The organism is Streptomyces sp. NPDC002276, from assembly GCF_053891435.1.
Window position 1 is genome coordinate 57672 of sequence record NZ_JBSFCQ010000018.1, and the last position, 56130, is coordinate 113801.

Genomic DNA, 56130 nt, shown 5'->3' on the forward strand with positions numbered 1-56130 from the left:
CATACCGGCGATCGCGGCCTTGGCGGCCGCGTAGGCGACCTGGCCGATCTGGCCCTCGAAGGCCGCGATCGACGACGTGTTGACGATGACACCGCGCTCGCCGTCCGGGTCCTCGGGCTCGTTGCGGCTCATGTGCGCGGCGGCGAGCCGGCTGATGTTGAACGTCGCGACGGTGTTGAGGTCGAGGATGCCGCGGAAGGTGTCGAGGTCGTGTGGACCGTTCCTGCCGAGCGTCCGTTTCGCCTTGCCGCCACCGGCGGTTGTGATCGAGACGTGCAGTCCGCCCAGCGATTCCACGGCGGCGGCGAGCGCACTCTCCGTCGCCTCGAAGTCGGTGACGTCGACCGGCTCGAAGCGTCCGCCCAGCGCCGCGGCGACCTCGGCACCGGCCGACGCCGGACGGTCGAGTACGACGACGTCGGCGCCGCGTGCCGCGAGCAACTCGGCGCTGGCGCGGCCCATTCCGGAGGCCCCGCCGAACACCACGGCCTTCTTGCCCTTGATCTCCATCGATCTCGATTCCCTTTCGCTTGCGCTCAGGCCGACGCGGCGGACCGCTGAAGGAGGGTGCAGAGCCGGTCGCGGTGCACGGCGGCGTCCCCGTACAGCAGCCGGTCGGCCCTGGCCCGGCGCAGATGGAGGTGGAGGTCGTGCTCCCAGGTGAAACCGATCCCGCCGTGCAACTGGAGTGCCCGCGCGGCGACTTCACCGCTGCCGGCCGTGGCGTAGGAGGCGGCGGCACAGGCCGCCCGGGCGGAGTCGTCCGCACCGGCGTCGGCGGCCATCGCCGCGTAGTACGTCGCGGCCCGGGTGCCGTGCACCAGCAGCGCCATGTCGGCGCAGGCGTGCTTGACGGCCTGGAAACTCCCGATCGGCCGCCCGAACTGCACCCGGCTCCTGGTGTGTTCGACGGTCAGCTCCAGCATCCGCTCCAGCACGCCCAGCGCGTCGGCACACCGCAGGACGGACGCCTCGTCGAGCAGTGCCTGGATGTCGGCGGGCCCACCGTCGAGACGTGCGTCGAGCGGCACGCGTACGGTGTCCAGGCGGACCTCGTGGAACGCGCGGGTGGGATCCAGGACGCGCTGCCGCCGGACGGTGACCCCAGGAGCCGCGCGGTCGACGAGGAAGGACGCCGGTTCGCCGTCGTGGAGTGCGGTGACCAGCAGCCAGCGCGCACCGCCGGCATCCTGCACGACGGTCTTGACCCCGTCGAGGACGACTCCGTCGCCGTCGCCGCGTGCCGTGGCGTGGATCCCGTCCAGCGTCCAGGGCGCGTGCGGTTCGGCGAAGGCCCAGGTGGCCCAGCTCTCCCCGGCGGCGAGCGCGGGCAGCACCTCGGAGCGCAGCCGCTCGGAACCGCCGTAGGCGATCGCCCGGCCGACAAGTGCGGTCGCCAGGAAGGGGCCCCGGCCCAGCGCGCGTCCGATCTCCTCGGCGACCAGGGCGAGTTCGACCAGTCCCTGGCCGGAACCGCCGTACTCCTCGGGCAGGGCCAGCCCTGGCCAGCCGAGGTCGGACGTCAGCCGCCACAGCTCGGGGTCGACGTCGTCGGACCGGTCCATCCAGGCCCGTACGACGGCGATCGGGGCCCGGTCGGCCAGCAGGTCGCGCGAGGCCTCGCGGAGCATGGCCTGCTCCTCGCTGAGCTCGAAGTTCACCAGCCACCACCCGGTCCACAGCGGATCAATACCTCGAAGAAGGTATCCTCTTTTGCGTCGTTGGTCGAGATCCAGAGCCGTTTCAGGGCGTTCTTACCTGCGCCTCGCCAAGTTGAGTATCATCAATTGCATGACTGATGCCGTTCTGCTCGCCGCCTGCCGCACCGCGATCGGTACCGCTCGGAGGGGAACACTCCGGGACACCAGCGCCTTCGACCTCGCCACCGTCGTCGTACGGGAGGCCGTGCGGCGCTCGGGGCTGCCGCTCGATCTGATCGACGACGTCGTCCTCGGCGAGACCATGGCCGGTGGCGGGGACATCGCCCGCTACGCGGCGCTCGAAGCGGGGCTCACGCATGTGCCGGGGCTCGCCCACAACCGGCACTGCGCCTCGGGGCTGGCCAGTGTGGCGACCGCGGCGGCGGGGGTGATGGCAGGCATGGACCGTGCGGTCGTCGCCGGCGGCACCCAGTCCTCGTCCACCGCTCCGCAGGCCCGGCGCCGGATTCCGGGCACCGACGAATGGCAGGACCCCTGGTCGTCGCCCTCGCACGCGACGACCCGCGAGGCCCCCAACAATGACATGGCCACGCTGGTCGGCTGGAACACGGCCCGGCTGACCGGTATCTCCCGCCAGGACATGGACAGTTGGGCTCTGCGCTCGCACCAGCGGGCCGTCCGGGCGATCGACGAGGGGCAGTTCGCCGACGAGATCGTCCCCGTGGAGGTCACCGACCGCAGCGGCTCGGTCTCCGTGTTCGACACCGACGAACACCCGCGCCGCGACACCAGCATCGAGAAGCTCGCCGCACTGAAGGCGCTGCGCCCCGAGATAGAGGGCTACTCCATCACCGCGGGCAACTCCAGTGGGGTGAACGACGGTTCGGCCGCGGTCGTCGTCGCCTCCTCCGAGATCGCCGCCCGTCATGGGCTCACCCCACTCGCCACCGTACGGTCCTGGGCCAGCGTCGGCGTCGACCCCGTCGAGACGGGACTGGCCCCGATCGCAGCCATCCGCAAGGCACTTGACCTGGCCGGACTGCGGATCGAGGACGTCGATCTGTTCGAGATCAACGAGGCCTTCGCCGCGGTCGCCGTCGCCGCCACCCGTGAACTGGGCCTGGACGCCGAGCGGGTGAACCCCTTCGGCAGCGGGTGCAGCCTCGGCCACCCGATCGCCACCACCGGCACCCGCATGATCGTCACGCTCGCGCACGAGCTGCGCCGCCGTGGCGGAGGCACGGCGGTCGCGGCGATGTGCGCGGGCGGCGGCATGGGATCGGCGCTGGTGCTCACCGTGTGACCCGTCGGGCACGCGTCAGCGGGCCGCCCAGCTCACCGCCTTCGTCTGCAGATACTCGTCGAGCCCGAACTCGCCCCACTCCCTGCCGAGTCCACTCTGCTTGTAGCCGCCGAACGCGGATCGCGGGCTCACTCCGGCGCTGCCGCCGTTGATCGTGACCCCGCCGGTCCGCAGTCGCGTCGCCATCTCGTAGGCGGCCACGGTGTCGGCGCTCCACACGGCACCGCCGAGACCGTACGGACTGTCGTTGGCGATGTGTACCGCCTCCTCGTCGGAGCGGAACGGGATGACGACGCCGACCGGTCCGAAGAACTCCGTCCGGGCGACGGCCATCGCGTTGTCCACGGCGGCGAAGAGCGTCGGCTCCACGAAATAACCCCGGTCGAGCCCGGACGGCCGCTTGCCACCGCACACGATCCGGGCGCCCTCCTCCTCGCCGACCCGGATCAGCTTCTCCACCTTGTCCCGCTGGGCCGCGCTGATGAGTGGCCCCATTGTGGTGGCCGCGTCGGCGGGGTCGCCGACCCTGACCCCGGCGAGGGCCGCGCTCAGCCGGTCGACGAACTCGTCGTGGACGGACTCGTGCACCAGCGTGCGCGTCAGCAGCGAACAGCCCTGTCCCGCATGGGTGGTCATGCCGGAGAACGCGGAGCGGACGGCGCCGTCGAGGTCGCCGTCGGCGCGCACGATGTTGGCCGACTTGCCGCCGAGTTCCAGGACGACCTTCTTCATGGAGGCCGCGGCCTGGGAGTACACCGTGCGGCCCACCGTGTCCGACCCGGTGAAGCTGACGAGGTCCACCATCGGGTGCGTGGTCAGCTCCCGGCCGGCCTCCACATCGCCGGTCACGATGTTCAGCACCCCCGGCGGCAGCCCGGCCGCGTCCGCGAAGTCGCCGAGCAGCAGCGAGTCGAGCGGGGTCTGCGGCGCAGGCTTCAGGACGACGGTGCAGCCCGCGGCGAGGGCGGGGATGACCTTCATCATGCTGAGGAAGAAGGGGAAGTTGTACGCCGAGATCAGCGCGCACACCCCGAACGCCTCGCGGCGCAGCACCCCTTGGAAGATGCCGGCGCCCGGCGCGATCGTGGGATCCATCGGACGCTCCCACGCGAAGCGGGGTATCACCCGCTCGGCCATGTCCCGCAGATGCGCCACCGGCACCCGCGTCTGTAGCGTCTCCGCAAGCCCGCGCACCGAACCCGCCTCGGCCATGTTGATGGCGACCAGCTCGGGCAGCCGCCGCTCCAACTCCTCGGCCATGCGCAGCAGTACCGCGCCCCGCTCGGCGGGCCTCATCCGCGGCCACGGCCCCTCGTCGAAGGCCCGCCGCGCCGCCTCGACCGCCCGCCGCACATCCCCGAGCGAGGAGTCCGGAACCTCGGCGACCGTCTCCTCCGTCGCCGGATTGCGTACGACGATCCGCGCGTCCGACGTGCCGTCGGTGTGCCGTCCGTCGATGTAGAGCCGCGAAGAGAACGAGTGCGTCGTCGTCATGTGCCGTCTCCTCATCAAGTGTGTCCCGTGTTGAGTGTACTGAATTAAGGGGGGCGGGTCAGGAGTGTGCCAGTTTTATTGACTCGACCGGTCGGTACAGCTAACTTCGCAGATATCTGGGGGTCGGCCTTCTGGCTACGAACGACGGAGTTCGAAAAGAGGTACCGCCTGTGTTCAAGGAATTTGTCGTGTCCGGCGATTCGCATATCATCGAGCCGGTCGATCTGTTCAAGACCCGCCTGCCCAAGGATCTCCGCGAGCGTGCTCTGTGGGAAGAGGAGTTCACCCTCGACGAGCCGATCGTGCCGGGTGGGCACACGGAGTTCAAGAAGCTCCATACCATCGGGTTCGACGGCTGGACGATCTCCAAGTACCGCCAGACGGGCGGGGAGACGCCGGACGGGGATCCCGAGCACATCATCCGGGACATGAACTTCGACGGTGTGGATGCTTCGGTGATGTTCCCGAATCTCTCGCTGTTCGTCCTGTTCACCGATGACCACGAGCTGTCGATGGCTCACGCGCGGGTGTGGAACGACTACCTCGTCGAGAGGTACCTCCCCTACAAGGACCGGCTGCGCCCCACCGCCGCGATCCCGATCACGGACGTCCCCGCTGCCGTGGCCGAGATCGAGCGGATCGCGGGCCTCGGCCTCGGCGCCATCCTGCTGCCGGAGATCCCGCCGCTGCCGTACTACGCGCGGGAGTACGACCCGATCTGGGCCGCCGCGCAGGCCCACGGCCTGCCGGTCTTCATCCACGTCGCCACCGGCGGGGTGAAGGTCAAGGAGGGCATCTCCGGGACGGCGCGGACCGTGCGCGGTCTGATGACGTCCATGAACATGGGCAAGGGCAACCTGACCGACGACATGGTGGCGGGGCGGACCATGGGCTTCGCGGCCGGTGCCGGTGTGGCGGGTCCGCAGGGCATCATCGCCAGCCTGGTCGGCGGCGGGGTGTGCGAGCGCTTCCCCGACCTGCACTTCAACCTGATCGAGTACACGGCCGGCTGGCTGGTCTCCTTCATGGGCTACATGGACAAGGCGTGGAAGACGGGCACCGGTCAGGACCCCGACTGGTGGCTCGGCTTCTGGGACGACAGCCGTCCGGCGAACGAACAGCCCTCCATGGGAAGGCTGTTCGCGATCAACGACAAGTGGCCCTACCCGCTCAAGCCCACCGAGTACGTCCAGCGCCAGATCCATGTGCAGTTCGCGGACGACCCCACGGCGGTCAAGGCACGTCACATCACCGGTCTGTCGACGGTCATGTGGGGCAACGACTACCCGCACGCGGAGGGCACCTTCCGCAGCAGCGCGGAGTGCATCGCGGAGAACTTCGAGGGCGTGAACGACGAGGACCGCGCGGCCATCCTGGGCGGCACGCTCGCCGATGTCGTGCACTTCGACAAGAGCAGGAAACTCGCCCCGGTCACCGAAAGTGCCTGACCATCGGAACGGCGTTTCAGGGCACTGAAACGCGATGACAGCGGCGGGCGGTCCGAGGGTGCCGTCCGCCGCTTCTCCTGTCACGGCGTGGGCAGTTCGCCGATCAGGGCGAGGGAGGCGCGGGCATACGCGGCCCGGCGCCGCCGGCCCACCAGGAAGCTGGGCGGTGCGAAATAGCCGACGTCACGAGGGAGCGAACCGGCGCGAGCGGCCAGCATGCCCTTCGCGTCGGCCGTCGTCCCGCACACGGCGATCGCGGTCAGCATCTCGTCGGTGACCGCGGCGGCCATCGCGTCCGTGTCCCCGGCCCGGAACGCCTTGCGCAACTGGTCCACCGGGCCCTCCCAGCCGTGGTGCGCGACGAACGGGTCGTACGTCTTCACCGTGAGGTAGAAGGCGATCATCCGGCGGGCGTCGGCCACCGCGCGTTCGGGCGCGGAGTCGTCCACCGCCGTGATGACCCAGCCGTGTTCCAGGGGCGGTTCGGTGCGTCCGGCGGCTACGGTGCCGCGCTCGACGGACGGTCGTACGACGTCGTTCCACCAGGAGCGGGTGAACAGCCCGTGCCCGATGACGCCGTCGGCGACCCGGCCCGCGGTGGCGGCCATCCGCGTGTTGAACGCGGCGAGCAGCACGGGGATGTCGAGCCGACCGAGCACCGGGGCGCGGACATCGGCGTCCAGCGAGTAGAACTCGCCGGAATAGTGCACCTTTTCGCCGTTCTCCGCGTGCAGCCAGGCGCGCACGGCACCGACCGTCTCCGCGATCCGGTCCACCGGGCGGTCGGCGGGTACGTCGAGCCAGTCGCGGTTGATGCGGAACGCGGCACTGCCCAGGCCGAGGAAGAGCCGCCCCGGCGCCTGGGCGTGGAGCTGGCGCAGCGCGGTGGCGTGCGCGTACGGGGTGCGGGCGAAGGCGTAGGCGATGGCGGGCCCCGCCAGGGCGCGTTCGGAGTTCGCGACGATCTCTGCGAGGGTGAGGTAGGCGTCGTGGTCGACGAACTCACCGGCGCAGAAGGCGCCCGCACCGGCCTCCTCGGCCTCGTGCGCCACCTCTCGGCCCGGCCAGGGCATGCCGAATCGCATCAGAGCCAGCCCTTCATGGAACCTCGTAAAAAAGGATACTGTTTTATGGAGCGTAGGGGAGTGTCAGCGCAGTGTCCACCGCCCCCGCGGCACCGCGGCACGGTCCACCTCGGCCTTTCCGACGGGGTTCCCGATCTGCGTGTACGACAGCCCGGTGCGCAGGGCCTGGGTGCGGGTCGAGTCAAGGGACTCCCAGATCGCACGGACCGTGCCCTGGATCGCGGCCGGCGGTTTGGCGGCGATGATGCGCGCGATCTCGTCCGCCCGGTCCCAGAGCCGTTCGCCCGGCAACACCTCGCTGACCAGGCCGATTTGGAGGGCGCGCGCGGCCGACACCCGCTCGTCCAGGCCGAGCAGGGCGATACGCAGGGTCTCGCCGAGCGGGATGCGGCGAGCCAGCCCGATCGGTTCGAGGGCGGCGGTGAGTCCGTAGCTGACATGCGGGTCGAAGAAGGTCGCGTCGTCCGAACAGATCAGGATGTCGGCCTCGTTGAGCCAGTAGAAGGCGCCACCGGCGGCCATCCCGTGCACCGCGCAGACCAGCGGTTTCCACACCTGGTTCAGCTTCGGCGACAGGAACTCCCCGGGGTCGGTCTGCGACCAGACGTTGGGATGCCGGTCGATGCCCTCCTTGACGTCCATGCCGGTGCTGAACGCGCGCTCGCCCGAGCCGCGCAGCACGACAACACGCACGTCGTCGTCGGTCTTCACGGTCCGCCAGATGAGCGCGAACTCCTCCAGCATCTCCTGGTTGAAGCTGTTCATGGCCTGCGGCCGGTTCAGGGTGACGGTGGCGACATGGTCGGTCACCTCGAACAGGACGGTCTTGAGGTCCATCCGGCGACTCCGTTCGTCGTCTCGGTTCATCATCTCGACGCGATCGAGGTAAGTAGTATACTTTTTTCTGGTCTTCGGGCGCCCGGAACGGAACAAGATCCGCGGAGGAACCTGCGATGAGGCCACGAGTGGGACAGATGCTCGCCAGCACGGTGGACACGACGGCGGTGATCGTCGTGCGCTGCCCTGACAACGACCTGGACATCACCTGCGGCGGTGCCGCGATGGCCGAGGGGCCCGCGAGCGGGGCCCCCACCGGCACCGCGGACCCGGACCTGATGGGCGGTTCACTGCTCGGCAAGCGGTACGCCGACGAGGAACTCGGCCTCGAACTCCTCTGCACGAAACAGGGACCGGGCACCCTCGCGGTGAACGGCCTCCCGCTGCCCGTGAAGACCGCGAAGCCGCTCCCGGCCTCGGACTGAGAAGAGGGAAGCGCGCCGATGAACGTGTCGATGATCCTGGACATGGCCGCCGAGGGCTTCGGCGACCGGATCGTGATCGGACGCGCACAGGACGGGCTCACCCCCGTACGGCTGCGCGAACTGGCCCTCGGCGGTGCCGGGTTGGTCCGCGCGGCCGGCGCCGACGCGCTCGTGTACCTGGCCACCAACGGCCCCGCCTTCGCCGTCGCCCAGTTCGCGGCGGCCCACGCCGGAGTCCCGCTCGTCCCGGTCAACTACCGCCTGGGCGAAGAGCAGTTGGACGCGCTGCTCGCGAACCACCCGCACGCCCTGGTGATCGCGGCCGCCGACCAGGACGCCGCCCCGCGTCGCGCCGGACTGCCGGTCCGTAGCCCGGCCGAATGGCTCACCGAGGCTGCCGCGCACACCGACGGCGACACCGAACCGGCCCCGCCGACCGACGCCCCCGCCGTGCTGATCTACACCAGCGGCACCACCTCGGCCCCGAAGGGTGTGGTCCTGCGTCACCACAACCTGGTGTCGTATGTGCTCGGCACGGTGGAGTTCGCCGCGGCGGACCCCGCCGAGTCAGCGCTGATGAGTGTGCCGCCGTACCACATAGCCGCCGTCTCCAATGTGCTGACGAACCTCTACGCCGGCCGACGCACGCTCACCCTCGACCAGTTCACCCCGGTGGGCTGGCTCGGCCTCGTCCGGGAAGAGCGGATCACCCACGCGATGGTGGTGCCGACCATGCTCGCCCGGATCATGGACACGGAGGGCCTGGACCGATCAGTGCCCTCAATGCGCTCGCTCGCCTACGGCGGCGCCAGGATGCCGGTGCGCGTGATCGAGACGGCGCTGCGCTCCTGGCCAGGGGTCGACTTCGTCAACGCCTATGGCCTGACGGAGACTTCGTCCACGATCTCCGTGCTCGGCCCGGCCGAACACCGCGCGGCCGTCAACAGCGACGACCCCGCCGTACGGGCCCGGCTCGGCTCGGCCGGACTGCCGGTGCCGGGCATCGAGATCGAGGTGCGTGACGTGACCGGGGAGCCCCTGGGTGCGGGGGAGACCGGGCAGATCTGGGTGCGCGGCGAACAGGTCTCGGGGGAGTACGCAGGTCAGGGCTCCGCCGTCGACGAGCGCGGGTTCTTCCACACCCGCGACCGGGGCCGCCTCGACGCCGACGGCTACCTCCACATCGAGGGCAGGACCGACGACACGATCATCCGCGGCGCGGAGAACATCGCCCCCGCCGAGATAGAGGACGTACTGCTGCGCCACCCGGACGTGCTCGACGCCGTCGTGGTCGGTGTCCCCGACGAGGAGTGGGGCCAGCGCATCGAGGCCGTGGTCGTACCCCGCGACGGCGCCCAGGTCGACGCCGGAGCACTGCGCGCGGCCGTGCGCGGCACCCTGCGCGGCTCGAAGACCCCGGAACGCATCACGTACTGGACCGAACTACCGCGCACGGTGACCGGCAAGCTCGTGCGCCGCGACATCGTGGCGGCACTCACCGCACCGGAGAACGGGACGAAAGGGCAGCAGCCATGAGCGTCGTCGCCACCAACAGCCCTGCCCTTGTACGAGAGTTGACGGACCGCACGGCCGCAGTGGTCGGCGGCTGGATTCCCGGCGCCACCGTCGACGGCGTCGAACCGCTCACCGGCGGCACGTCGAGCCTGACGTTCGTCGCCGCCCTGTCGGGTGTCCCGGCGGGCTACGAACGTGTCGTTCTCAAGGTGGCCCCGCCCGGCCTGCCCCCGGTCCGCAACCGGGACGTGCTGCGCCAGGCGCGGCTCATGGCGGCCCTGGCCGGACAGCCGGGCGTGCGGGTGCCGAAGGTGCTGTTCTGCGACGCGGGCACGCCCCCGGACGTCCAGCCTTTCGTGGCAATGGAGTTGGTGCCGGGGGAGTGCGTCGAACCGGTGCTGCTGCCTCGCGGCACTCTGGCGCCGGGGGAGGTGCGGGCCCGTGCCCTGGACGCGGCCAGGATGCTGGCCGACCTGCACCGGGTGGATCCGGCGCGGACGGCGCTCGCGGCGGAACCGGCCGTGTCGCTCCACGCCGAGATCGACCGCTGGACGCGGGCGTTCGGCACCGTCCCCGACGACCTGCGCGCCGGGCACGAGGCGGTCGCCGACCGGCTGCACGCCACCGCGCCCGCCGCGATGACACCGGTGTTCACCCACGGCGACTACCGGCTCGGCAACACGTTGTGCGCGGACGGCTCGGTCACGGCGATCATCGACTGGGAGATCTGGTCGCTCGGAGACCCCCGCGTCGACATGACCTGGCTGACCTTCTTCACCGACGAGGCCCGTCACCCCGCCTCCGCGTCGGACGAGCCGACCGGCATGCCGAGCAAGGCCGAACTCGTCGGCACCTACGAGGAGTTGCGAGGCGAACCGCTCCGGGACCTGTTCTGGTTCGAGGCGCTCACCAAGTACAAGGAGTCCGCGGCGACCGCCCTGCTGATCAAACGGGGCCGTAAATCAGGACAGTTGAACGCCATGCACCAGCGGATGCTGCCCGCGCTGCCGGTGTTGCTGGACGAGGCGGCCGAACTGCTGGGCACAGCGCGAAGTTGACGTATGCCCAGACCGAGGGCTGCGACGATGAAGGAGCACTTGGCCCCGTTCATCGCGCGCAGGCCCTCCGGCCGAGGCGGCCTCCGCCGTCGTGTTCCTCGCGAGCGACGAGGCGTCCCAGATCCACGGCGGTGCAGGAGCGTCAGCGTCAGTACAGCCCGCCGTCGACCCTGATGAGCGCCCCCGTCGTATAGCTCGACGCGTCGCTCGCGAGGTACAGCGCGGTGCTGACGATCTCCTCCGGCTGTCCGGGACGCCCGATCGCGCTCCGTGTCGTCTCCCGTTTCTCCGGCGCCCAGGCCTTGGAGATGTCGGTGAGGAACGGCCCCGCCGAGATCGTGTTGACGCGCACGGTCGGGCCGTACTCCAGGGCGAAGACCGTCGTGAGCGCGTTGAGCGCGGCCTTGGCACCGGCGTACGGGCCGAAGCGTGGCTGTGGCATCAGCGCCCCGGACGACGAGACGTTGATGATCGAGCCCCCGTTCTCCGAGTCGGCCATCCGCTGTCCGATCAGCGAGGCGAGCCGGAACGGGCCCTTGAAGTTGACGCCGATCACCTTGTCGAAGAGCTCCTCGCTGGTGTCGGCCGAGGAGGGGGCGAGGGGTGACATGCCGGCGTTGTTGACCAGCACGTCGACCCGGCCGAACTCCTCGTAGGCCGCGTCGGCGAGGCGCGCCAGGTCGTCCCAGTGGCCGACATGGGCGGCGACGGGCAGGGCGCGGCGCCCCAGGGCCCGCACCTCGTCCGCCACGGCCTCGCACGCGTCGAGTTTGCGGCTGGCGATGACGACATCGGCGCCCGCGGTGGCGAAGGCGCGCACCATGGCCAGCCCCAGGCCCCGGCTGCCGCCCGTGACCAGCGCGACCTTGCCGGACAGGTCGAACAGGTCGGCCGGGGCCAGGGACTTGGTGTCGCGTGCCTCGCTCATGCCTGCACCCGGCCGGTGAGGCTGTCGTCCTCGACGATGTGGGCGTACCGCTTGCGGGCGGCCTCCAGCTTCGGCGGGATGTGTTCGCTGGGGAACAGACCGTCGGCCGGACGGCGGTTCTTGAGCAGCTGCTTGGCGATCGTGGTGCGGTGCACTTCCGTGGGGCCGTCGGCGAGTGCGAGGTTCGGTGCGGCCATCCACCATTTGGCGAGCGGGAGTTCGTTGGTGGTGCCGAGTGAGCCGTGCACGTGCAGGGCTCGCTGGATGACGTCGTGCAGCACCTTCGCGGTCTGCACCTTGCACATCGCGATCTGGGTGCGGGCGGCACCGTGCGGCTGGGTGTCGATGATCCAGGCGGTGTGCAGCACCAGCAGCCGGAACTGCTGCAACTCCACCCAGGAGTCCGCGATGAACTGCTGCACGGCCTGCTTCTCGGCGAGAAGAGTGCCCTGAGTACGCCGGGACACCGCGCGCTCGCACATCATGTCGAAGGCGCGCGTGCACTTGCCGACGGTCCGCATCGCGTGATGGACGCGGCCCCCGCCGAGCCGGGCCTGGGCGACCTTGAAGCCCTCGCCGGGACCGCCGAGCATGGCGTCGAGGGGGACCCGCACCTGGTCGTAGCGGATATAGGCGTGGATGCCCTCGTCGAGGGAGTCGCGCTCGTCCATCGTGCCGACGTTGCGCTTGATCTCGATGCCGGGTGTCTCGGCCGGGACGATGAACATCGACATCCGGGCGTGCGGCGGCGCCTCCGGGTCGGTGACGGCCATGACGATGAGGAAGGCCGCGTACCGGGCGTTGGAGGAGAACCACTTCTCCCCGTCGATCACCCACTCGTCCCCCTCGCGCCGCGCCCGGCACACGAACTCCTTCGGATCGGCCCCCGCCTGCGGTTCCGTCATCGAGAAGGTGGAGACGATGTCCCCGTCGAGCAGGGGCTGGAGATAGCGCGCCTTCTGCTCCTCGGTGCCGAACATGGCCAGGATCTCCGCGTTGCCGGTGTCCGGAGCGGCGGTGCCGAACACCGTCGGCGCCCAGTAGGAGCGGCCGAGGATCTCGTTGAGGTAGGCGAGCTTCACCTGGCCGTAGCCCGCGCCGCCGAGTTCCGCGCCGAGGTGGCAGGCCCACAGGCCCTGGGCGCGGACCTGGTCCTGGAGCGGTTTGAGGATCGCGCGGGCCTTTTCGTTGCGCGTGTCGTACGGGTCTCCGCCGTGCGGAAAGAGGAGGTCGAGCGGCTCGACCTCCTCCCGTACGAAGGCCGTCGCCCAGTCCAGTTTGGCCTGGAACTCGGGTTCGATCGAGAAGTCCAGCATCGGCCCTCCGGAAGGTGCGGGTTGGTCGGCGACAGCAAAACAGTATACTTTTTAGCGAGGTTCGGTCCATACTCGGAGTGCGTGACGGCAGATGAGTATGAGGAGTTGGTCGATGCGCAGGCCGATGGAGGGCGTACGCGTTCTCGAAGTAGCCCAGTTCACCTTCGTCCCGGCGGCGGGTGCAGTGCTCGCCGACTGGGGCGCTGATGTGATCAAGATCGAACACGCCGAACGCGGCGACGGACAGAGGGGGTTGGTCCGTGTCCTCGGTTACGACGCCACGAGCGCGGGGTCGTCGTTCTTCCCGATCGTGGAGGGACCCAACCGGGGCAAACGCAGCGTCGGCCTCGCCCTGGAGAAGCCGTCGGCCCGCAAGGCCTTCGAGGAACTGGTCCGCCGCAGCGATGTGTTCCTGACCAACTTCCTGCCCGAGGCGCGCGCGAAACTGCGCATCGAACTAGAGGACATCCGGGCCATCAACCCGGACATCATCTACGTACGCGGCAGCGGTTTCGGCCAGCGCGGCGACGAGGCCACCAAGGGCGGCTACGACAGCACGGCCTTCTGGGCGCGTGGCGGCAGCGCGGCCGGTGTCACACCGCCGGGCGCGGACCGGATGATCCGCATGCCCGCGGGCGCCTACGGCGACTCGATGGGCGGCATGACGATCGCCGGCGGTATCGCCGCCGCCCTCTACTCCCGCGCGACGACCGGCGAACCCTCCGTGGTCGATGTGTCGTTGCTCGGTGTCGGTGCGTGGGCGACCCAGTTCACGGTCAACATGGCGCTGATGAACGGCGGACCGCTGCCGGTGAACGTCCAGCCCCGCCACGGCTCGCGCACCAACCCCCTCATCGGGGCGTACCTGACCTCGGACGGACGCTGGATCGAACTGGCGATGCTCCAACCCGGCCGCTACTGGGCCGAGTTCTGCAAGCTCGCCGGACGCGGCGAACTCGCCACCGACGAACGCTTCGACAGCACCGAGAAGTTGATGGCCAACGCGGCTCAGGCGGCCGGCCTCGTCGCCGAACTCATCGCGTCCCGCACCTTCGAGGAGTGGGTGGAGATCCTCTCCCGGGGTGAGGGCCAGTGGTCGGTGGTGCAGAATGCCTGGGAGGTCGGCCAGGACCCCTCGCTGCGCGCCAACGGACTCATCGCCTCCGTCGTGGACGCGGACGGCGTCGACCGCGAACTCGTCGCCAACCCCGTCCAGTTCGACGAGACCCCGGTCGACATCACCCGGGCGCCGCAGTTCGCGGAGCACACCGACGAGGTCCTGCGCTCACTCGGTCTCTCCGACGAGGAACTGATCGGGCTGAAGATCGACGGCGCCGCGACATGACCGCCGTCCACGACGCGCAGACCGTACGAAAGGAGCCGTGATGAGCGCGACCCTCGAACCCGACGGGACCCACCAGGGCGTCCCCGCCTACCACTTCGACAACCGGCTCGGCGGCCCGGTCCTCAGCCATCAGGAACGCTGGGACGAGATCGCCGGCACCCACTCCGGATTCCGCAGCACCATCGCGCGCGGATACTGGGTCGTCACCGAGGGCGAGGCCGTCCAGCAGGCGTTGCAGGACTGGCGGACCTTCTCCAACCAGTCCGTCACGGCGCTCGATCCGGACCCCAGGTTCCTGTGGATCCCGGAGATGCTCGACCCGCCCCAACACACCGCGTGGCGACGCCTGTTGGGCAGCGCCTTCTCGCCCAAGACCGTCGCCGCCCGCGAACCGGAGATCCGCGAGGTCGCGTCCGGCCTGATCGACGAGGTGAAGGACAGCGGCTCCGCCGACGTCCTGGACTCGTTCGCCCGCCGCTTCCCGACCCTGATCTTCATGCGCCTGATGGGCCTGCCCGAGCAGGACCTCCCGCAGTTCCTCGACTGGATCCACGACCTGCTGCATCTCTCCCACGGCGAAGACCCGCACGGCGAACGGCAGTTGAGCGCCATGAACGCCGTGTCGGAGTACTTCGAGCAGCAGATCGCGCTCCGCCGCGAGGCACCCCGCGACGACCTCCTGTCCCGCGCCATGACCTGGACGATCGACGACGAGCCGATCAGCGACCGGGACATGCACGCGTTCTGCATCCTGCTGTTCCAGGCCGGGTTCGACACCGTCCCCATCTCCATCGGCTGGGCCCTCTACCACTTCGCCACGCACCCGGAACAGCGCAGGGCGATCGTCGACGACCCCTCGCTGATCCCCACGGCGGTCGAGGAGATCCTCCGCGTCTACTCGTTCGTCGTGCCCGCCCGCAAGGCGACACGAGACGTCGAGATCGGCGGCTGCCCGGTCAGGGCGGGGGAGATGGTGATGCTCCCGCTCGCGGTCAGCAACCGCGACCCCGAGCGCTTCGACCGGCCCCTCGAAGTGGACCTCCGGCGCAAGGCCACCAACCACATCGCGTTCGGCTCCGGCCCGCACCGCTGCCTCGGCTCGCACCTCGCCCGCCTCGAACTCAACGTGGCCGTCGAGGAATGGCACCGGCGCATCCCCGACTACGGGATCACCCCCGGCCAGGACCTCGAACAGCACGGCAACATGTATGGCATCAAGCAGCTCCGGCTGGAGTGGTGAACGACGCCATGACGACGCACCCACTCAGCCCAACGGACCTGTACCACACGGGAATCGTGGTTCCCGACATCGAGGCGTGGAAGATCCGGCTGACCGAACTCGCCGGCCACCGCTGGACCGAGACCTTGGCCGCGGACCTGCCGGTCCGGATGGCGGACGGCGAGCGCGTACTCCCGCTGCGCTACGCGTACTCGCTGGACGCCCCGCACATCGAACTCGTCCAGGAGATCCCGGGCACCCCCTGGACACCGGCCCCGAACCTGTCCGTCCACCACCTCGGCTACTTCTGCGACGACTTGCAGACGACCTCCAAACGGCTGGAGGAGGCGGGCTTCCCGCTGGAGGCCTGCGCGCTGGTCGACGGCAGCCCGGCGCTCTTCGCCTACCACCGCGACCCGTACGGCCTGCGCATCGAGATCGTGGACCGCACCCTCATCCCGGACCTCGACGCCTACTTCCGCGCCAAGGCACCGACGTGGCACTGACGTTCACCGAGGAGCAGGAGGAACTCCGTACGACACTCCGGCGCTTCCTCACCGACAAGGCGCCGAGCGCGGCCGTACGCCGTGCGATGGACTCCGCCGAGGGCCACGATCCCGGGCTCTGGCGGCAGATGGCCGACCAACTCGGCCTGCACGGGCTCGCGTTGCCCGAGGAGTACGGCGGATCCGGCGGCGGGCCCGTCGAGTTGGGGATCGTGCTGGAGGAGACCGGACGGGTCCTGCTGCCGTCCCCGTACTTCGCGACCGTGGCGCTCGCCGGTCAGGCCCTCACGGCCTCCGGCGACGAGGCGGCGAAGGCGCGCTGGCTGCCCGCCATCGCGGACGGAACGCTGACGGCCACCCTGGCGCTCGCGGAGGAACGCGGCTCGTGGCGGCTGGAGGACGTCGAGACCTCGGCCGAGAACGGGACCGTGACGGGCACCAAGATGTTCGTCGTCGACGGCCACACCGCCGACCTGATCCTCGTAACGGCCCGTACCGGCACGGGACTTGGGCTCTTCGCGGTCGAAGGTGACGCGCCCGGAGTGACCCGTACCCGGCTGGAGACCCTCGACCCGACCCGGCGGCTGGCCCGCGTCGACCTCGACGGCGCGCCCGCGCTGCGGGTCGGCCCGAGCGGGGACGCCACGCCGTATCTGCGCACCGTGCTCGACCTCGTGGCGGTGGCACTCGCCGCCGAACAGGTCGGCGGAGCACAGGCGTGCCTCGACGCGGCGGTGGCCTACGCGAAGGTCCGGGTGCAGTTCGGGCGTCCCATCGGCTCGTTCCAGGCGATCAAGCACAAGTGCGCCGACCTGCTGGTCGCCGTGGAGGGCGCCCGGTCGGCGGCCTACCACGCGACGGCCGTCGCCGCCGCTGAACTGCCGGTGTCCGCCGCACAGTTGGTGCCCGCCGAACTGCCGGTGTCCGCCGCCCTGGCCGCCGCCTGCTGCGCGCAGGCCTTCACCCACGCGGCCAAGGAGAACATCCAGATCCACGGCGGCATCGGCTACACGTGGGAGCACGACGCACACCTCTATCTGAAGCGCGCCAAGTCGTCGGAGCACTTGTTCGGCGGCCCGGCGACGCACCGGAGCCGGTTGGCCGACCTGGTCGGAATCTGAGACCGACGTCCTGTCGAAAGGTTCATCACGTGGGAATTCGCGACCGCCTGTCCCGCCTGCTGGCGGAAGCGCCCGCGGCTGCCGAGGCGATCGAGTACGACCGGAACTGGTGGACCTGGGGACAGGTCCAGCGCACCGCGCGCGGGCTAGGCGAAGCGCTCGACGCGCTCGGCCTGCCGGCCGGCGCCCGCGTCGGAGTCGTCCTGGAGAACCGGCCCGAGCACGTCGCCGTGGTCGCCGCGGTGATCGCCTCCGGCCGCTGCCTGGTCATGCTCAGCCCGCTCCAGCCCGCCGCCCGCCTCGCCGCCGACATCGCCCGCTGCACCCCACCCGTCGTCGTGTCCGGCGCCGAAGTCCTCGCCCGCGAGGGCGTGTTGGACGCCGTGACCGCACAGGGCGCGGCCCTTGAACTCGACACCGACGGGTCCCTACGACCCGCGGGCGGCACGGCACCCGCCGAGGCACCGACGAGTCCGGGCATCGCCGTGGAGATGCTCACCTCCGGCACCACCGGCCCCCCGAAACGCGTCCACCTGCGCATCGGCCAGCTCGACCAGGCCCTCGTCTCCGGCGGCCAGACCCGCAAGGACGACCGGCTCCTGTCGGGGTCGGCGTCCCTGGTGGCCACCCCGCTCGTGCACATCGGCGGACTGTGGCGGGCCCTGGCCTGCCTCGCCACCGGCCGCCGCATGCTCCTGATGCCCAGGTTCGCCGTCGAACCCTGGGTGAGCGCGGTCGAACGCCACCGACTGCGCGCGGCGAGCCTGGTCCCGGCCGCGATCCGCGCCGTACTCGACGCACGGGTCCCGAAGGAACGCCTCGCCACCCTCCAGGTGGTCACCTCCGGCACGGCCCCCTGCCCGCCGGAACTCGCCGACGCCTTCTTCCGCACGTACGGCATCCCCGTCCTGATGACCTACGGCGCGACGGAGTTCGCCGGAGCCGTCGCGGGCTGGACCCTCCCGCTGCACGAACACTGGTGGCAGCGCAAGGCGGGCAGTGCCGGACGCGCCTTCACCGGCGTCGAGTTGAGGGTGACCGGCGAGGACGGCACCGAACTCCCGCCCGGTCGGACCGGCCGCCTGGAGGTCCGCACCGAGCAGAGCACCCACGGCGGCCGGACCTGGATGAAGACCAGCGACCTGGCCCGGATCGACGCCGACCGGTTCGTGTGGATCGAGGGCCGGGCCGACGACGCCATCATCCGCGGCGGCTTCAAAGTGCAGCCGGAGACCGTCAAACGCGTCCTGGAGACCCACCCCGCCGTACGCGAGGCCGCCGTCGCCGGACTGCCCGACCAGCGGCTCGGTGAAGTGCCGGTCGCGGCGGTCGAGTTGGAGCCAGGGGAGCCCGCACCGGACGCCACCGAACTCACCGCCCTGTGCCGCACCCACCTCACCCCGTACGAGGTGCCGGCCCACATCGTCGTCCTCGACCACCTGCCCCGCACCCCGTCGAGCAAGGTGAGCCGCGTCGAACTCCTCGACCTCGTAAGGGCCCGGCTCGCCGAACACACCAAAGCACCCGAGGGAGTAACCGCGGTGTCCAGCAAGGAGGTTGACCGGTGAGCGATACCGAGCAGAAACCTGCCGAACAGTTCGGCGTGCTCACGGACGAGGCGATCGAACGCTCCCGCCTCCGCCTGGGCGTTCCCCAGCCGCAGCGCAACCCGCCGCACAACTACGAGGTGACGTGGGACGGTTCACGCCACTTCGCCTACGGCTACGGCGACGCCAACCCCCTGTACTGCGACCCGGACTACGCGGCGAAGACCCGCTGGGGCGCGCTGGTCGCACCGCCCACCTTCCTCTACACGATGGGCGAGGACGCGGCGCCGGTACCGGACCCGGAGACCAAGGCGCTGCTCAAGGGCGACCCCTTCGCGGGCCTCGGTTCCTACCAGGCGGTGATGGAGTTCGAGTGGTGGCGGCCCCTCCAACTGGGCGACCGCTGCCGGGTGTTGCAGACCCAGGTCGGCGTCGAGCTCAAGCGCAGCAACTTCGGCGGACGCACCGCACATGTCGTCCGCGACTACCTCTACGCCAACGGACGCGGCGAGATGCACGCCCTGCGCCGCGGCACCTGGATCAACGCCGAGCGGCACACGTCGAAGAAGCGAGCCAAGGAAGCGGTCGAACAACAGCCGTACGAGCCCGAGCAGTTGGCCGAGATCGACGCGGCGTACGCCGCCGAGACCAGACGCGGCGCCGAACCCCGCTACTGGGAGGACGTCGAGGTCGGCGAGGCCCTGCAACCCCGCGTGAAGGGCCCGTTGACCACGACGGACGTGGTCGTCTGGCACCTGGGCTGGGGCATGCAGCTCACCCCGCCCGGCGCCTTCGGCATCGCCGCCGCCGTACGGCGCAAGGCCCCCGGCCTCTACCCGCCCAACCGCCTCGGCGTCCCCGACACCGTGCAGCGCCTGCACTGGGAACCCGAGCGGGCCCGCGAACTCGGCCTCCCCAACCCCTACGACTACGGCGGCATGCGCGAGACCTGGCTCTGCCATCTCCTCACCGACTGGATCGGCGACGACGGCTGGCTGTGGCAACTGCGCTGCGAACACCGCAAGTTCAACTACCTCGGCGACACCACCTGGGTGCGCGGCACGGTCGTCGACAAGCGGCAGGTGGACGGCCGGAACGAGGTGCACATCGACGTGCGCTGCGAGAACCAGCGCGGCGAAGTCACCACACCCGGCAGGGCGGTTGTGCTGCTGCCGACCAGGGAGCGGGCCGTCGAACTTCCCGAGCCGCCCGCCCAGGACCTGGACGGAATGGTCGCCCACGAACTGGAGCGGTTCGCGGTCAAGTGAACCGCAATCGAGAACGAGAACTCAGGAGGCAAGGTGTCGGACGAGGTGCTGGTGGAGCGCCGGGGCGCGGTCCAGGTCATCACGATCAACCGTCCCAAGGTCAAGAACGCGCTGGACGCCGGGGTGGGCGCCGGAATCGCCGCCGCGGTCGACGAGTTGGACGAGACGGACGAGCTGCGGGTCGGCGTACTCACGGGAGCGGGGGGCACGTTCTCGGCGGGCATGGACCTCAAGGCCTGGCTGCGCGGTGAGAGCCCCGCGATCGAGGGCCGGGGGCTGTGCGGGATCACCATCACCCCACCGCGCAAACCGCTGATCGCGGCGGTCGAGGGCTGGGCGCTGGCCGGCGGCTTCGAGCTGCTGCTCGCCTGCGACCTCGTCGTGGCCTCCCGCGCGGCCAAGGTCGGCGTCCCGGAGGTGACCCGGTCCCTGGTCGCCAGGGCCGGTGCGGCCCTGCGCCTGCCCCAACGGGTGCCGTACGCCATCGCGTTGGAGCTGCTGCTGACCGGCGAGCCCATCACCGCCGAACGCGCGGCCGAGGTCGGGCTGGTCAACCGGCTCACCGACGAGGGCGGCGCGCTGGCCGGCGCGCTGGAACTCGCCGCGACCATCGCGGCGAACGGCCCCCTCGCCGTCGCCGCCACCAAACAGATCGCGCAGTCCGCCGCCGACTGGACGGCGGAGGAGGGCTGGATCCGGCAGGCCGAGATCGCCGCGCCGGTGTTCTCGTCCGAGGACGCGCGGGAGGGCGCCGCCGCGTTCGCCGAGAAGCGCCCGCCGGTCTGGAAGGGACGCTGACAGCGCCGTAAGAGAAGTATCGCGATCCCCAATTCAGGCTGCCAGGGAGGGTGTTGTGACCGCAGGACCACTGTCCGGCTGTCGCGTGGTTGAACTCGGTGGCATCGGGCCGGGCCCGTTCGCCGGGATGCTCCTCGCCGATCTCGGTGCGGAGGTCGTCCGGGTGGACCGGCCCGAGCGGGCGTCCGAGCCCGACGCGGGCGGACCCGCGGACGTCCTCAACCGGGGCAAGCGGTCGGTCGTACTCGACCTGAAACACCCGGCAGGACCCGCCGCACTCCTCCAACTCGCCGAGCGCGCCGATGTGTTGATCGAGGGATTCCGCCCCGGCGTCACCGAACGCCTGGGCATCGGACCCCACGAGTGCCTGGCCCGCAACCCCCGGCTCGTCTACGGCAGGATGACCGGCTGGGGCCAGACAGGACCGCTCGCCGCGGCCGCCGGACACGACCTCACCTACATCGCCCTCACCGGCGCGCTCGGCGCGATCGGCGACGCGGCGGGCCCGCCACAGATACCGCTCAACCTGGTCGGCGACTTCGGGGGCGGCGGCTGCTACCTCGTGATCGGCGTGCTGGCCGCGCTGCATGCCGTAGGGAGCACGGGAGTTGGCCAGGTCGTCGACGCGGCCATCGTCGACGGGACGGCCCATCTCCTCGCGAGCACCTTCGGCAAACTCGGGCGCGGGGCCTGGACCGACGAGCGGGGGATCAACCAACTCGACGGCGGCTGGCCGTTCTACGCTGTCTACGAGACCAAGGGCGGCGGACATGTGGCGGTCGGCGCCCTCGAAGCCAAGTTCTACCGCAGCCTGATCGAGCTGCTGAAGCTGGACATCGACCCCGGACTTCAGCACGACCGGTCGACGTGGCCGGAGCTGCGCCGCCGACTGGCCGAACGCTTCGCCGAACGCACCCGCGACGAATGGGCGGCCCTGTTCGAGGGCACCGACGCCTGCGTCGCACCCGTCCTCGGTCTCACCGAGGCGGCGGCACACCCCCAACTGGCCGCGCGCGGCAGCCTGTTCACACGCGAGGGCGTCGTCCAGCCCGCGGCGGCCCCTCGCTTCTCCGCCACACCGTCGAGCCCCGGACCGGCTGCCCCACCCGTGGGCGCCGACACCCGTGCCGTCTTCCGGGACTGGGAGATCGCCGACGCCGACGAACTCGTCGACAGCGGCGCCGCCGTCCAGTTCCCCCACTGACCGAAAGGACCCTGCCATGCCCGAGGCCGTCATCGTCGACGCCGTACGCACGCCCATCGGCAAGCGCAACGGCTCCCTGGCCGCCGTGCACGCGGCCGACCTGTCGGCACACGTACTGACCGCACTGGTGGAACGAACCGGCATCGACCCCGGCACCGTCGACGACGTGATGTGGGGCTGTGTCACCCAGATCGGCGACCAGTCGAGCAACATCGCCCGCTTCGCGGCACTGGCCGCGGGCTGGCCCGAACACGTCCCCGGGGTCACCATCAACCGGGCCTGCGGCTCCAGCCAACAGGCCGTCGACTCCGCCGCCCACGCCGTCATGGCCGGACAGTACGACCTCGTGGTGGCCGGGGGAGTGGAGACCATGACCCGGGTCCCGCTGGGCTCGCACCGGACCACCGGCCAGCCGTACGGGCCCGCCGTCCTGGCCCGCTACGACGGCTTCCAGTTCAGCCAGGGAGTCGGCGCCGAGCTGATCTCCGAGCGGTGGGGCCTCACCCGCACCCGCCTGGACGAGTTCGCGTCCGAGTCGCACGCGAAGGCCGCCGCGGCGATCGACTCGGGGATCTTCGACGACCACATCGTGCCCATCGAGGTCGACGGCACCAAGTTCACCGTCGACGAGGGCCTGCGGCGCGGCACTTCGGTCGCGACCCTCGCCAAACTCAAGCCGTCGTTCAAGGACGACGGCGTGATCCACGCCGGGAACGCCTCCCAGATCTCCGACGGCGCCGCCGCGCTCCTCATCACAACTCCCGAACGCGCAAGGGAGTTGGGCCTCAAGCCGATCGCCCGCTACCACTCCGGCGCGGTCAGCGGCGCGGACCCGATCATGATGCTGACGGGGCCGATCCCCGCTACGGAGAAGGTCCTGCGCAGGTCCGGCCTGTCCATCGAGGACATCGGGGCGTTCGAGGTCAACGAGGCTTTCGCACCGGTCCCGTTGGCGTGGCTGGCCGAGACGGGGGCCGACCCCGAGCGGCTCAACCCGCTGGGCGGAGCGATCGCGGTCGGCCATCCGCTCGGCGGCTCAGGCGCCATCCTGATGACCCGCCTGCTCGCCCGCATGCGCCAACGCAACCTGCGCTACGGACTCCAGACGATGTGCGAGGGCGGCGGCACCGCGAACGCCACGATCGTCGAACTGCTTCGCTGACCCGAGCAGCCCTCACCGAAGCAAGCGCTGATGGATCTCCTTGCGTAGCAACTCGTCCTCCGGCAGGCTCAGTTCGTCCGTGATCGCCAAGGCCTGGGCCCAGGTCTCCCGCGCGGGGGCGGGCTGGTGGGTGCTGTCGTAGCAGTCGCCCAGGCAGGTCAGGCATCTGGCCTCGTGGACGCGTTCCCCTGTGGCGTGGAACAGCTCGCTCGCCCGCCGGTAGCACGCCACCGCCCGCTGATCCTGGCCCAGTCGACGGTGGATGTAGCCCAGGCTGTCCCAGGTGTGGGCCAGTCCGTTGACGTCCCCGGCCGCCTCGGCCAGGGCCAGGCCCTGTTCGCAGTGAGCCAGCGCCTGGTGGTGGTCGCCCAGGTGCGCCAGCTGCCAGCCGATGTGGTTCAACGCGGCCGACTGGCCCGCGCGGTCACCCGCCGCGCGATAGTGCCGCAGACTGCGACGGGCCAGTTCAAGGGCCTGCCGGCGGTCGCCCTGCGTTCCCGACAGACGGGCGAGGTGCTGGTACGTCCTGGCCTGCCCGGCGTCGCTGCCCAGCTCGGCGAACAGCTCCAGGGCCCGCGCGTAGTGTTCACGGGCCGGATCAGGATGCCGCAATCGGTCCAGGGCCAGTCCCAGACCGCGGTGGGCGCAGGCCTCCCCGGCGCGGTCGTCGTGCAGGCGCGCCGCCGCCAGCGCGCGGCGGCCGACGTCCTCCAGCGCCTGCCAGTAGCCGTTGCGGTCCAGGTAGGTGGTGAGGACCGCGGTAAGCCGCCAGACATGGCCCTCGAAGCCCTCCGGCGCCTGGCGCACGACCTCCAGGAGCACCGCGCATTCGGCCGTGAACCAGGCCAGCGCCCGGTCGTAGTCGACCGGCTTCTCCACGTTGGCGCCACGCCGGGCCGACGGCAGGGAGACCGGATTGGGCTGCGGGGTCACCAGCGCGTCGGCCGCTCGCGCGGTGTGCAGGTAGTGGTCCAGCATGCGGTGCAGCGCCGCCCGCCGTTTCCGCGCGTCGTCCTGCTCGGCGAGGAGTTCTCCCGCGTACACGCGCAGCAGGTCGTGGAACGTGTACCGGCCCGGGGCGTGTTCGGACAGCAGATGCCCTCTGGTCAGCTCGGACAGCAACTCCCGTGCCTCCTGCGGCGGTCTCCCCGCCAGTGCGGCGACCGCGGCCAGTCCCGCGTCCGGTCCCGGGTGCAGGACGAGCAGCCGGAACAACCGTGCGGCACCGGTGCTGAGGGCGCGGTAGGACCAGGAGAAGGCAGCCCGCACCTGGCTCGCCGACTCGCCCGCGTCCAGTGCGTCCAGCCGGTTCCGCTCCTCCCGCAACTCCCGCACCAGCGTGCTCAGCGGCCGGTGCGGCTGGGCGTCCGCCCGCGCCGCCACCACCGCGAGCGCCAGCGGCAGCCCCGCACACCGGGCAACGATGTCATCGACGGCGTCGGGTTCGGCCGTCAGCCGGTCTCCGCCGATCCGCTCCGCCAGTACGTCCCTGGCCGCGCCGGGACCGAGCACGTCCACGGACAGCAGGTGGGCCCCCTCCGAGACGGCCAGTCCGGTCAGCCGGTTCCGGCTGGTCACCAGCGCCATGCAGCCCGCCGCCCCCGGCAGCAGCGGCCGTACCTGCTGCTCGTCGAAGGCGTTGTCCAGGACGACGAGGACCCGCCGCCCCGCCAACAGGCTGCGGTACAGGCCCACTTGGGCCTCCAGGCCGAGCGGGATACGTTCGGGGTGCACTCCGAACGCGTCCAGGAACCCCCGTACCGCCTCCGTCGGAGTCACCACCGAACCCCGGGGATCGAACCCGCGCAGATTCACGTAGAGCTGCCCGTCGGGGAACGCGCTCTCCACCTGGCGCGCCCAGTGGACCGCGAGCGCCGTCTTCCCGACTCCCGCCATGCCGGAGACAGCCGATATCACCACCGCGGGGGATTCTCCCCGGGCCGCGTCGAGGATCGACAGGAGCCGGGTCATCTCCTCGTCGCGGCCCGTGAACCCGCGTACCGCGACGGGGAGTTGGGACGGAGTCTCGGCCGCCCGCCGTTTCGCCGACGGACCGGGCTCCGAAGGCCGTAGTTGTGGGGACGCGCCCGGCGCCGTCACCGGACGGGACGACGCCCCCGTCGGTCGAGGGGCGGCGGACAGCGGCCGGTGACCGCGGAGGATCGCCTGGTGAACCGTGCGCAGGGCCGGTCCGGGTTCCGCGCCGAGTTCCTCCGCGAGCCACCGCCGTACGGTCGCGTAGCGGTCGAGTGCCTCCGCACCGCGTCCGGCGTCGTGCAGGGTCCGCATCAGCATTTCGGCCAGGGGCTCCACCAGCGGGTACTCGGCGAGCAGGTCGGCCAGCGGGCCGATGACGGCGTCTGGGTCGCCGCGGCGCAACTCCACGCGGGCCCAGCCGACCACGGCGTCCACCCGCCGGCGCTGCCATGTCTCGCGCATCCGCGCGGCCCACTGCCCGTGCAGGCCGCTGAGCGGCTCCCCGCGCCACAGACCGAACGCCTCGCGCAGGAGCGAGGCCTTCGCGTCGTCCGTCTGCTCCGCCTGCTGGGCGCGGTCGACCAACTGCCGGAACCGGTGGACGTCCACCTGCCACGGATCGGCGTCCAGCACGTAGCCGCCCGAACGGCGGACCAGGCGCAACGGCCGCGCACCGCGGTCGGTGGCCTGCTCGCACAGTCGCCGGATCATGGCGATGTGGGCGTGCACCGCCCGTCGCGCCGCGTCCGGCGGGTCGGCGTCCCAGACCCGGTCGATGAGCGTGGCCACCGTGACGGGCCGCCCGACCTCCACGGCCAGCGCGGCCATCACCGTACGGCGCTGCGGCGGCCCCACTTCCGAGATGTGCCCCCCGATCGACAGTTCCACGGGCCCCAGTAAGTGAACATGCACCATGGCGTTCTCTTCTCCCTGCCCGCTCACCGACTGGACCCATCTTTCACCGTCGCCCGTGATTTCCGACAAGCATTCGACAACGTTTCCTCCGATGTCCTGATGCGAACCTTCTGCTGTGTTGCCGAGCGGTCGTTCGATGCCGGAGTGCAGGGGATGCGACGGGGGTGAGGGGCATGAACGGACGCGGAGGGATCGGGGCCACGGCGGCGGTGACCATGACGTCGTCGCCGGGCGCCGCGGGCCGCAGTGTGCTGGAAGGCGCCTTCGGGCTTCTCGAAGCGGTGGAGCGGGCCGGAGAGGCGGGGTTGTCGAGGCTGGCGGCGGAGTGCGCACTGCCCAAGTCGACCGCCCACCGGCTCCTTGAGCAGCTGGCCGAACTGGGCGCGGTGGAACGGCATCGCGGCAACTACCGGATGGGGCCGCGGATGTTCCACCTCGGGCGTCGGTGGCAGCCCCACCCCGGGCTGCGGGCCGCCGCGCGGCAGCCGATACGCGGCCTGGCGGAACTCACCGGCGCCGCGGTGGGGATCTGTGTGCTGTGGAAGGGGCAGGCACTGGTCCTGGAATGGGTGTCCGGCGAAGGGGACGAGCCGCCTGCCGTGACCCACCGCGGGATGACCTGGCCGTGGCGCACGGCGGCGGGCAAGGTACTCATGGCCGCGGCCGGTCCCGCCGCCCTGCCCGGCCCGGCGCCCGGGTCCTGGCCGCGGGAGGCCGCGGACATCCGGGCCCGTGGCGCCGCCTTCGACCGGGAGGAACTGGTGCCGGGGGTGTGCTGCGCCGCCGTTCCGCTGTACGGGCCGCCGGGGCAGGTGCCCCTGGCGTCGCTGTGTGTCGTGACCGATCCCGCACATCACCTGGAACGACTGGCCCAGGCCGCCGCACGTACCGCCCAGGTCATCGGAACGAGGTTGCGGGGGCGGTGAACGGGCGACCGCGGAGGGCTTCGGAGCCGGACCTCCCGTCGCTGTGGCGGAACCGGGACTACAACCTGTGGTGGTCCGGTACCGCCGTGTCCACGCTCGGCACCGGCGTCTCCAGGCTGGCGTTCCCGCTGCTGATGCTGGCGGCCACCGGTTCCGCGGCGGCGGCCGGCGTGGTCGGCACGTGCGGGAGTGTCGGCCTGGTGGCGGGCCTGCTCCCGTCGGGCGTGGCCGGTGACCGCTACTCGCGCCGGGCGCTGTTGATCGGAGCCTCCCTGATCCAGCTCACCGCGACGGGAGCGGTCTGCTGGGCGGTCGCCGCCGGACGCCCGTGGCTGCCGCTGATCGCCGCCCTGGCGTTGGTGCAGGGCCTGGCGTCCGCGGTGTTCGCCGGCGCGGCGGCACCGCTGGTGCGCCGGATCGTCCCGGGCGCACACCTCAAGGCCGCCTTCGTCCGGGCCGAAGTACGTGACCAGGGTGCCCAGTTGGCCGGCGCACCGCTCGGCGGAACCCTGTTCGCGCTGGCCCGCTGGGCGCCGTTCCTCGCGGACGCCCTGTCGTACGCCGCCGTCACCCTGGCCTGCCTCCTGATCCGTACGCCGATGGGACCGGAGCCCGCCGAACAGGCCGTCCGCCGCGCGCCGTTGCGCCGGGACCTGGGGGCAGGTCTCGCGTTCGTCCGGGGCGTGGCGTTCCTGCGGTACGCGCTGGTGTGGTCGGCGCTGATGAATCTGTTCTTCACCGGGATCGCCTTCCTCTTCATCGTGACACTGCGGCACCACGGCGCCTCGCCCTCCCGGATCGGCGTGGCCGAGGGGATCGCCACGGCGTGCGCGCTGGGTGGCGCGTTCGCCTGCGGGTGGGTCGTGCGGCGGGTCGACGGCCGGCACCTCGTCCTGCTCGTCTCCTGGATGCTCGTGTTCGGTGTCGCCGGGCTCGTCCCGCTGGCGTCCTGGCCCTGGGCGGCGGGCCTGTGCCTCGGCGCGAGCATCGTGTTCGTCATTCCGCTGAACGCCGTGTTCTCGGCAGCCATGGTGGCCATGGTGCCGGACGCGATGGCCGCACGGGTTCTGACGTCGGTCAACATGGCGGCGCAGTCCTGTGGCTGGCTCGCCCCCGTGCTCTGCGGGGCGCTGGCCGACACCTTCGGCGTCGAGGTGCCGCTGATCGCCATCGCTGTCGGGCTGGCCGTGCTGGCGGTCGCCAACCATCTGGTGCCAGCGGTAAGCCAGTTGGACGGCATGGGCGAAAAGAACGAGGACACCGCCGCCGCGGAGCCTCGTGTCGACCCGGACGAACGTATCGCCCGCTGAGACGGACGTGCTACGGCGTCACTCGGCCCTGGCCGCCCCCACGACCACGCACGTGTAGTCCGTACGGATCCCCCCGCCCTCCTCGGCGTCGAGATACGCGGTCACCGCCCGCAGCAGTCGGCGCCGGGTCGCCCACGGCAGGGCCAGGTGTCGGCTCTCGGTGCCGAGGAGTGCGCAGAACTCCCGTGCGGTGAGGCGGTTCTGCCAGCACAGCGCGGTCTTCGTCATGGCGAAACCGTGCGAGCTCAGTTCCTCGGCGTACGCGTCGGTGTCCCCCTCGGTGAGGTCCTTCCTGCCGCCCTGGCCGGTGGGCAGCCCGTCCGGCAGGACAGTGGCGTACACCCGGCTCAGACCGGCCGCGGCGGACGGCGCGTAGGAGCCGAAGTTCCAGGCGAGCAGGATCCGCCCGTCCGGGCGCAGAGACCGAGCGGCCTTGGCCGTACGTTCCCCGGAGCGCAGCCAGTGCCATGCCTGACCGCAGGCCACCAGGTCGAACCGCCGGTCGCACGGGTCCCAGTCCTCGAAGGTGCCGACCTCGACGGTGAGCCCGTTCGCCGCGGCGACGGCCGCCATCCGCGGGTCCGGCTCGACACCGGTGACCTCGTGGCCGAGGGCGGCCAGCGCGCCGGTGAGCTTGCCGGTTCCGCAGCCGACGTCCAGCGCGGTGCCCGGGGGACCGCCGCCCAGGGCAGCCCAGGCCTCGGCGAGGGCGCGGCGGGGATAGCCGGGTCGTAGCCGGTCGTAGTCGCGGGCGCGGGCGCCGAAGCTCGTGGGGGCCTTGGCCCGCGGCGCACGGTGGATCATGTCCATCCTCCGATCAGGGTCACGAACGTGGTCGGCGGAAGAAACAGCACATAGGTACCGACCGAGGCGAGACTGAAGGGCACCAGCCGTTTGGGCAGCATCGCGGTGAAGGCGGCATGAGTGAGCAGTCCGAGCAGTGCCCCCACGCGCCAGGTGGCGGGGACGATCAGCAGGACGGGCAGAGCGGCCTCCGCGGCGATCGTCGCGAGGGACGGAACACGCCAGCGGCGGGCGACGAGGGCCGGATCGTCGGTGGCGAACCGGCGGGTGAACCAGTCGGGAAAGTAGTAGTCGCGGCGCCCCGCGGGCAACTCGTCGCGTACGGCGGCGAGTTGCTCGAAGACCTTCTGGAGGGTGTCTCCACTGGTGAACTGGCGGGAGGCGGCCTTGAACCACGCGCTGCTCCAGTACACCTGGAACATCAGCACCACCGCCGCGAACTGCGGCCAGGACAGGATCGCGCCGCCGTGCACCCGGGGAGGGTCGAGGAAGGCGGCCGGGGACGGGGCGTCCAGCAGCGACTGGAGGCTCAGATAGGCGTCGGATCCCCGGGCGAAGACGAACGGGAGGCACATCATCCCCAGAAACACGGTGTTGAACTTGCGGTCGAAGGTGAACTCGAACATGCACCAGGCGGCGACCAGCGCTGCCGCGAGCGGGGTGAGCACCCCCGCGAACAGACACAGCGCCGCCACGGCCCGAGCGACGTAGAACACCTTGTACGCCGTCGGGCTCAGCAGCACCTTCACCGCCATCTCGTCCCGCTCGTAGCGCCACCGCACCAGGGACTGGGGCCGGTCGTCGAAGAACCGTGCCATGCCGAACACATGGTCGGCGGTCATCTTCCACAGGAGTGCCGTGCCCAGGACCAGGCGGAAGCAGCACAGTGCCGGGCCGGCCGTGGCGCCGTGCACCGACAGCAGGTCAGGCACGGACGACCTGCCCGTTTCTGACCGCGATCCTGAAGCGGTCGAAGGGCGCCAGGACCACTCCGTCCCCGGTCACTCGGCGGCCGTGCACCTCGTCGAGGTAGCACACCAGGGAGCCGAGCTGGTCGGGGGAGTTGAAATGGTCCTGACGCAGTTCGTACTCCCACGGGCAGACCGGCCGCCCGTCGCGCACGTCGTACAGCCGGGCCCGGTAGGCCCAGATGTGGGAGAACATCGCCCACGAGCCGAACGAGCCCGGTGCGGTGCAGAATCCGCGCCACACCAGCCAGACCACGGCCCCGCAGGCGAGGATCCCGGCGGCGATGTCGTTGACCACGGCGCCTCCTCCAAGTCTTTCGATTCCTCGGTTCCGCCACGACGGTTCAGGACGGTTCGTCGACGACGGTGCCGCGCCCGGCGGTCACAGGACCATGGACGGCACCGGCCACCGGTCCATCAGATACGGCGCCCACCAGTCCAGGCCTCCGAAGGTGAGGACGAGGCGTTCGGCCCGCAGTGCGGCGAGGACCTCGGAATCGACCGCGTCCGTCTCCTGTTTCTCAAGGAGGGGCACGGCCTGCGCGTACTCCGGCTGCACCAGGTCGAACCGTTGCAGTACGCCGTCCCGCCGGTCCCGGATCTGTACGAACCCTGGGCCGCGGCGCCATACGCAACGGCCTATGTAGAAACGGGTGTTCCACTGGGCGAGTCGTTCGGCGGACCGGGGCCCGTCCAGGGAGACCGGGGGCTGGAGGTGGGACAGATCGTGCGCCGTCAGGGACGGAAGGGCCCGCCGCCCCGCGCGCAGATGCCAGCGCACCAGCAGGCCGCGGGCGGTGGCGACACGGACGAAGTCCAGGGCGCGCAGGTCGCGCGGGCCGGGGGAGCGCAGGGAGACGGGCTCGTCGAGGGCCGCGCACCGCACGCCGCTCCGGTAGAGGTCGTGCACCCGCTCACCGATGGGCCCGTACGGCGTCGCCGACGGCGGGGTCAGGAGATCTTCACGCATGTGGGCTCCTCGGCCAGTTCCAGGGCCAGTTCGGGTCCGCCGCTCGTGTCCGACTCACGTCGGATGCGGCAGATCAGCTGGTTCTCGCGATCGGTGGCGACATGCACGGCACGATCACCCTCGATGAAGACCAGCCCCTGACGGCGCCAGTCGGCCAGCAGGGCCTCGACCCGTTCCCCGCTCCAACCGGCACCGAACTGGGCCGTACGGCGCATCAGTTGCTCGGCGGACCGGGGGTCGTGCAGGGCCCGGAAGAGCTCGACCTCCGTGGCGTCCCGCAGGATCATGGTGCGCCAGGCGAAACCCGGCCGGGAGTTGGACAGTTCGATACGGTCGCCGGCATCGACGTAGGACAGATGACTGTGGATGTAACTGTCGCCCCACTCGTCCAGCGCCTGCTTGAGCTGCTCCCCGACCTTGTCGTCGATGCCCAGGTCGACGGTCTCGAACAGATAGGCAAGCTCGGAGAGTTCGGACTCCGGCAGGTCGTAGGTGATGGAGTACTGCTTCTGCGGGCGCCGCTCGGCGAAACCCAGCTCGGGGCGGTCGAAGTAGGGGCTGAAGCGTTCCAGCGCGATGCGGTTGAACCCGTTGGAGGGGTGCAAGTGGTGCAGCGCGGGAAGCTGTTCGATGATGGGCAGGTAGTCCTCGGCTGTCTCGCCCGGGAAGCCGTACAGGTAATTCCAGGCCACGGAGAGGCCGTTGCTCTCGGCGTCCCGCAGGAAACGCACGTTGTGGGGGCCGCTCACACCCTTGTCCATGATCTTCAGCACGCGGGTGCTGAGACTCTCGATGCCCGGCTGGACGCTGACCACCCCCGCCCTGCGCATCTGGCTGATCTGCGACAGCTTCATGTTCGACTTGACCTCGTACTGGATGCGCAGGTCGAAGGGCGCGTCCGCGAGCCTGTCCAGGACGGAGTCGAGGTAGGACATCTCAAGGATGTTGTCCACCGCGAAGAAGTCCAGGACGTGGTGGCGCTCGGCGAGCGTGAGGATCTCCTCCAGATAGGTCTGCGGGCTCTTGCTGCGGAACGTCATCGCCGAGCCGTTGAGCCCGCAGAAGGTGCAGTGGTGTTTCTCGCCCCACCAGCAGCCGCGCGCCCCCTCCACGGTGAGCACCGTCTCGTACCAGGACTGCACACGGGAGCGCCGCAGCCGCGCGAAGTAGGGGTCGTAGTCGGGTGAAGGGATCTCGGACGGTGCCAGCAGCCGCTCGGCCGGCGGGTTGCTCACGCTCCGGTCGCCCTCGCGTCGGCACAGGCCCGCGATGTGCGAGGTGTCGCCGTCGCGTTCGCCCTGGAGCGCCCCGACGAGTTCGGGGAACGTCCGCTCCGCCTCGCCCCGCACGACGTAGTCGAGGAAGTCGAAATTGCGGTGCAGCGCTTCCCCCTGCGGGCCGTCGCAGTTGGCGCCGCCCATGACGGTCTTCGTAGCGGGAGCGAGTTCCTTGATACGGCGCAGCAGCGCGAGCGAAGCCACGTTCTGCTGGAACGTCGAGGTCGCTCCGACGAGATCGGGCCCGCCGGCCACGATGCGCCGCGCCATCGCGTCGATGAATGCGGGCACCAACCGGTGCAGCCGCAGGGACGCCTCCATCTGGTCGGCCGTCATCGCCTTCCGGAACGTGCTGGAGAATTCGTCGACCCGCCAGGTCGGGTCGTCGTAGAGAGCGGAGGAGAACACCCAGTCGCCGCACCCGAGGAAATAGCTGTGCAGGGAGAAGAAGCTGAATTCGGCGGCGCCAAGACCACCTTGCTCGTTCATCCAGTCGGCGAAGTCGATGTTGGCGTAGACGGTCTCGGTCTCGATCTCGGGAAAGGTGTCCGCGATCCTGCGCGAGAGAATTCCGAGCGCCAGCGAAGGAGTTGCTGTGGTGGCCCACGGCATGCAGACCAGGGTGATCTTCATATGCCCTCCAGTGTGATCCGGCGCTCCGCACGGAACGTAAGCGCCGGACGCGGTCCAGAAATGGAACGTAAAGGGTCAGAATATGACGATGATCGTGAGCATGATGGAATTCCAGGACGATTCGGTATCGTCCCGGTGCCGCTGCTGCGGGTCGTTGTCGACGACGGTCTTCTCCACGGTTTCAGCTCTCCTTGCCGCTCGTGAGCCTGTACTGACGGCACGGTTCCTCAGCTGTGGATACGCTTCCGGTGCGACGGTGGCATCCGCCGCGCCGGAAGCGTCGGGCGACCTGTGGCGAAGGACGGACGGCGTCAGAACTTGACCATCACCGAAATGAAGGTCGATTTGGCGTCGTTCTGATCCTGCGCCTGCGGATTGTTGTTGACCACGGTTTTCTCCACGGATCCCCTTCCTTCGCCGTTCGCTGCCCGGTACCGGCAACACAGATCGTCCACGCCGGACGGCCCGCGGTGGGAGGCGGACAGCGTCAGAACTTGATGGTGATCCCGATCTCGGTCTTTACCGATTCCCGCTCGTCGCTTTGCGGGTCGCTGGTGACAACGGTCTTCTCCATGACGTTCCTCCCCTCGGCCGTTTCGTGTGCCGGGCATGCCGAAAGCCGCACAGCCGTACCGGCACGACGTACATCGTCGTGGCCAGCGTGATACGGCTTGTGCGGCTTGTCGCGCTCCGTCCCGTTCAACGGACCGGGTATTGACGTGAGGCCTGTGAATACCTGTTCCGTGTACGGGCGGCGGACTACCAGGCGACCGGCAACTCGTAGATGCCGTACGCCTGCGAGTCCTCCTTGAACTTCAACTCCGAGACGTCCACGGCGAGTCGCAGCGTCGGGATCCGCCGGAACAACGTGCTGAAGACGACGTGGAGTTCGATGCGGGCGAGCTGCTGGCCCACGCACTGGTGCGGGCCCCAGCCGAACGCGTGGTGGTGGGCGGCGCTGCGCGTGAGGTCGAGCTTCTCGGGGTCGGGGAACGCCTGCGGGTCCCAGTTGGCGGCCGGCAGCGAGGCGATCACACCCTCACCCGCGCGGATGATCTCGCCGTCGATCTCGATGTCGTCGAGGACGGCCCGGCGGGCCAGCAGATGCGGGATGGTGAGGTAGCGCAGCAGCTCCTCGGTCGTGCTCGCCACGTACTTCGGATCGTCGGAGTGCTCGCGGAGGTCCGCCAGCTGGTCGGGGTGCTGGAGCAGCAGTGCGGTGCCCAGGGTGATCATGTTGGCGCTGGTGTCGTGGCCGGCGACGAGCAGGATGTGCCCCAGGGGGGCGGCTTCCTTCAGGGAGAGGTCGCCCGCCTTGACGCGCGTGGCGAGGTCGGAGAGAACGTCCTCTCCGGGGTCGTCCATCTTGCCCTCGATGAGCTGGGAGATGTAGGCGACCAGGGTCGCCGTGCTCTCCGCCGCCCGCTCCGGGGTCTTGAACCGCGCGTTGGTGACTCCCGCGTGCTCCTGGAAGAACTCGTGGTCGTCGTACGGCACCCCGAGGAGTGCGCAGATCATCAGTGACGGCAGGGGCAGTGACAGAACCTGGTTCAGGTCGACCGGCTGGGGACCGGCCAGCATCTTGTCGATCAGGTCGTCGGTGATCCGCTGGATCTCCGGGCGGATCTTCTCCATCCGGTGCCGGGTGAACGAGCTCGTCAGCATCCGGCGCCACCGGGCGTGTTCGGCACCGTCGGTATTGTTGATCGACAGCCGTACGTCGGCCGCGTGCGCCTTCATCGCCTCGGTCGTGTGCGGATATCCGGGCGCACCGATATTCGCGCTGAGCCGGGGATCGGTGAGCAACTGCCGCTGGGCCGCGTGCGTCGTGACGACCCACGGGGTCGTGCCGTCCCAGGTCTTCGCCCGCACCAGGGCCTTGTCCGAGTCGTGCAGCTTGAGCAGCCCCGGCGGCGGCGCGAACGGGCACTCGCCCGATCGGGGCGACGGGTACTCCGGCAGCTCTTCGGAGACGTCGGTTCCGGCCACGCTCTCGGTCATGGTTCTGTCGTCCTCTCGTCGGCCCCACACCTGTCGGAACCATACGTCGACCGATCGGTACAATCAATCTCCCGGAAATCTTTCGGGCGACCGGTTAAGGTATGCGAGACGCACATATCGACCGAGTGGTCCATTGAGTGACCGGGTAGGTCAGCGAGGCTCCCGCGGCAGCCCGAGCCCCCGCTCGGCCACCTGCGTCCGCAGCACCTCGTTCGCCCCGCCGGCGATCGTGTACGCCCGCGAGTACAGATGCGCGTCCTGCCACCAGCCATCCGCTACGACGTCCTCGTCGCCCTCGACCAGCAGCCCGTCCGTGCCCTGGAGGCTCAGGCCGAAGTCCACCAGGTCGTGGTTCAGCTCGCTGAAGAAGATCTTGCCGAGAAGGGAGTCGACGGGCTCTTCCGTGCCGTGCAGCATCCGGGACTGGGCGAGCCCGATCAGCGCCGCGTTCACCTGTACTCGCGTGGCCAGTTCGCCGATCGCCTGCCGGGTCGCGGAGTCGTCCAGCGCGGGCCCGCCGTCGATCGAGGTGTGCGCGGCGAGACGCAGCAAGTCGTCCAGTACGGCGACCAGTTCGACACCGCGCGCCGCCACCCCGGAACGCTCGTGGCCGAGGCTGCTCATCGCCACCCGCCAGCCGTCGTTCACCCGCCCGATCACGTTCGCGGCCGGAATGCGCACGCCGTCGAGGAAGACCTCGTTGAAGTCGGTCGTCCCGGTGATCTCCCGCAGCGGCCGGATGTCGACGCCCGGACTGCGCAGATCGAGGGCGAACGCCGTGATGCCCTTGTGCTTCGGGGCCTCGCGGTCGGTGCGCGCGAGCAGATAACCCATGTCGGCGTGCTGGCCGTTGGTCGTCCACACCTTCTGGCCGTCCACGACGAACACCGCGTCCTCGCCCTCACCCTCGCGGACCGCCCGCGTCCGCAGCGCCGCCAGATCGCTGCCCGCCTCCGGTTCGCTGAACAGCTGGCACCACACGTCCTCGCAGGAGCGGATACGGGGCAGATAGTGCGCCCGCTGCGCGGCGGTGCCGAACTCCAGCAGCGCTGCCGAGGCCAGCGACGCGGCGCCGATCGGCTGCCAGGTACGGGCGCGGGCGATCTCCTCGGCCACCACGGACGCTTCCAGCGGATGCGCGTCGGGACGGCCGCCGTACTCGGCCGGCCAGCCGATCCCGAGGAAGCCCGCCTCGTACAGCTTGGCGGTCCACTCCCGGATCGCCGGCATCAAGTCCGGCTCCGGCGCACGCACCCCCGCATGGGTCTTGACGCCCGGGGCGTGCTCGGCGACGAACGCGCGCACCTTCCGCCGGAACGCTTCGAGCTCGGGCGTGGACTCAAGTCGCATCGCTGTCGGCTCCCTGTTCTCGTGCCGCGGCCCAGAAATGAGGTTACTCTAACCATGAAGATCACCCGCTTGCCAGGCCCCTGAGCGAAAAAAAGTGGCCTCATCTAGGTTCCAGGTCTCCGAACGGCACGCCTCCGCCCCAGGTGACGAATAGACTGGGGATCCGCAATATCCGCCCCAGAGGAGTTGGCCATGGCGACTGCCGTCGACCGCGAGCCCGCCGACGGCGAGACCGGTGTCCCGGTCGGCAAGCTGGCCGCGCAGACCGCCCGCCGTATCGAGGCGACCGTGATCCGTCAGGGCTGGCCGGTGGGCGAGTCGTTGGGCTCCGAGGTGGATCTGCGGGAGCGGCTCGGGGTGAGCCGGGCGGTGCTGCGCGAGGCGGTACGGCTCGTCGAGCACCACCAGGTGGCCAGGATGCGGCGCGGCCCGAACGGTGGCCTGATCGTCTGCGCACCCGACGCGGGACCGGCCACCCGCGCCATGGTGATCTACCTCGAATACGTCGGGACCAGCGTCACCGACCTGCTCCAGGCCCGCCTCCTGCTGGAACCGATCGCCGCCGGACTGGCCGCCGACCGCATCACCGAGCAGGGCATCGACACCCTCCGCACCACACTCGACGCCGAACTCGACCACTGGGACGACCCCGGCGTCCACTCCCAGGACCCCCTCCACCCCGTACTCGCCCAGTTGTCGGGCAACCCGGTGCTGCACCTCTTCGTCGACGTGCTCACCCGGCTCACCGCCCGCTACGCGCACACCTCCCGCCGTGTCTCCAAGACCGAGATGCACGCGGCGAAGGACACCTCGCACCGGGCGCACAAAGCCGTCGTCGACGCGGTGATCGCCGACGACGGGGCCCGCGCGCAGACGGAGTTGACCGCACATCTGGAGTCGGTGGCCGGCTGGATCGAGAAGCACCGGGTGCGGCGCGGGCAGCGGATCGCGGGCAATGTCGTCGAGCCGGAACTGGTGGAGGGCCCGCGTGCGAAGCTCGCCGAAGTCGTCGCGGCCCGCATCCACGACGACATCGCCGCGCGTGGCTGGCAGACCGGCATGGTGCTCGGCTCCGAGGCCGACCTGCTGGCGCGCTACTCGATCAGCCGGGCCGTACTGCGGGAAGCCGTACGGCTGTTGGAGTACCACTCGGTGGCCCGGATGCGCCGCGGTCCCGGTGGCGGCCTGATCGTCACCGAGCCCGAGCCGCAGGCCAGCATCGACACCATGGCGCTGTTCCTGGAGTACCAGGGCGTCACCGCCGACGACCTGCGGATCGTCCGCAACGCCATCGAACTCGGCATCGTCGCGCGGGTCACCGCGAGAGTCGCGGAGGGCGACAAAGAGGTGACCGAACGGCTCGGCAAGGCCGTCCGCTGGAGCACCGAGGGCCCCGCCGCCGACCCGCGCAAGGCCGACCTCTTCCACACCGAACTGGCCGCACTCTCCGACAACCCCGTGCTGTCGCTGTTCCTCTCCATCATCACCGAGTTGTTCCGCCGCCATGCCTCAGGCCATGACCGCCCGCTGCCCGGTGACACGGCGGCCGAGGAGGTCCAGCACGTTCACCAGCGGATTCTCGACGCCATCGTCGAGGGTGACGCGGGAGTGGCCCGGCACCGGATGCGCCGCCACCTGGACGCGCTGATCCCCTGGTGGCACTGATCTCCTGACGATCGACCGGCAACGCCCCATGCGGCCTTCGGGCCCATGGGGCGTTCTGCTGGATCAGCCTGTATGCGGCGAGGCTAATTAGGTATACTGAATAGGTCGAGCCGAAGGAGATCCGATGCGCCGGACCCTGTTCGAAGAGACCCATGAGGACTTCCGTCTGCTGGTCCGTGACTTCATCGCCCGCGAGGTGCTCCCGTCGTACGAGGACTGGCGGCGCGCCGGACTCGTCCCCCGGGACCTGTTCACCGCACTGGGGAAGCTCGGCATCATCGGTACGGCGATCCCGGAGGAGTACGGCGGGGGCGGTCAGGACGACTACCGCTACAACGCCGTGATCCAGGAGGAGTGCGCCCGCGCCTGCGTCACGCTCGGCGGTCTGCGCACCCATCTGGACATCGTCGTCCCGTACTTCACCGGCCTGGCCAATGCAGAGCAACGGGCGCGCTGGCTACCGGGGTTGGCCTCCGGCGAGCTGTACACCGCGATCGCGATGAGCGAACCCGCCACCGGATCCGACCTCGCCGGCATCACCACCAGGGCGGTCCGCGACGGCGACCACTTCGTCCTCAACGGTGCGAAGACCTTCATCACCGGCGGCCACCATGCCGACCTGGTGATCGTGGTCGCCCGCACCACCGTCGAGCCCGACAACCGGCGCGCCGGTCTGTCCCTCCTCGTGGTGGAGAAGGGCACGCCCGGCTTCACCGTCGGGCGCAAGCTGGAGAAGATCGGCCTGGCCGTCCAGGACACCGTGGAACTCGCCTTCGACGACGTCCGCGTGCCCGCCGCCAACCTCCTCGGCGAGGAAGGCGCCGCCTTCACCCTCCTCGGCCGCAACCTCGCCCAGGAACGCCTGGCCATCGCGGTCGGCGCGGTCGCCCAGGCCCGTACCGCCATCGACCTGACCGTCACCTACGTCCGCGACCGGAACGTGTTCGGGAAACCGCTGGCCCAGTTCCAGAACACGAAGTTCGAACTCGCCGCCCTGGACGCCGAGTTGACGGCCGCACAGGCCCTGCTCGACGCATCGATCACCGCACTCGTCGCGGGCGGACTGGACCCCGTGGACGCGGCCCGCACCAAGCTGTTCTGCACCGAGACACAGGGGCGCGTGGTCGACCGCTGCCTCCAACTGCACGGCGGCTACGGCTACATCCTCGAATCCCCGATCGCCCGCCTGTACGCGGACGCCCGGGTGACCCGTATCTACGGCGGCACCAGCGAGGTCATGAAGCTCATCATCAGCAAGTCCCTGGGCCTTTAACACCACGAAGACCATGAGGAGTTGGGTGTGAACATCGACGGTTCAGCGGCACTCGTCACCGGCGGCGCCTCCGGGCTCGGCCTGGCCACCGCGCGCCGCATCATCGAACGCGGCGGACGCGTCGTCCTCGCCGACATCTCCGAGGAACAGGGCGTCAAGGCGGTCGCCGACCTCGGCGAGGCCGCACGCTTCGTCCGCACCGACGTCACCGACCCGACCGAGGTCACCGCCGCCCTCGACGCGGCGGAGCAACTCGGCACCCTGCGCTTCGTCGTGCACTGCGCGGGCCGCGGCGGCGACCGCACCCGGATCATCGACCGCGACCGCAACCCCGGCGAACTCGACACCTTCGCCGAGGTCATACGCGTCAACCTGATCGGCACCTACAACGTCCTGCGCCTCTCCGCCGCCCGCCTCGCCTGCAACGAGGTCGTCGACGGCGACCGGGGCGCCGTAGTACTCACCGCGTCGGTCGCCGCCTTCGACGGCCAGATCGGGCAGACCTCCTACACCGCGGCCAAGGCCGGAGTCCACGGCATCACCCTCGTCGCCGCCCGCGACCTGGCCAGCTGGCAGATCCGCGTGAACACCATCGCCCCCGGCATCATGGACACCCCGATGCTCGGCCGCCTCCGCGCCGACATCCGCGACGGCCTCGCCGCCTCCGTGCCGCACCCCAAGCGCCTCGGCGACCCGGACGACTTCGCCCGCCTCGCCGTGGAGATGCTGGAGAACCCGTACCTCAACGGCCAGACCGTCCGCCTCGACGGCGCCATCCGCATGGCCCCGCGATGACAGCGGACGGGACTGGCGAGTCCGACGACCGATTCCGCGCCCGCCTGCGGGCCTTCCTCACGGAGCAGCACCCCGGGCGCCGCCCCAAGGACCCCGTCGAGCGCGTCGCCTGGCAGAAGAAGTGGCTCGCCACGCTCTTCGACGCCGGTTACGCGGGCCCGAGTTGGCCCCGCGAATACGGCGGCATGGACCTGTCCTTCGCGCGCCAGGTCAGCTACCAGGAGGAGTACGCGCGCGCCCGCGTCCCCGGCCCCCTCGGCACCGGACTGGGCATCGCCGCCCCCACGCTCATCAAGTACGGCACGCCCGAGCAGAAGGAGCGCCATCTGCGCCCCATGCTGCGCGGCGACCTGGTGTGGGCCCAGGGCTACTCCGAACCGGAGGCGGGCTCGGACCTCCCCGCGCTGCGCACCACGGCACGGCGCGAGGGCGCGGAGTACGTCGTCAACGGGCAGAAGGTGTGGAACAGTTCGGCCGACATCGCCGACATCTTCTTCACCCTCGTCCGCACCGGTCCGCCCGACTCCCGCCAGGACGGCATCAGTTACCTCCTGATCGACGCCCACGCCCCGGGAGTGACCGTACGGCCGCTGCGCGACCTGACCGGCGACGCGCACTTCTGCGAGATCTTCTTCGACGACGTCCGCGTCCCGGTCGCCGACCGCATCGGCGAGGAGAACGGCGGCTGGCCGCTGGTGCGCACGAGCCTCGGGCACGAGCGAGCGGCCGGGGCGATGAACCAAGCGGCCCTGTACCGACGGGTGTTGGACGAGTTGATCGAACTCGCCCACGAGCGCGGGGCCACGGCCGACCCGATCGTCCGCGACCGGCTCGCCGACTTCGAGATACGGGTACGCGTCATGCGGCTCACCGGCATGCGGACCATCGCCGACATCATGGCCAAGGGCGAACCGGGGCCCGCCTCTTCGACGGCACGGCTGTCCATCGTGACCTTCGAGCAGGAGCTGCACGAGTTCGCGCTCGACCTGCTCGGGCCGTACGGCATACTCGACCGGCGCGACCCGCACGCGGTCCAACGCGGGCGCTGGGTATGGGGGTTCCTGCGCACCCGGGCCTCGTCGATCGGCGCGGGCACCGCCGAGATCCAGCGCAACACGATCGCCGAGCAGGTACTCGGCCTGCCCCGTGACCCGGCGATGCCGACAGTGGAGAGGACTCGATGAAAGCCGCACGCTGCACGGAGTACGGGCCGCCCGGTGGCCTCTCGGTCGTCGAGCTGGACGACCTCAGGCCCGGACCGGGCGAGGTAGTGGTCCGCGTCCACGCGGCGGCGGTGAACTTCCCCGACGTGCTGCTCGTGGCCGACCGCTACCAAGTGCCCGCGCCGCTGCCCTTCACACCGGGCAGTGAATTCGCCGGTGTGGTCACGGAGTTGGGGCCGGGCGTGACCGGCCCGACCGTCGGCTCACCCGTCGCCGGAGCGGTGCTCACCGGCGCCTTCGCCGAACAGGTCGTCGTGCCCGTCGCGAGCCTGCGCCAGGTGCCCGAGGGCCTCGACATGGTGCACGCCGCCGCGTTCCACGTCACGTACGCCACCGCCTACCACTCCCTCGTCACGGTTGGACAGGGCACCGCGGGGGAGTGGGTGGCGGTGCTCGGCGCGGCCGGCGGGGTCGGTTCGGCGACGGTCGACATCGCGACGCGCCTCGGTATGCGGGTGGTCGCCGCCGCGTCGAGCCAGGAACGGCTGACGGTCGCCCGCAAGCTCGGGGCCGAGGCAGGCGTCGACTACGTGCACGAGGATCTCAAGCTGCGCACAAGGGAGTTGACCGGCGGCGAGGGCGCCCACCTCGTGATCGACCCGGTGGGCGGCGACCACGCGGAGGCCGCCCTGCGCGCGCTGCGCCGGGGCGGCCGGTTCGTCACGGTCGGGTACGCCGACGGGAAGATCCCGCGCATCCCGCTGAACCTGGTGCTGCTCAAGGACCTGGTCGTGCGGGGCTTCGAGATCCGCACGGTGCGGCAGTACGCCCCGGACGCGGTGGCCGCGGCCGACCGCGCACTGGCCGCGATGGTCCGGGACGGCATGCGCCCGCTGGTCTCCCGCGTCCACCCGCTCGCCGATGTCGCCGCCGCTCTCACCGATGTCGCCGAGCGCAGGACCACCGGCAAGGTGGTCCTGGATCTCACCTCATAGCAAACACCGTCAGAACGCGGGGAGTTGAGGACGCTTGCGGACATAGCCGCCGGCGTCCACCCGCATCTGCATGCCGGTGACGTAGCGGGACTCGTCGGAGACCAGGAAGAGGACCATGTCGGAGACGTCCTCCGGCTCGATGTAGGGAATGTCCATCCCGGTCGTCGCGGGGAAGGACACCAGGGCGTCCTCGCGCGTCGGGTTCTCCAGGTCGGGCCGGAACGAGCGGTACATGATGTCGCTGTTGAGCATGTCCGTGTTGACGTTGGTCGGGTGCAGGCCGTTGACCCGGATCCGCCGGGACAGCAGCACCGTCGCCAAGTCGTGGACGAACGCGGCCACTTGGCGCTTGGCGAAGGAGTAGCCGAGGCCGCCGGGCCCGTTGGTCGGGCTGTCGACGGTCGCCGGGGTCAGCGCCGCGATGGACCCGGTCGCCACGATCGAGGCGCCGTCCGGCAGATGCGGCAGCGCGGCCTCGACGGCGTGCACGACGCCGTTGAAGTCGACGGTGACCGCGTCGATGAAGGCCTGCACGCCCTGCTTGGGGCCGAGCGGGGCGATACCGGCCTGCGCCACCACGGCGTCCAGCCGCCCGAGTTCGGCGACGCCTTCCGCCACGGCCGCCTTCAGCGCCGCCGGATCCCGTACGTCCGCCTTGCGCGCGACGATCCGTCGCCCGAGCTTCTCGACCTGGCGCACGGTCTCGTCCAGGTCGTCCTGGGTGGCCAGCGCGTACGCGTTGGTCGCGATGTCCTCGCACAGGTCGACGGCGATGATGTCGGCGCCCTCCGTAGCGAGCCGGAGCGCGTGGGCGCGGCCCTGCCCGCGCGCCGCCCCGGTGATGAACACGACCTTGTCCTGTACTCGGCCCATCCTGGGGCTCCTTCCGCCGGAGATAAAAGAGTAGCCTGAATACTGTCCGATGGTGCTGTTCGTGGTCCATGATCGGTATCAAGTCCGCTGACTGCTGGCCGGTTTCCGTTCAGTGGGACCTGAACAGTGCACACAATTCGGCCGGTGCTAGAGAGTCCATGAGATTCGAGGGAGCACATCGATGCCATTGCAGCCGTGGATGAAGTTGCTGTCGACCGACGACCACCTGATCGAGCCGCCGCGCCTGTGGACGGACCGTCTGCCGGCGAAGTACCGCGACGCCGGGCCGCGGATCGTGGAACAGGCCCGCGGAGAGGGCCAGGCCCCGGCCGAGGTATGGAACTACGAGGGGCGCATCTACCCCTACATCGGCCTGAACGCCGTAGCCGGCAAATCGCCCGAGGAGTTCGGCCTCGAACCGACCCGCTACGACGAGATGATCCCGGGCTGCTACGACCCGAAGGCCCGCCTGCGCGACATGGACCTGGACGGCGTGTGGGGCGCACTGTGCTTCCCGTCGTTCCCGCGCTTCGCCGGCACGATCTTCCTGGACGGCCAGGACCGCCAACTCGCCCTGCTCTGCGTGCAGGCGTGGAACGACTTCGTGATCGACGAGTGGTGCGCCACCGCCCCCGGCCGGCTCATCCCGCTGGTCATCCTGCCGCTGTGGGACGTCGACGCCTGCGCGGCCGAGATCCGGCGGACCGCGGCCAAGGGCGCCAAGGCGATCTCGTTCCCGGAGAACCCGGTGCCACTGGGCCTGCCGTCGTTCCACACCGACCACTGGGACCCGGTGTTCACGGCGGCCGAGGAGACCGACATGCCGCTGTGCCTGCACTTCGGCACCTCGGGCGCGGCACCCAAGACCGCCCCGGAGGCACCCTTCGCGGTGACGATCACCCTGTTCGCCACCAACTCGATGTACGCGGCCGCCGACTTGCTGTTCTCCCCGGTCCTCCACAACCACCCGCGGCTGAAGATCGGTCTGTCCGAGGGCGGGATCGGCTGGATCCCGTATCTGCTGGAGCGCGCCGACGGCACCTGGGAGCGGCACCGCTTCTACCAGAACGTCAACCAGACCGTGCGGCCCTCCGACCTGTTCCACAAGCACTTCCACGGCTGCTTCATCGACGACCGGTTCGGTGTGGAGGTACGCCACCACATCGGCGTCGACAAGATCACCTGGGAGTGCGACTACCCGCACTCCGACTCGTACTGGCCCAAGAGTCGCGCCTACGCGGCCGAGGTCCTCGCGGACGTGCCGGACGACGAGGTGCACAAGATCGTGGAGCTGAACACCCGCCGCCTCTACAACCTCCCGGCATGAGCAGGCGCCCGGAGTCCGAACGCTCCGACTGGACCGATCTCGACCTGCTGACCCGCGACGAGGCGTACGGCCGCCTCCAGGAGGAGATCGGCCTCACCGTCGGCCGTCTCGCCGAACTCGGCGCGGACGACGAGGCCGAGCGTGAACTCCTCGACACCCGGCTGCGCGCCCTGCGCGAGGCCGCCGAGGATCTGAATGTCCGCTGAAAGAAGGGGAGTTGGCGTGGGTCGGATGGAAGGCAAGGCGGTGCTCATCACGGGGGCCGCCCGGGGGCAGGGGCGGTCCCACGCCGTGCGGCTGGCGGAGGAGGGAGCCGATGTCGTCGTGACCGACGTGTGTCACGACATCAGCGACGAGCTGCCCTACTCGCTGGCGGTGAAGGAACAGCTGGAGGAGACTGCGGAGTTGGTGCGGGCGACCGGCCGCCGCTGTATCGCGATGCAGGCCGACGTGCGCTCGGTGGTGGAGTTGCGGGCCGCCGCCGACGCGGCGTGGGAGGAGTTCGGACGGCTCGACACGGTGGTGGCGAACGCGGGCGTGATGAGTATCGGCGCCGCCTGGGAGCTGTCGGAGGAGGCCTGGGACGTCACCATGGACGTCAACCTCAAGGGGCCCTGGAACACGGTGCGGGCCACGGTCCCCAGGATGATCGAGGCCGGGCAGGGCGGCTCCGTCGTCATCACCAGCTCAGCGGCCGGCATCCGCGGCCATGTGCCGTACGCCCACTACACGGCCAGCAAGCACGGTGTGGTCGGCCTGATGAAGGCGCTGTCCAACGAACTCGCCCCGCACCGCATCCGGGTGAACACCGTGCACCCCACCGGCGTCAGCGACACCGGCATCACCGTCGGCATGCCGATCGAGGAACTCGCCGCGCGGGAACCGCTGTTCGCGCTCGTCGCGATGAACCCCCTTGCCCCGTACGTCGAACCGCGTGACGTGTCGAACGCGGTCCTGTTCCTCGCCTCGGACGAGTCGCGCTATGTCACCGGCCTTCAGTTCACCGTCGACGCGGGCTCGACGAACAAGCCGTAGAACGGAGTTGTGCATGAAGATCACGATCGACTCCTCGCTGTGCTCCGGGCACGCGAGGTGCGCGGCGGCGGCGCCGGAGGTGTTCCGGCTCGACGACGACGGCTATGCGCTGCCCTACGACGGCGAGGTGCCGCCGGAACTCGAACAGGCGGCCAGGGACGGGGAGTCGGCCTGCCCGGAGCGGGCCGTCACCGTCGAGCGCTGACACGCAGGAGCCCCACGGTCGCGGACCGTGGGGCTCTCGTCGTGCAGGTTCGGGTCAGCCGGCGGGCTGCGGCGGCGGGGTGAAGTGGTGGCCCCAGAACGCGCCGTCGGTGATCTCGTAGACGGGAACCGGCTCCGGCACCTTGAGGCCGTCCCAGCCGAACTCGACGGCGTAGTTCTCCGGCGACCACACATAGAACGACACCATGCGGTCGTTGGTGTGCTTGCCCAGCGAGTGCATCATCGGGACGTTCAGCTTCGCGGCCCGGTCGAGGGCCCGCCCCACGTCGTCCAGGGTCTTGCCCTCGACCATGAAGTGCAGCAGCCGCCCGGGACCCGGCGCCGGGGTGACGCCCAGGGTGTGGTGGCGGGGGTTGCAGCCCATGAACCAGGTCGTACCGCCCGGCGAGCGCATCGTGTTGCGCTCGATGAAGCCGAGGACGTTGACGTAGAAGTCGAAGGTCCCGCGCGCGTCCTCGGCGGAGAGGATGGCGTGCCCGAAGCCCATGTCACCGGTCAGGAACCCCGAGACCAGGGGGGTCTGCACCGGAACGTGGTCGAGGATCGCGCCGTAGAACAGCTCGACCGGGTTGCCGCCCGGGTCGTTGAACTTCACGAAGCCGGTGACCTTGCGCTCAGCCGCCTCTTCCTCGGTGCCGGCGGTCACCGTGATGCCGGTCTTCTCGACGTCGGCGACCAGTCGGGCCAACTCCCGCTCGTCGATGACCTCGAAGCCGAGGGCGGTCATCCCGCTCTGTGAACCGGGGGAGACCACGATGCGGGCCGGATAGTCGTCCATCCGGTAGTAGAGGGATTCCGGGTCGCCGCCCTCAACTGGCATCAGGCCGAGGAAATCCGCCCCGAACACCTTCCATTTGTCGATGTCACTGGATTCCAGCCGGACATACCCGAGTGAGCGCACACCCATCAGGGTTCTCCCATCACCGTCGTCAAGTCCTTGCGGTTCCGACGCTAATGAGGCGGGCGGACCAGGAGCCGTGCACGTCCCACTGATCGGGAGGAGTACGACACCCGGCCGGGGCGCGGTGGCACGGTGACTGTCGCCTGTCACCCCGCGACCGGAGGCCACGCACCGCCATGACACTCACCGCTGAGGACACCCTGCGCGAACTGCACACCGACGAGGGCACGTTGCGCTACCACGAGGCGGGCGACGGGCCGCCCCTGCTCCTGCTGCACGGTTCCGGTCCGGGCGTGACCGGCTGGCGCAACTACCGGGGAAACCTCCCCCTGTTCGCGAAGCACTTCCGCTGCCTCGCCCTGGAATTCCCCGGATTCGGAGTCAGCGACCCCACCGACGAGAACCCGATGATGGCGGCCCCGAAAGCCGTGCTGCGTTTCCTCGACGGCCTCGGCCTCGAACGCGTCGACGTCATCGGCAACTCCATGGGCGGCTTCGTCGCCGCCGGACTCGCCGTCGCCCACAAGGACCTGTTCCGCAGGGTCGTCACCATCGGCGGCGTCGGCCGCAACATCCTCTCGCCCGGCCCCAGCGAAGGCCTCAACCTGCTGGTCGAGTTCGCCGAGAACCCGACCCGCGAGAACCTGCTCCAGTGGCTGCGGGCGATGGTCCACGACCCGTCCCTCCTCACCGAGGAACTCATCGAGGAGCGCTGGGCGAGCGCCACCGAGCCCGCGACCCTGGAGGCCTCCCGGCGGATCTACGGCCGGCAGGCCATGGCCGCCATGCAGGCCGCGCAGGCCCACTCCGACCAGCCCATCTGGGCCGCGCTGCACAAGATCACCGTGCCCACGCTGCTGACCTGGGGCCGTGACGACCGGGTCACACCGCTGGAGAGCGCGCTGATCCCGATGCGTACGATTCCCAAAGCGGAACTGCATGTGCTGCCCGACTGCGGCCACTGGGCCATGATCGAGCAGAAGGAGGCCTGGGAGAGCGCTGTCCTGGCCTTCCTGACCCGCCCCGAGGCGTCCTGAGCGTCGGCGGGAGCACCCAACGACCGGGGGGACGACGTGGCGAGACCCGCTGAGGGACGGCAACCGGCGGCCCCGATGTCGAGCGGCCAGGCCGCCCGCCGGGTCCGCATCCTCCGCGCCGCCTCCGAACTCGGCGCCCGCGAGGGACTGGCCAGCGTCCAGATGCACGACGTGGCCAAGGAGGCCGGCGTCGCCATCGCGACCCTGTACCGCTACTTCCCGTCCAAGCCGTATCTGTTCATGGCGGTCCTGGAGTGGCACATCGAGCAGTTCGTCGGCGGCCACGGGAACACGTCCGTCGCCGCCGAGGGCACGGACCCCGCCGCCGAGATCGCGGAACTCCTCGTCACGCTCAGCGTGAAGCTGCTGGACAGCCCGCTGCTCGCCTCGGCGGTGGCCCTCTCGTCGTTCACCGAGTACACGAGCGTCGTCCCGGCGCGCGCGGACCTCGTGGACAGCCCCCTGGGCCAGGCCATCCTGCGCCTGCTCGGCGGCGGTGTCCGCGAGGCCTCGGCCACCGACCGCAGCAGGGCCCGCATGCTCATCTACAGCTGGTGGGGCCTGTTCGTGGCCGTGCTCACCGAGGAACTGTCCGCCGAGGAGGCGGAGACCAACATGCGCCTGGCCGCCCGGCTGCTCCTCACGCCGTAGAAACCTCATGACAGTGCCCGGAACACCCTTGGTGTTCCGGGCACTTGACGTGGTGTCAGTGGTGTCAGTCCTCGGTGCCCGCGATGTCGAGCACGGCCAGATACGAGAACGCGAGACTCGAACCGATGGGAGTTCCCGCACCCGGGTACACATGGCCCGTCATCGCGGCGGCGGTGTTGCCGGCCGCGTAGAGCCCCTCGATCGGGCCGCCGTCCGGGCGCAGCACCCGCGCGTGTGTGTCGATCTTCAGGCCGCCCTTGGTGCCGATGTCGGCGGGGACGATGGTCGCCACGTAGTACGGCGGGGTGTCGAGCGGGGGCAGCACCGGGTTGGGCCACTCGTTCGTGGGCGGCGGCGCCGGGTAGTTGAGCACGGGCAGGGCAGGGAAGCCCAGGACGTACTGGGCCATCTGGTCCCAGGGTGTCTCGCCGCGGTGGAACTTCTCGTCGACCCCGGTGTGCGCGTAGCCGTTGAACTCCTCGATCGTCGCGCGCAGGGCGTCCAGCGGTACGTCGATCAGCTGCGCCAACTCCTCAAGTGTGTCGGCCTTCTTGAGCGCGCCCGACTCGAACCACTCGGGCCGGACCGGCTCGTCGTACGGGCCGCCGAAGCTGTCCCGGTCGAGCTGGCGCTGGTCGATGATCCAGTGGGCGGGGATGTGCGAGACACCCGAAGTGGCGTGCAGGCGGACCAGCTCGCGGCCCGCCTGGTCGTAGGGGCGGGTCTCGTTGACGAAGCGCTCACCGGCCGCGTTGACCCAGATGCCGCCACGGGTGCCGGTGTGGAAGAGTGGCAGTCCGTCCGGCCAGACGAGCCCGGGGGTGAACCAGGCCGCGTCGAGCAGGTCGGTGGCGGCGCCGACCGCGATGCCGGCCTGGAGCGCGTCGCCCGTGTTGCCCGGGGCGCCGTGACTCCACTCGCTGCCGCGCTCCGGAACCGGCTGGTACTTCTCGCGCAGCTCGCGGTTGCGCTCGAAACCGCCGGCCGCGAGGATCACCCCGCCCGTGGCGCGGAACGTGACCCGCTCGCCGTCGCTCACCGCCTCCACGCCCACGACCCGGCCGTCCTCGACGACCAGGCTCTCCAACGCCGTGTCGAGGCGGAGCGTGCCGTGGCCCGTCTCCAGGAAGGCCGCCAGCGTCCGGCCGATCAGCGCGCGGCCCCCGCTGAGGACCGGGCCCTCGTCCTGTCCCCAGCGCTGGGTGGGCAGGCAGGGGCGGAGCAGCTTGGCATGCTCGCCGAGTTCGGCGACGGTGACCTTCGGCGGGAAGACGGTGTGCCCCGTGGGGGACGAGCCGGCGACCGACGGATAGTAGTCGGGCACCGGCAGGTGCTCGAACGACTGGAACCACGGGTTCTGCTCCAGCTCGTCGATCAGCTGGACGCCGGCCCGCAGATAGGCCTCCTGGAGCGGCTCGCGCGACTCGTCGTCGACGGAGTCGCGCAGATACGTCCGCGCGTCCTCGACGCTTTCGTCGAGCCCGGCCCGCCGCATGGGCGCGGACCCGGGGTACCACAGACCGGAACCGGAGTAGGCGGTGGTTCCGCCGACCCGGTCGGTCTTCTCGATGACGAGGGTGCGCAGTCCGCGCGAGGCGGCGACATAGGCACCGACCAGACCTCCGCCCGACCCGACCACGATCACGTCGTAGACGTCCTCGTTGCTGGCCAAGATGACCTCCTCAGGTGTGCTGACGTTCTCGACGGCCGAGCGCGGCTCAACGCCACAACCTCAAGCACCGTGCGGGCGACGGTATAGAGCCGACTCCCCGGCTCCGACCGGACATCTCGCTCAGCGAGACCATTTGTCCACACCCGGATCGAGTCCCGGTGAGCGGAACGCGCGGGCCCGTGAACGGGCACGGATGCCCAGGCTGGAGACCATCACGAGTTGAGGATGCGAATGACAGACGTTTGGGAACCGAGGGCCGTGGCGGACCGTGCGGCGGCGGTGGCCGAGGCGGTCGTACGACTGACACGCGCGGCCCGTGACCGTCAACCGTGCGCCCCCGTACGGGACTTGCTCGGCGCCACCGACATCAGCCTCGCCTACGCCGTCCAACAGCGCGTCGTCGCCGACCGGATCGCGGCCGGAGCACGCGTCGTCGGCCGCAAGATCGGACTGACCTCCGAGTCGGTGCAGCGCCAAGTCGGCGTCGACCGGCCCGACTTCGGGGTGCTCCTCGCCGACATGGACGTCAGCGCGCTGCCGGCCGTGCCGAGCGAACGGCTGCTTCAGCCCAGGGTCGAGGCGGAGATCGCGTTCGTCCTCGCCGCCGACCTCGACGACGACGAGCTCGACATCGAGCGGGTCCGGTCCGCCGTCGCGTACGGCGTCGCCGCGCTGGAGATCGTGGACAGCCGGGTCGCCGACTGGGACATCGCGATCACCGACACCGTCGCCGACAACGCGTCCAGCGGACTGTTCGTACTCGGCCGGGAACAGGTCGAGTTGAAGGCGTTCGAACCCCGGGACGTGACGATGCGGCTGTACGCCGACGGGAAGCTCGCGTCCGAGGGCGACGGCGCGGCCTGTCTCGGCGACCCGCTCGCCGCGCTGCTGTGGCTGGCGCGTACCGCACGGGAGTTCGGCGATCCGCTGCGGGCCGGCCAGGTCGTGCTCTCCGGAGCGCTGGGCCCACTCGTCCCCACCCCGCCAGGAACCACCGTACGGGCCGAGTTGACGGGCCTCGGAACGGTGTCCGCGACGTTCTCACCCAAGGACCAAGGATGACGAAGACCAAGGTGGCCGTCATCGGTTCCGGCAACATCGGGACCGACTTGATGATCAAGGTGCTACGGCTGTCCGACACCCTGGAGATGGCCGCGATGGTGGGCATCGACCCGGACTCGGACGGCCTCGCCCGCGCCGCGCGCCTGAAGGTGCCCACCACCCACGAGGGCGTGGACGGGCTGATCCGGATGGACGGCTTCGACGACATCGAGATCGTCTTCGACGCCACGTCCGCGAAGGCACACGTCGAGAACGCCAAGCGTCTCGCCCCGTACGGCAAACGGCTCGTCGACCTCACTCCCGCGGCCATCGGCCCGTACGTCGTGCCGCCGGTCAACCTCGACGAGCACCTCGCCAACGATGTCGACAACCTCAACCTCGTCACCTGCGGCGGCCAGGCCACCATCCCGATCGTGTACGCGGTCAGCCGGATCACGCCGGTGCCCTACGCCGAGATCGTCGCCTCGATCGCCTCGAAGTCGGCCGGACCCGGAACCCGCGCCAACATCGACGAGTTCACCGAGACCACCTCCGCCGCGATCGAGAAGGTGGGCGGCGCCCAGCGCGGCAAGGCGATCATCGTGCTGAATCCGGCCGAGCCGCCGCTGATCATGCGGGACACCGTGTACTGCCTGATCGGCGACGCGGACCACGAGCAGGTCCGGGCCTCCGTCGAGGGCATGGTGGACGCGGTCGCCGAGTACGTGCCCGGCTACCGGCTCAAGCAGCAGGTGCAGTTCACCCCGATCCCGGCCGGGGACCCGGTCCACACGCTCTTCACCGGCGACGCCTCCGAGGTCACCACCAAGGTGTCCGTCTTCCTCGAAGTCGAGGGCGCCGCCCACTACTTGCCCGCCTACGCCGGCAATCTCGACATCATGACCTCGGCCGCCCTGCGGGTCGCCGAGCGCATCGCCCAGCGCTTCTCCACCGAGGTGACCCAGTGACCCCCAGGCTCTATGTGCAGGACGTCACCCTCCGGGACGGCATGCACGCCATCCGGCACCGGATCACGCCCGAGAAGGTGGCCGCGATCAGCGCGGCCCTGGACCAGGCGGGCGTGGACGCCATCGAGGTCGCCCACGGCGACGGCATCTCCGGCGGCAGCCTCAACTACGGCCCCGGCAGCAACACCGACTGGGAATGGATCGAGGCCGCGGCCGGTGCCATCCACCGGGCGACGCTGACGTCCCTGCTGCTGCCCGGCATCGGCACCATCGCCGAACTCAAGCAGGCGTACTCCCTCGGCGTCCGCTCGGTCCGGATCGCCACCCACTGCACCGAGGCCGACGTGGCCGCGCAGCACATCGCCACCGCCCGCGAACTCGGCATGGACGTCTCGGGCTTCCTGATGATGGCCCATATGACTGACCCGGCCGAACTCGCCCGCCAGGCACGGCTGATGGAGTCCTACGGCGCGCACTGCGTGTACGTCACCGACTCCGGCGGCCGACTGACCATGGACGGCGTCCGCGACCGCATCCGCGCCTACCGCGACGTCCTCGACCCCGACACCCAGATCGGCATCCACGCGCACGAGAACCTCTCCCTGTCGGTCGCCAACTCCGTCACGGCGGTGGAGGAGGGCGTGACCCGCGTCGACGCGTCCCTCGCCGGACAGGGCGCGGGAGCCGGGAACTGCCCGATCGAACCGTTCGTCGCCGTCGCCAACCTCCTTGGCTGGAAGCACGGTTGCGACCTGTTCGCCCTCCAGGACGCCGCCGACGATCTGGTCCGCCCGCTCCAGGACCGGCCGGTGCGCGTCGACCGGGAGACCCTGACCCTCGGCTACGCGGGCGCCTACTCCAGCTTCCTGCGGCACGCCGAGACCGCGGCCGGACAGTACGGCCTCGACGCGCGGACCATCCTCCAGGAGGTCGGCAGGCGCGGACTGGTCGGCGGCCAGGAGGACATGATCGTGGACATCGCGCTGGACCTCACGCGCGGTTGCTGACCGCACGTCTCCGCAGAGCCGCTCCCCGGACCACGCACCGGGGAGCGGCTCTTTGCGCGTTGATTAGACCGGGCGTACCAATAAACTCGTGCACGCCTCTTGGCCCGCGTCGGACGCCGTTGATACGTTGACGAAGGCGCCGAACTAGAATTGATTTCAGTTTGAGCAGAGAGGCATTGACGATGACGTCTGCCCTTCGACTGGAGCCGCGATACGAGGCCGACCGGCATGCGCTGCCACCGTCGATGATGGAGCGCGTGACGTTGATCATGGACCTCTTCGAGCGGCCCCAGACACACCTCACCCTCGAAGTGGTCTCCCGGCGGACCCAGTTGCCGCGCTCGACCACCCACCGGATCCTCGACCAACTGGTGCGCCTGGACTGGCTGCACCACACGGTCGCCGGGTACGCGCTGGGGCCGCGCGCGCTCGGTCTCGGCGGACGGGAGATCGGACACAGCACACTGCGCGCGGCGGCCGCGCCCCAACTCCTCGACCTGGCCGTCCGGACGAAGATGGTCGTCCATCTCGCGGTGCTCGACGGCCCCGAGATCTACTACCTCGACAAGGTCGGCGGCCGGGCCGCGGTCGACATCCCCTCACGGGTCGGCGGGCGGGCGGTCGCCCACTGCACCGGGCTCGGCAAGGCGATGCTCGCCTGGCTCAGCCCGGAGGAGATCGACGCCCGCTACCAGCAGTCGATGGAGTGCCGCACCTCCCACAGCATCGGCCGACTCGACCTCCTCCACCGGGAGTTGAGCACCGTACGCCGACGCAACGGCCTCGCGATCGACCGGGGCGAGTGCTTCCCCGACCTCGGCTGCGTCGGCCTCGCCCTGCGCGGGCCGGACGGCCCGGTCGGCGCGATCTCGGTCGTCGGCGACGGGCGCGCACCGCTGGAGTTGGTGGCTCCGCTGGTCGTGAACGCCGTACGGGCCGTGTCCGAGGAGTTGTTCGGGGACGGGGAGTCGTTCCGGCGGGAAGTGGCGGACGCCGTGGGGTAGTTACGGGGTGGGGGAGATCCAGCCGTCGTGGTGCCGATGGCGGTCCAGGCCCACGGCCGTGAACTCGTCCTGGCCCGGACCGCTCGTGGCGCCCAGCCGGCGCAGGGCCTGCGAGATCGGACTGATCCCCGTCGGCCGATCGTCCAACGGCCCCAGCGCAAGTGCCCCATCCGCCCAGACGACGACCCGTTGCTCGCCGGCCCCACCGAAGTACTCGGCCTCCACATAGGCGACCGGTCCTACGGCGGACCACTCGGCGAGCACCTTCTCGAAGCCGGCCGGCAGCCGCCAGAACCCCAGGGACCGGGCGGTGCCGCCGTCCGAGACGGCGTCGATGACCTCGTTCGTCATCGGCAGCAGGGAGAGACCCTGGCCGAGAGAGGCCACTCGGGCGCCCGGCACCTTCCGCGCGGCGACGCGGAGCAGGTCGTCCCCGGCGATCACCGCCTGTAGCACGTAGGTCATCTCTGGATTCTTCTCCCCGTCACGCCAACCCGCCGTTGGCGAACAGTACTTGACCATTGACCCAGCGGGCCGGGCCGGCCAGGAACGCGACGGACTCGGCGATGTCCTCCGGGGTGCCCAGGCGCTCCAGCGGGGCGGCCTTGGCCAGGTTCGAGATCGTGGTCTCGTCCTTGCCGTCGAGGAAGAGGGAGGTCGCGGTGGGACCGGGGGCCACGGCGTTGACGGTGATGTCCTTGCCGCGCAACTCGCGCGCCAGGACCAGGGTCATGGCCTCGACCGCGGCCTTGCTCGCCACGTAGCCGCCGTAGGTCGGGAACTTGGTGCGGGTGACGGTGGTGGAGAAGTTGACGATCGCGCCGCCCGCGCGGACTCGCCGGGCCGCCTGCTGGGAGACCACGAACGTGCCGCGGATGTTGGTGCGGTGCATGCGGTCGAGGTCGTCCAGGTCCATGGTGGCGATGGGGGACAGGGTCATGATCCCGGCGGTGTTCACGACCACGTCGATGCCGCCGAACTCCGCCTCGACCGCGTCGAACGCGGCGGACATCGCGTCCTCGTCGGCGACGTCACCGCCGACCGGGATGGCCCGGCCGCCGGCCGCGACGATCGCGGCGACCGTCTCGTCGGCCTTCGCCTTGTTGCCGGCGTAGTGCACGCCGACCGCGATGCCGTCCCGGGCCAGCCGCTCGGCGACCGCGCGGCCGATGCCGCCGGAACCGCCGGTGACCAGGGCGACGCGGGTGGTGGTGGTCTCGGTGTCAGGCATGGTGGGTGTCCTTCCCGGAGCGGGGGATCTGCGTGAGCCACTGGCCCAGCAGGGCCGACTCCGCGGGGGTGAAGGGGTGTGGGGTGAGGTCGTCGAGTGAGGAGAGCAGGGTGGTGGCCGCCGCCGCGCGGGCGTCGTGGACGGTCGGCTTCGAGGGAGGGTCCAGCAGGATCGCCTGGACCAGCGCGTCGCGGACCGACGTCGACAGGTCCGGGTCCGGATAGAGCTCGGGGCGCGTGATCAGGCCCAGTGCCACGCCGGTGGTCGCCGTCATCACCATCTGTGCGGCGATCCCGGGCGCGATCCGCATCCTGCCCTGCGCCGCGAGCCGGTCCAGGACCTCGCGGAGAATGCGCAGGGCCTCCTGCGCCGCCTCGGGCGTGGCCCGCAGGGCGGGGGCGAACATCAGCTTGTAGGCGTTGGGGTGCGCCAGCGCGAACGCCACATGGCTGTCCCAGCCGGCGAGCAGGTCCCGCAGCGGGTCCGCCGACTTCTCGGCCGCGCGCTTGGTCTCCAGGTACTGGTCCCACACATGGTCGACCGTCGCCGCGAGCAGCCCGTCCTTGTCGTCGAACAGGCGGTACAGCACGGGCTGTTGGACACCCGCCGCCTCGCACACCGCGCGCGTCGACACATCGCCGCTCGGCGACTGGGCGATCAGCTCCGCCGCCGCCTCGATAATCAGCGATCTCGTGGTCATGTGATCGACGATAACACCGATGTGTATCACTGACAACAGTGTGCTGTTAGCGGTGAAAACAAGGGCGCCTCCCACCGCGTCCGTGCGGTGGGAGGCGCCCTTGGTCTGCCGTGCGGTGGCTCAGGACTGCACGGCGAGCGTGAAGGACTGCGCGGTCGAGCCGTCACAGGTCCGCTGAGTGAGCTGGACACTGTTG

Annotated in this window: 54 protein-coding genes (2 of these 54 running past the window's edge); 31 read left to right on the forward strand and 23 right to left on the reverse strand. The window is 70.3% G+C overall.

Going from position 1 to position 56130, the window contains the following annotated elements:
- Together ACWIHT_RS36030 and ACWIHT_RS36035 are read right to left on the reverse strand one after the other, a co-directional pair.
- Positions 1–510 carry the 5' portion of an SDR family NAD(P)-dependent oxidoreductase gene (locus ACWIHT_RS36030; protein ID WP_456172548.1) on the reverse strand. The gene continues 255 nt to the left of window position 1, outside the view, so the window shows 510 of its 765 coding nt (coding positions 1–510); the start codon lies at positions 508–510; the stop codon falls past the left edge of the window.
- A gap of 26 nt (positions 511–536) precedes the next feature.
- Positions 537–1661 carry an acyl-CoA dehydrogenase family protein gene (locus ACWIHT_RS36035; RefSeq protein WP_456172550.1) on the reverse strand — a complete coding sequence of 375 codons (1125 nt, stop codon included), beginning with the start codon at positions 1659–1661 and terminating at the stop codon, positions 537–539.
- Between the two features lie 130 nt (positions 1662–1791).
- Between ACWIHT_RS36035 and ACWIHT_RS36040 the strand changes: the two genes are divergently transcribed.
- Positions 1792–2964: a thiolase family protein gene (locus ACWIHT_RS36040; RefSeq protein WP_456172552.1), complete on the forward strand. Its 1173-nt coding sequence runs from the start codon at positions 1792–1794 to the stop codon at positions 2962–2964.
- 15 nt (positions 2965–2979) lie between these two features.
- Here ACWIHT_RS36040 and ACWIHT_RS36045 read toward each other — a convergent pair whose 3' ends face one another.
- Positions 2980–4458: an aldehyde dehydrogenase family protein gene (locus ACWIHT_RS36045; protein ID WP_456172553.1), complete on the reverse strand. Its 1479-nt coding sequence runs from the start codon at positions 4456–4458 to the stop codon at positions 2980–2982.
- Between the two features lie 188 nt (positions 4459–4646).
- Between ACWIHT_RS36045 and ACWIHT_RS36050 the strand changes: the two genes are divergently transcribed.
- Positions 4647–5906 carry an amidohydrolase family protein gene (locus ACWIHT_RS36050; protein ID WP_456172554.1) on the forward strand — a complete coding sequence of 420 codons (1260 nt, stop codon included), beginning with the start codon at positions 4647–4649 and terminating at the stop codon, positions 5904–5906.
- An 80-nt stretch (positions 5907–5986) separates the two neighbouring features.
- Here ACWIHT_RS36050 and ACWIHT_RS36055 read toward each other — a convergent pair whose 3' ends face one another.
- Positions 5987–6991 carry an LLM class flavin-dependent oxidoreductase gene (locus tag ACWIHT_RS36055; RefSeq protein WP_456172555.1) on the reverse strand — a complete coding sequence of 335 codons (1005 nt, stop codon included), beginning with the start codon at positions 6989–6991 and terminating at the stop codon, positions 5987–5989.
- A gap of 63 nt (positions 6992–7054) precedes the next feature.
- Positions 7055–7828, reverse strand: a complete 774-nt coding sequence (locus ACWIHT_RS36060) for an enoyl-CoA hydratase/isomerase family protein (RefSeq protein WP_456172556.1) — start codon at positions 7826–7828, stop codon at positions 7055–7057.
- Between the two features lie 116 nt (positions 7829–7944).
- On the opposite strand from ACWIHT_RS36060, the gene ACWIHT_RS36065 reads away from it, so the two are divergent.
- The 3 genes from ACWIHT_RS36065 to ACWIHT_RS36075 are packed head-to-tail and all read left to right on the forward strand — an operon-like array spanning position 7945 to position 10826.
- A complete protein-coding gene (locus tag ACWIHT_RS36065; RefSeq protein ID WP_456172558.1) occupies positions 7945–8253 on the forward strand; it encodes a hypothetical protein in 309 nt (102 codons plus the stop codon).
- An 18-nt stretch (positions 8254–8271) separates the two neighbouring features.
- Positions 8272–9789 carry a class I adenylate-forming enzyme family protein gene (locus ACWIHT_RS36070; protein ID WP_456172559.1) on the forward strand — a complete coding sequence of 506 codons (1518 nt, stop codon included), beginning with the start codon at positions 8272–8274 and terminating at the stop codon, positions 9787–9789.
- Positions 9786–10826, forward strand: a complete 1041-nt coding sequence (locus ACWIHT_RS36075; RefSeq protein ID WP_456172560.1) for a phosphotransferase family protein — start codon at positions 9786–9788, stop codon at positions 10824–10826. Before ACWIHT_RS36070 ends, ACWIHT_RS36075 begins: the two co-directional genes overlap by 4 nt.
- A 148-nt stretch (positions 10827–10974) precedes the next feature.
- Here the strand turns inward: ACWIHT_RS36075 and ACWIHT_RS36080 are convergent, their stop codons facing one another.
- Both ACWIHT_RS36080 and ACWIHT_RS36085 read right to left on the reverse strand, forming a co-directional pair.
- The gene (locus ACWIHT_RS36080) at positions 10975–11754 is read right to left on the reverse strand and encodes an SDR family NAD(P)-dependent oxidoreductase (protein WP_456172561.1); all 780 of its coding nucleotides are present in this window, start codon (positions 11752–11754) and stop codon (positions 10975–10977) included.
- Entirely contained in the window at positions 11751–13070 is a 1320-nt protein-coding gene (locus ACWIHT_RS36085) for an acyl-CoA dehydrogenase family protein (RefSeq protein WP_456172562.1), read from the reverse strand. The genes ACWIHT_RS36080 and ACWIHT_RS36085 overlap by 4 nt, the downstream gene beginning before the upstream one ends.
- 112 nt (positions 13071–13182) lie before the next feature.
- On the opposite strand from ACWIHT_RS36085, the gene ACWIHT_RS36090 reads away from it, so the two are divergent.
- From ACWIHT_RS36090 to ACWIHT_RS36130, 9 genes are read left to right on the forward strand one after another with little or no spacing between them, the layout of a single operon-like run.
- The gene (locus ACWIHT_RS36090) at positions 13183–14415 is read left to right on the forward strand and encodes a CaiB/BaiF CoA transferase family protein (RefSeq protein WP_456172563.1); all 1233 of its coding nucleotides are present in this window, start codon (positions 13183–13185) and stop codon (positions 14413–14415) included.
- Positions 14416–14455: 40 nt separating this feature from the next.
- Complete coding sequence (locus ACWIHT_RS36095; protein ID WP_456172566.1) at positions 14456–15655, forward strand: cytochrome P450; 1200 nt, start codon at positions 14456–14458, stop codon at positions 15653–15655.
- Between the two features lie 8 nt (positions 15656–15663).
- Positions 15664–16140, forward strand: a complete 477-nt coding sequence (locus tag ACWIHT_RS36100) for a VOC family protein (RefSeq protein ID WP_456172567.1) — start codon at positions 15664–15666, stop codon at positions 16138–16140.
- On the forward strand, positions 16131–17261 hold the full coding sequence (locus ACWIHT_RS36105) for an acyl-CoA dehydrogenase family protein (RefSeq protein ID WP_456172568.1): 1131 nt from the start codon (positions 16131–16133) through the stop codon (positions 17259–17261). Before ACWIHT_RS36100 ends, ACWIHT_RS36105 begins: the two co-directional genes overlap by 10 nt.
- Before the next feature lie 29 nt (positions 17262–17290).
- A complete protein-coding gene (locus ACWIHT_RS36110; protein WP_456172569.1) occupies positions 17291–18829 on the forward strand; it encodes a class I adenylate-forming enzyme family protein in 1539 nt (512 codons plus the stop codon).
- A complete protein-coding gene (locus ACWIHT_RS36115; RefSeq protein ID WP_456172570.1) occupies positions 18826–20076 on the forward strand; it encodes an FAS1-like dehydratase domain-containing protein in 1251 nt (416 codons plus the stop codon). The genes ACWIHT_RS36110 and ACWIHT_RS36115 overlap by 4 nt, the downstream gene beginning before the upstream one ends.
- A 33-nt stretch (positions 20077–20109) precedes the next feature.
- A complete protein-coding gene (locus ACWIHT_RS36120; protein WP_456172571.1) occupies positions 20110–20874 on the forward strand; it encodes a crotonase/enoyl-CoA hydratase family protein in 765 nt (254 codons plus the stop codon).
- Between the two features lie 55 nt (positions 20875–20929).
- Positions 20930–22078 carry a CaiB/BaiF CoA transferase family protein gene (locus tag ACWIHT_RS36125; RefSeq protein WP_456172572.1) on the forward strand — a complete coding sequence of 383 codons (1149 nt, stop codon included), beginning with the start codon at positions 20930–20932 and terminating at the stop codon, positions 22076–22078.
- Positions 22079–22094: 16 nt separating this feature from the next.
- The gene (locus tag ACWIHT_RS36130) at positions 22095–23240 is read left to right on the forward strand and encodes a thiolase family protein (RefSeq protein WP_456172574.1); all 1146 of its coding nucleotides are present in this window, start codon (positions 22095–22097) and stop codon (positions 23238–23240) included.
- Between the two features lie 12 nt (positions 23241–23252).
- Here the strand turns inward: ACWIHT_RS36130 and ACWIHT_RS36135 are convergent, their stop codons facing one another.
- Positions 23253–26132: an AfsR/SARP family transcriptional regulator gene (locus tag ACWIHT_RS36135; RefSeq protein ID WP_456172575.1), complete on the reverse strand. Its 2880-nt coding sequence runs from the start codon at positions 26130–26132 to the stop codon at positions 23253–23255.
- Between the two features lie 173 nt (positions 26133–26305).
- Here ACWIHT_RS36135 and ACWIHT_RS36140 point away from each other — a divergent pair, with 173 nt between their 5' ends.
- Both ACWIHT_RS36140 and ACWIHT_RS36145 read left to right on the forward strand, forming a co-directional pair.
- A complete protein-coding gene (locus ACWIHT_RS36140; protein ID WP_456172577.1) occupies positions 26306–27058 on the forward strand; it encodes an IclR family transcriptional regulator in 753 nt (250 codons plus the stop codon).
- Positions 27055–28368, forward strand: a complete 1314-nt coding sequence (locus ACWIHT_RS36145; protein WP_456172578.1) for an MFS transporter — start codon at positions 27055–27057, stop codon at positions 28366–28368. Before ACWIHT_RS36140 ends, ACWIHT_RS36145 begins: the two co-directional genes overlap by 4 nt.
- A gap of 18 nt (positions 28369–28386) precedes the next feature.
- On the opposite strand, the gene ACWIHT_RS36150 is transcribed toward ACWIHT_RS36145, so the two are convergent.
- From ACWIHT_RS36150 to ACWIHT_RS36185, 8 genes are all read right to left on the reverse strand, one after another.
- Positions 28387–29172 carry a class I SAM-dependent methyltransferase gene (locus ACWIHT_RS36150; RefSeq protein ID WP_456172579.1) on the reverse strand — a complete coding sequence of 262 codons (786 nt, stop codon included), beginning with the start codon at positions 29170–29172 and terminating at the stop codon, positions 28387–28389.
- Positions 29169–30104, reverse strand: coding sequence for a hypothetical protein (locus tag ACWIHT_RS36155; RefSeq protein WP_456172581.1), 936 nt, complete (start codon positions 30102–30104; stop codon positions 29169–29171). Before ACWIHT_RS36155 ends, ACWIHT_RS36150 begins: the two co-directional genes overlap by 4 nt.
- Positions 30097–30438: a hypothetical protein gene (locus ACWIHT_RS36160; RefSeq protein ID WP_456172582.1), complete on the reverse strand. Its 342-nt coding sequence runs from the start codon at positions 30436–30438 to the stop codon at positions 30097–30099. Before ACWIHT_RS36160 ends, ACWIHT_RS36155 begins: the two co-directional genes overlap by 8 nt.
- Before the next feature lie 84 nt (positions 30439–30522).
- Positions 30523–31110 (reverse strand): DUF5825 family protein, encoded by a 588-nt coding sequence (locus tag ACWIHT_RS36165; RefSeq protein ID WP_456172584.1) that lies wholly within the window; start codon positions 31108–31110, stop codon positions 30523–30525.
- Complete coding sequence (locus ACWIHT_RS36170; RefSeq protein ID WP_456172585.1) at positions 31092–33020, reverse strand: RiPP maturation radical SAM C-methyltransferase; 1929 nt, start codon at positions 33018–33020, stop codon at positions 31092–31094. Before ACWIHT_RS36170 ends, ACWIHT_RS36165 begins: the two co-directional genes overlap by 19 nt.
- A 487-nt stretch (positions 33021–33507) precedes the next feature.
- A complete protein-coding gene (locus tag ACWIHT_RS36175; RefSeq protein ID WP_456172586.1) occupies positions 33508–33723 on the reverse strand; it encodes a hypothetical protein in 216 nt (71 codons plus the stop codon).
- A gap of 56 nt (positions 33724–33779) precedes the next feature.
- Positions 33780–35021 carry a cytochrome P450 gene (locus tag ACWIHT_RS36180; protein ID WP_456172587.1) on the reverse strand — a complete coding sequence of 414 codons (1242 nt, stop codon included), beginning with the start codon at positions 35019–35021 and terminating at the stop codon, positions 33780–33782.
- Between the two features lie 150 nt (positions 35022–35171).
- Complete coding sequence (locus ACWIHT_RS36185) at positions 35172–36371, reverse strand: acyl-CoA dehydrogenase family protein (protein ID WP_456172589.1); 1200 nt, start codon at positions 36369–36371, stop codon at positions 35172–35174.
- Positions 36372–36563: 192 nt separating this feature from the next.
- Here ACWIHT_RS36185 and ACWIHT_RS36190 point away from each other — a divergent pair, with 192 nt between their 5' ends.
- The 5 genes from ACWIHT_RS36190 to ACWIHT_RS36210 all read left to right on the forward strand — a co-directional run bounded on the left by ACWIHT_RS36190 (position 36564) and on the right by ACWIHT_RS36210 (position 42262).
- On the forward strand, positions 36564–38036 hold the full coding sequence (locus tag ACWIHT_RS36190) for a FadR/GntR family transcriptional regulator (protein ID WP_456172590.1): 1473 nt from the start codon (positions 36564–36566) through the stop codon (positions 38034–38036).
- Positions 38037–38160: 124 nt separating this feature from the next.
- Positions 38161–39309 carry an acyl-CoA dehydrogenase family protein gene (locus ACWIHT_RS36195; protein ID WP_456172591.1) on the forward strand — a complete coding sequence of 383 codons (1149 nt, stop codon included), beginning with the start codon at positions 38161–38163 and terminating at the stop codon, positions 39307–39309.
- A gap of 27 nt (positions 39310–39336) precedes the next feature.
- Positions 39337–40104, forward strand: a complete 768-nt coding sequence (locus ACWIHT_RS36200; RefSeq protein WP_456172592.1) for an SDR family NAD(P)-dependent oxidoreductase — start codon at positions 39337–39339, stop codon at positions 40102–40104.
- Positions 40101–41288, forward strand: a complete 1188-nt coding sequence (locus ACWIHT_RS36205; protein WP_456172594.1) for an acyl-CoA dehydrogenase family protein — start codon at positions 40101–40103, stop codon at positions 41286–41288. Before ACWIHT_RS36200 ends, ACWIHT_RS36205 begins: the two co-directional genes overlap by 4 nt.
- Entirely contained in the window at positions 41285–42262 is a 978-nt protein-coding gene (locus ACWIHT_RS36210; protein WP_456172595.1) for an NADPH:quinone oxidoreductase family protein, read from the forward strand. The genes ACWIHT_RS36205 and ACWIHT_RS36210 overlap by 4 nt, the downstream gene beginning before the upstream one ends.
- 9 nt (positions 42263–42271) lie before the next feature.
- Here ACWIHT_RS36210 and ACWIHT_RS36215 read toward each other — a convergent pair whose 3' ends face one another.
- Positions 42272–43135, reverse strand: a complete 864-nt coding sequence (locus ACWIHT_RS36215; protein ID WP_456172596.1) for a mycofactocin-coupled SDR family oxidoreductase — start codon at positions 43133–43135, stop codon at positions 42272–42274.
- 181 nt (positions 43136–43316) lie between these two features.
- Here ACWIHT_RS36215 and ACWIHT_RS36220 point away from each other — a divergent pair, with 181 nt between their 5' ends.
- The 4 genes from ACWIHT_RS36220 to ACWIHT_RS36235 are packed head-to-tail and all read left to right on the forward strand — an operon-like array spanning position 43317 to position 45702.
- Positions 43317–44462, forward strand: a complete 1146-nt coding sequence (locus ACWIHT_RS36220; RefSeq protein WP_456172597.1) for an amidohydrolase family protein — start codon at positions 43317–43319, stop codon at positions 44460–44462.
- A complete protein-coding gene (locus tag ACWIHT_RS36225) occupies positions 44459–44668 on the forward strand; it encodes a hypothetical protein (protein WP_456172598.1) in 210 nt (69 codons plus the stop codon). Before ACWIHT_RS36220 ends, ACWIHT_RS36225 begins: the two co-directional genes overlap by 4 nt.
- A 16-nt stretch (positions 44669–44684) precedes the next feature.
- A complete protein-coding gene (locus ACWIHT_RS36230) occupies positions 44685–45497 on the forward strand; it encodes a mycofactocin-coupled SDR family oxidoreductase (protein ID WP_456172599.1) in 813 nt (270 codons plus the stop codon).
- A 13-nt stretch (positions 45498–45510) separates the two neighbouring features.
- Positions 45511–45702, forward strand: coding sequence for a ferredoxin (locus tag ACWIHT_RS36235; RefSeq protein WP_405866859.1), 192 nt, complete (start codon positions 45511–45513; stop codon positions 45700–45702).
- Between the two features lie 54 nt (positions 45703–45756).
- Here ACWIHT_RS36235 and ACWIHT_RS36240 read toward each other — a convergent pair whose 3' ends face one another.
- Entirely contained in the window at positions 45757–46629 is an 873-nt protein-coding gene (locus ACWIHT_RS36240; protein WP_456172600.1) for a VOC family protein, read from the reverse strand.
- A 170-nt stretch (positions 46630–46799) separates the two neighbouring features.
- On the opposite strand from ACWIHT_RS36240, the gene ACWIHT_RS36245 reads away from it, so the two are divergent.
- Both ACWIHT_RS36245 and ACWIHT_RS36250 read left to right on the forward strand, forming a co-directional pair.
- Complete coding sequence (locus ACWIHT_RS36245) at positions 46800–47660, forward strand: alpha/beta fold hydrolase (RefSeq protein WP_456172602.1); 861 nt, start codon at positions 46800–46802, stop codon at positions 47658–47660.
- Between the two features lie 36 nt (positions 47661–47696).
- Positions 47697–48311 carry a TetR/AcrR family transcriptional regulator gene (locus ACWIHT_RS36250; RefSeq protein ID WP_456172603.1) on the forward strand — a complete coding sequence of 205 codons (615 nt, stop codon included), beginning with the start codon at positions 47697–47699 and terminating at the stop codon, positions 48309–48311.
- Positions 48312–48375: 64 nt separating this feature from the next.
- On the opposite strand, the gene ACWIHT_RS36255 is transcribed toward ACWIHT_RS36250, so the two are convergent.
- The gene (locus ACWIHT_RS36255; RefSeq protein WP_456172604.1) at positions 48376–49983 is read right to left on the reverse strand and encodes an FAD-dependent oxidoreductase; all 1608 of its coding nucleotides are present in this window, start codon (positions 49981–49983) and stop codon (positions 48376–48378) included.
- Positions 49984–50214: 231 nt separating this feature from the next.
- Between ACWIHT_RS36255 and ACWIHT_RS36260 the strand changes: the two genes are divergently transcribed.
- The 4 genes from ACWIHT_RS36260 to ACWIHT_RS36275 all read left to right on the forward strand — a co-directional run bounded on the left by ACWIHT_RS36260 (position 50215) and on the right by ACWIHT_RS36275 (position 54003).
- Positions 50215–51045, forward strand: a complete 831-nt coding sequence (locus ACWIHT_RS36260) for a 2-keto-4-pentenoate hydratase (RefSeq protein WP_456172606.1) — start codon at positions 50215–50217, stop codon at positions 51043–51045.
- On the forward strand, positions 51042–51992 hold the full coding sequence (locus ACWIHT_RS36265) for an acetaldehyde dehydrogenase (acetylating) (RefSeq protein WP_456172607.1): 951 nt from the start codon (positions 51042–51044) through the stop codon (positions 51990–51992). The genes ACWIHT_RS36260 and ACWIHT_RS36265 overlap by 4 nt, the downstream gene beginning before the upstream one ends.
- Positions 51989–52999, forward strand: a complete 1011-nt coding sequence (gene dmpG, locus ACWIHT_RS36270; protein ID WP_456172609.1) for a 4-hydroxy-2-oxovalerate aldolase — start codon at positions 51989–51991, stop codon at positions 52997–52999. The genes ACWIHT_RS36265 and dmpG overlap by 4 nt, the downstream gene beginning before the upstream one ends.
- 182 nt (positions 53000–53181) lie before the next feature.
- On the forward strand, positions 53182–54003 hold the full coding sequence (locus ACWIHT_RS36275; protein WP_456172610.1) for an IclR family transcriptional regulator: 822 nt from the start codon (positions 53182–53184) through the stop codon (positions 54001–54003).
- Here ACWIHT_RS36275 and ACWIHT_RS36280 read toward each other — a convergent pair whose 3' ends face one another.
- From ACWIHT_RS36280 to ACWIHT_RS36295, 4 genes are all read right to left on the reverse strand, one after another.
- Positions 54004–54468, reverse strand: coding sequence for a hypothetical protein (locus tag ACWIHT_RS36280; protein ID WP_456172612.1), 465 nt, complete (start codon positions 54466–54468; stop codon positions 54004–54006).
- A 19-nt stretch (positions 54469–54487) separates the two neighbouring features.
- A complete protein-coding gene (locus ACWIHT_RS36285; protein WP_456172614.1) occupies positions 54488–55234 on the reverse strand; it encodes an SDR family oxidoreductase in 747 nt (248 codons plus the stop codon).
- Positions 55227–55934 carry a TetR/AcrR family transcriptional regulator gene (locus tag ACWIHT_RS36290; protein ID WP_456172615.1) on the reverse strand — a complete coding sequence of 236 codons (708 nt, stop codon included), beginning with the start codon at positions 55932–55934 and terminating at the stop codon, positions 55227–55229. The genes ACWIHT_RS36285 and ACWIHT_RS36290 overlap by 8 nt, the downstream gene beginning before the upstream one ends.
- 120 nt (positions 55935–56054) lie before the next feature.
- On the reverse strand, positions 56055–56130 hold the end of the coding sequence (locus ACWIHT_RS36295) for a ThuA domain-containing protein (protein ID WP_456172616.1). Its footprint extends 1223 nt past the window's final position; the window shows 76 of its 1299 coding nt (coding positions 1224–1299); its start codon lies beyond the right edge, outside the window; its stop codon occupies positions 56055–56057.

Coding starts and splice junctions, on each gene's coding strand:
- ACWIHT_RS36235 (WP_405866859.1), top strand. CDS start 45,511: ATGAAGATCACGATCGACTCCTCGCTGTGCTCCGGGCACGCGAGGTGC.
- ACWIHT_RS36195 (WP_456172591.1), top strand. CDS start 38,161: ATGCGCCGGACCCTGTTCGAAGAGACCCATGAGGACTTCCGTCTGCTG.
- ACWIHT_RS36265 (WP_456172607.1), top strand. CDS start 51,042: ATGACGAAGACCAAGGTGGCCGTCATCGGTTCCGGCAACATCGGGACC.
- ACWIHT_RS36075 (WP_456172560.1), top strand. CDS start 9,786: ATGAGCGTCGTCGCCACCAACAGCCCTGCCCTTGTACGAGAGTTGACG.
- ACWIHT_RS36170 (WP_456172585.1), bottom strand. CDS start 33,020: ATGAAGATCACCCTGGTCTGCATGCCGTGGGCCACCACAGCAACTCCT.
- ACWIHT_RS36240 (WP_456172600.1), bottom strand. CDS start 46,629: ATGGGTGTGCGCTCACTCGGGTATGTCCGGCTGGAATCCAGTGACATC.
- ACWIHT_RS36070 (WP_456172559.1), top strand. CDS start 8,272: ATGAACGTGTCGATGATCCTGGACATGGCCGCCGAGGGCTTCGGCGAC.
- ACWIHT_RS36085 (WP_456172562.1), bottom strand. CDS start 13,070: ATGCTGGACTTCTCGATCGAACCCGAGTTCCAGGCCAAACTGGACTGG.
- ACWIHT_RS36180 (WP_456172587.1), bottom strand. CDS start 35,021: ATGACCGAGAGCGTGGCCGGAACCGACGTCTCCGAAGAGCTGCCGGAG.
- ACWIHT_RS36080 (WP_456172561.1), bottom strand. CDS start 11,754: ATGAGCGAGGCACGCGACACCAAGTCCCTGGCCCCGGCCGACCTGTTC.
- ACWIHT_RS36210 (WP_456172595.1), top strand. CDS start 41,285: ATGAAAGCCGCACGCTGCACGGAGTACGGGCCGCCCGGTGGCCTCTCG.
- ACWIHT_RS36090 (WP_456172563.1), top strand. CDS start 13,183: ATGCGCAGGCCGATGGAGGGCGTACGCGTTCTCGAAGTAGCCCAGTTC.
- ACWIHT_RS36040 (WP_456172552.1), top strand. CDS start 1,792: ATGACTGATGCCGTTCTGCTCGCCGCCTGCCGCACCGCGATCGGTACC.
- ACWIHT_RS36285 (WP_456172614.1), bottom strand. CDS start 55,234: ATGCCTGACACCGAGACCACCACCACCCGCGTCGCCCTGGTCACCGGC.
- ACWIHT_RS36275 (WP_456172610.1), top strand. CDS start 53,182: ATGACGTCTGCCCTTCGACTGGAGCCGCGATACGAGGCCGACCGGCAT.
- ACWIHT_RS36190 (WP_456172590.1), top strand. CDS start 36,564: ATGGCGACTGCCGTCGACCGCGAGCCCGCCGACGGCGAGACCGGTGTC.
- ACWIHT_RS36045 (WP_456172553.1), bottom strand. CDS start 4,458: ATGACGACGACGCACTCGTTCTCTTCGCGGCTCTACATCGACGGACGG.
- ACWIHT_RS36140 (WP_456172577.1), top strand. CDS start 26,306: ATGAACGGACGCGGAGGGATCGGGGCCACGGCGGCGGTGACCATGACG.
- ACWIHT_RS36220 (WP_456172597.1), top strand. CDS start 43,317: ATGCCATTGCAGCCGTGGATGAAGTTGCTGTCGACCGACGACCACCTG.
- ACWIHT_RS36205 (WP_456172594.1), top strand. CDS start 40,101: ATGACAGCGGACGGGACTGGCGAGTCCGACGACCGATTCCGCGCCCGC.
- ACWIHT_RS36225 (WP_456172598.1), top strand. CDS start 44,459: ATGAGCAGGCGCCCGGAGTCCGAACGCTCCGACTGGACCGATCTCGAC.
- ACWIHT_RS36095 (WP_456172566.1), top strand. CDS start 14,456: ATGAGCGCGACCCTCGAACCCGACGGGACCCACCAGGGCGTCCCCGCC.
- ACWIHT_RS36185 (WP_456172589.1), bottom strand. CDS start 36,371: ATGCGACTTGAGTCCACGCCCGAGCTCGAAGCGTTCCGGCGGAAGGTG.
- ACWIHT_RS36130 (WP_456172574.1), top strand. CDS start 22,095: ATGCCCGAGGCCGTCATCGTCGACGCCGTACGCACGCCCATCGGCAAG.
- ACWIHT_RS36055 (WP_456172555.1), bottom strand. CDS start 6,991: ATGCGATTCGGCATGCCCTGGCCGGGCCGAGAGGTGGCGCACGAGGCC.
- ACWIHT_RS36290 (WP_456172615.1), bottom strand. CDS start 55,934: ATGACCACGAGATCGCTGATTATCGAGGCGGCGGCGGAGCTGATCGCC.
- ACWIHT_RS36165 (WP_456172584.1), bottom strand. CDS start 31,110: ATGCGTGAAGATCTCCTGACCCCGCCGTCGGCGACGCCGTACGGGCCC.
- ACWIHT_RS36065 (WP_456172558.1), top strand. CDS start 7,945: ATGAGGCCACGAGTGGGACAGATGCTCGCCAGCACGGTGGACACGACG.
- ACWIHT_RS36150 (WP_456172579.1), bottom strand. CDS start 29,172: ATGATCCACCGTGCGCCGCGGGCCAAGGCCCCCACGAGCTTCGGCGCC.
- ACWIHT_RS36060 (WP_456172556.1), bottom strand. CDS start 7,828: ATGGACCTCAAGACCGTCCTGTTCGAGGTGACCGACCATGTCGCCACC.
- ACWIHT_RS36260 (WP_456172606.1), top strand. CDS start 50,215: ATGACAGACGTTTGGGAACCGAGGGCCGTGGCGGACCGTGCGGCGGCG.
- ACWIHT_RS36215 (WP_456172596.1), bottom strand. CDS start 43,135: ATGGGCCGAGTACAGGACAAGGTCGTGTTCATCACCGGGGCGGCGCGC.
- ACWIHT_RS36100 (WP_456172567.1), top strand. CDS start 15,664: ATGACGACGCACCCACTCAGCCCAACGGACCTGTACCACACGGGAATC.
- ACWIHT_RS36245 (WP_456172602.1), top strand. CDS start 46,800: ATGACACTCACCGCTGAGGACACCCTGCGCGAACTGCACACCGACGAG.
- ACWIHT_RS36280 (WP_456172612.1), bottom strand. CDS start 54,468: ATGACCTACGTGCTACAGGCGGTGATCGCCGGGGACGACCTGCTCCGC.
- ACWIHT_RS36135 (WP_456172575.1), bottom strand. CDS start 26,132: ATGGTGCATGTTCACTTACTGGGGCCCGTGGAACTGTCGATCGGGGGG.